Genomic DNA, 50,836 nt, shown 5'->3' with positions numbered 1-50,836 from the left:
GAGTGAATGTAGTGCGCGCTGACTTCAGCCTTCGATCGGTTGATGGCAATGTAGTAAAGGTTCGCCCAGAGCGGGTTGCCGACGGCGTTTGCAGCAAAATAACCGATCTGGTTGGCGTAACTATAACCGCCCAGCGCTGCGGCTCCGAGCTTGCGAGAAACCTGCGAATTCTCAAACATGCGCGTCAAGAGATCCATAAGACGCGTAGACAGGATCTGGCTACCCATTCCAGTATGGGAAAAAAGCGATCTCAAACTAAACTGCAGCCGTGGCAGGAACGGTGAGGCCGCATTGAGAACAATGGCGCGCGTCGTGTAGGTCGTCACATAAAGAGTGACCATCGACCATACACCGAAGCCCAGCAGGGCCATCGATATGCCGACGACGGCGCCCAGGATGTTACCGGCAAGATCGGCGGCCGCATTTGGGACAAGGTTGCCCTGCCGCAGCAGCCGTGCATTCGGGATAACGCTCACGACGACCATAAGAAGTGTAAAGCTCAGCGCAAATATGATCTCCGGCAATCTCGGCTGGCTGGCGAAGTGGGCGACTGCAACGGAAGCCAACCACACGAGACCCATCAGAACGACGCCGCCCACGAGGAGCGCCCAGAAGGCGCTTGACCAGACGAGGTGGTCATCGGTTTTCTCCCGAGCCAGGCTATCTCCGAGACCGGCGTCAGATAGAAGCATCACAAACGATATGATCGGCAGTGCAAGTGCGTAGACGCCGAGTTCGCTAGGACCGAGCAGATTGGCCATCAGCGGCAGGAGGATCGCCTGTAGACCGATGCGCGTCACATTTGTGAGCACGCCGGAGAGAACATTTACTGCAAGGCGCTTACTCGTTGCCACCCCAACACCTCCGGTCGGAAACAATGCAGTTCTCGAGGTCAGCCACAACTAGGATAGGCGGTATCGCAGCGCACATCTTAGACCTCAACTCCCGGGTGTCAAAGCAGGAGGTCGTCGCGTCCGGCCGATCAAGCTCGTCAAATGCGCCGCCAATCGCAGGGACATTGCAACGGCTGGCAGCGTCGGATTCGCCTGACTCGAGCTTGGAAACACCGAACTGCCGGCAACGAAAAGATTGGCGACGTCATGGGTTCGGCAATCGCCGTCAACGATACCTTTGTGACGGTCCGATGACATGCGGGTCAAACCGATCTGATGATATCCGTCGATCGCCTGGGCGGCTATCCACTCCTCGAGAGTTTCCTCAGGTCTTAAAAATGTCAGCCGCCCCATGCCCGTTTGCTCAAGTCTTTCTCCAAGCAAGCGGTGGGCTCTCATGACCGAGCGAAAATCCTCGGGCGAATAGCGAAAATCGACGTCCAGACGATGGGAGCCATTCGCATCGGTCGCCGGGCTTAACGTGACGCGACTTCGCGAAAAGGGCGAATGTTCAGCGTGATAGCGCAATAGATAAGTATTTGTCGGGCTCACGAACGAGAATTGCGGATATCTCTCGGGCGACAGAAACTTACCAACGAGAAGCCGTGAGCTGCCGTAGAGGGTCTGCATCGGATGTATGGCGATATTCCTGAAATGTGCGCTCGAGGCCTCGCGCGCTGAAATCGAGTTGCGGAAGACCGGATCACGGGAGCGCCTTATTAGGTGACGCGCCATATAAAAGAGCGAGACGGCCCCATTTCCAACAATGACCTCATCCGGACGCAAGCTGTCGGGCCAAAAGGCAATATTGAGCAGGTGGTTCGCCTTCTGCACCCCGGCTGTCGGCACGAAACGCTCGCGAATAACGGTTCCGCTTCGCGAGGATTTGAAGAGGAACTTTGCTGCGCGGGCTGCCGATGCGAATGTGATCGTCGATATCTCTCCGGTCAGGTGGCCCATGTAAAACCGGCCCAGCGGACCATCGAGGCCGCCGAAGAGATCAGGCTTTTCCGTCTGCAGTTCCAGCAGCAGTCTCGTATTCTCGCGGCCGCCTCCCGCAAGCACGAAATGTGGCGCATGGATCAACCGGCTGGATCGTCCGGTGATGGCAGTTAGCGCCCTCAGGCGCCCGGTATCAACGTCGAGGTGCAGCTTGGTTGCGGTGCAATTCTTGACGATTTTCAGCGATGTCTCGCTCTGCAGCCTGTTGAAATTTGCGCGCGCGGTGTTCTGGGTTCGTGTCCAGCTTTCAAGCGAGAGTTCAAAGATATCATCGCCCGCATCATCCGGCCTCTCATTGTGGTCGGCCGTGAGCATTTTACGCGCGGCAGCGTAAAACGGCTTCAATGCATCGTGTCCGATCGGCCAGATGCTGTCGGTGACATAATCCCGTTGCTCGAAATCAATGTCGTTATACTCCACGCACCGCCCGCCCCAGCGAAGAGACGTCCCGCCCAGCGCGCGCACCACAGTCGCCTCCGAAGAGTGATGGTGCTTTTCGTTGTAAGACGCGAGGGAGGACAACTCCCGCGTCCGCCTGTCCGGCCGTTCTGCTCCCGACTCCAGAAGGAGCGTCCTGATCCCATTCGCCGCAAGCGTCAAAGCTACGGCCAAACCGACGGGACCAGCGCCGACGACGCACACTTCGCACCATTGGGGCGGCACACCATTCAGATCGGCAAACATGACCAGGCCCCCATCTGGCTGAACAACAACTTGCATGAAAGACGAGAGTTTCAACGATGCCAGAATATTTAGCAGTGAGAGCCAGACCATCCAAGCATAATTTTGATCATGAAAATATACGATCAAGTATTCTTGCCGCAGGCTGTGGTCAAAAAGCGACCTCCGTCTGATTGTCATGGCAACTATTACGTATCCGTTACAAAAACGACTATGAACGATAGAGTCGCGACCATCCATGACCTAGTTATTCCGCCGCCTCCTTGGTCTCTTGACCCAGACCGAGTTTCGCGGCGACAAGTTCGGCGAGCGCGAGTGAACTGGTCAATCCTGGACTTTCGATGCCGAAAAGGTTCACAAGCCCTGGGACACCATGCTCGGCGGGTCCGTCGATGCGAAAGTCCGGCTGAGACATTTCGGGGCCATGAATCTTGGGCCTCATACCCGCATATGCCGGCTGCAGCGACCCCTCCTGCAAACCGGGCCAATAGACCTTGATCGCTTTGTAGAACGCGGCGGATCGAGCAGGATCCACCGACAGGTCATCTTCGCGCTCGACCCATTCGACGTCCGGTCCGAAGCGGCAATTTCCTTGCATGTCGATCGTGGCATGAACGCCGAGGCCGGCTGCCTCCGGCAGCGGATAGACCAGCCTGGAAAAGGGCTGGCGCCCTGTGAGCGAAAAATAGTTGCCTTTGGCGTACCATTGCCGCGGAATAGCTTCGCTGGAAAGACCCGATGTTTGCGCCGCAAGGCGTGGCGCGCCATGGCCGGCCGCATTAACGACATAGCGCGCGGTGACCTCCATCGCATCGCTGCCGGTCGTCGTGACGGAGATCGAAGTACCATCCGGCTGCAGCCGGCCAACTTGCGTATGCAGGACAAGAAGGCCGCCCGCGGCTTGCAGGTCAGCCTCAAGAGCCTGCATAAAGGCATGACTATCGATAATGCCGGTCTCGCCGGATAGAAAACCGGCAACGCAGGCTACGTCCGGCTCCAGCTCCCGGATCTCTTCCCGCGTCTTCCAGGACAGGCCCTCGACGCCATTTTCAACGGCATTGTCGAAGATTGCCTTAAGCTTGGGGCGCTGGTCGTCCGAAGTTGCCAGCATGAGTTTCCCGCACCGGCGAAACGGCACATTGTGAAGCGTGCAATAGCGGTAAAGCATGCGTCGGCCGTGCACGCATGCAAGCGCGCGGATCGATCCCGGCGGGTAATACAGCCCTGCGTGAATGACCTCGGAGTTCCGCGACGAGGTCTCCATGCCGATGGCGCCGTTGCGTTCAAGCACCAGAGTTTCCAAGCCTGCCATGGCGAGGCGACGCGCAATGGCGAGGCCGACGACCCCGCCGCCGATGACAATGCAATCGACATTGTAGTCACTCATCTGCCTGCCTTCCGTGTTGCTGCCCTCGCGCGATTCCGTCGCCACCCCATAGCCACGTCGGTCGGCCGCTACTGGCGGCCGAACTCATCGACAATGCGGATGATATCGTCCTCACCGAGATAGGAGCCTGTCTGCACTTCGATGAGCTCAAGCAGGATCTTGCCCGGGTTGGCGAGACGGTGCACTTCACCGAGGGGGATGTATACGGACTCGTTTTCTCTCAGCATCTTGATCTCCTCGCCGATCGTCACTTCTGCGGTACCCTTTACGACGATCCAGTGCTCGGAGCGGTGATGGTGTCGCTGCAGCGAGAGCTTCTTGCCTGGCGTGACGAAGATGCGCTTGACCTGGAACCGCTCGCCGTTCAACACCGACGTATATCCTCCCCAAGGTCTGTATGAGGTCGGATGGGTCTCGGTGAGCTTGGCGGTGGGCGACTTTGCGGCGAGCGTCTTGACCAGGCTGCCGACATTCTGGCTGTCCTTCAGCCGGCCCACATAGACGGCGTCCTCGCTGGCTATGACGGCAACGTCTTCAAGTCCCTGCACGGCGAGATGCACACCATGGGTCATGACCAGCGAATTCCTGGTGTTGACCAGCGTGGTGTTGGCGGCCGCCAGATTACCCTCGGCATCCCGCTTGCCGCTTTTCCAGACGGAATCCCAGCTTCCAAGGTCCGACCAGCTGAACCGGGCGGGCACGACCGCCGCGTTTTCCGTCTTCTCCATGATCGCGTAGTCGATCGAGATGTCCGGGCACTGCGCAAAGCTCTGAGCGTCAAGCCGTGTGAAATCAAGGTCTCGCACGGCCTTCTTGACGGCTGCCTCGGCATTACGGAGAACGTCCGGAGCAAACCTGCGATACTCTGCAAGCAGCTTGCCCACAGGGAGCATGAATATTCCTGAATTCCACAGGAAGCGCCCGGCAGCCAGCAACCTCTCCGCCTCCTCGGCGGATGGCTTTTCCACAAAGGTCCTGACCCTGTGGGCACCGGAGGGCAGTGTCTCACCCGTCTCGATGTAGCCGTAGCCTGTCGCCGGCGTGGTCGGCGCGATGCCGAAGGTAACGAGCATGCCGTCCGCCGCCGCCTCGCGCGCAAGCTTGATGGCGTCGAAATAGCTCTCGTCGGCTACGATCTCGTGATCGGAAGCGAGTACCTGGATAATGACGTCCTCGCCATACTCTTCGGCGATCAGGCAGGCGGCTGCGGCGACCGCCGGCGCTGTGTTACGCGCGACGGGCTCCAGAAGAACAGCCGACAACTTAACCCCCTTTTCGCGCGCCTGTTCGGCGACCAGGAAGCGGAATTCCTCGTTGGTCACAACGACGGGCGCCTCGAAAAGTGCGCCGTCGGCGAGCCTTGCGAGCGTATCCTGGAAGAGCGTTTGATCGCCGATGAAACGAATGAACTGCTTTGGTGCACTGGAGCGGGAGAGTGGCCATAACCTGGTTCCCTTGCCGCCTGCCATGATCACGGGCACGACTCTTGCTGACATTGCATTTCCTTCGAGGTTTGATCCCTGGAGACGAGTGAGAATGCGTCACATTCGGGCGTGTCCCGCGCGCCCTTCAGCCCAGTTTCGTATGATATCCAGGCCACGGCTTAACAAGGCGTCGGCCCCACGGTCGGTCTTACTCTCAACGTAACAGCGCATTTCCGGCGCGTTGCCTGACGGCCTGAAATGAATGACGTCGCCGCCCGCCAGGGTTATCCGCAGGCCATCGACGTCGCTTTTGCCTACGCTGGATCCAAGCGGGGCAAGAAAAGCACTAATGGCGTCATCTGACGAACGCAGGTGACGCATCAGTGCGTCGCTGGTCTCCGTCGGAAAATTTTCCAAGCGGTCGGCCTTGGCGACGAAGAACTCGAACTGATCACCTATTTCGGAAAGCTTTATCTGCCGGCAGGCCATGAGGTTTAGAGCAGCCAGAATTGGGACAAAGCTGTCGCGCGTCGGAAGCGGTTTGAAAGGGCGGCCGTTGGCGATAAACGGACTGGCAGTCAGGAAGCCGCCATTCGCCTCGAAACCGACGACATTCCCGTCGCCGGCACGCACGGCCTCGTCCATCTCGGCAATTACATAAGGCGACCCGACGCGAGTGCGCACGACGCGCAGGTCCCGAGCATTCTCGATGCCGGAATTGGAGGTAACAGGTGTAACGACCGTTGTTGCACCAAGGAATCTCGCGGCAACGATCCCTAGCAGATCACCGCGCAAAGGAGTTCCGTCTTCGTCGGCAACAAGCGGCCGATCGCCGTCGCCGTCAGCCGATACGATCGCGTCCAGCTCTAGGCTACTGACCCACTCTCTCAGAAGCGTCAGTGTGTGCGGAGAGAGCGCTTCGGTATCGACCGGAATGAAGCTTTCGAAACGGCCAAGGGGGACCACCGTGGCGCCGTAAGAGGACAGCACATCAACAAGCAGGTCGCGCGCAACGGTACTGTGCTGGTAGACGCCGATTTTCAATCCGGTCAGAGCGCCCGGCGGCAAAAGATCGCGGTTCCGCGCGGCGAACAACGACGTACACGCTTCGGCAGCGCGCAGGTTACTTACAGGCGAAAGTGCTCCGCGCGGGAGTTCCACCCGTGCCGCTTCATCGCCAATCGCCGCCTCGTCGGACTTATCGATCTCTCCGTCCGGGCGGTAGAACTTGATGCCGTTACGGTCCGCAGGGATATGCGAGCCTGTGATCATAAGCGCGGGCGCCCCCAGTTCAGCGGCAAACAGTGCCAGCGCCGGTGTCGGAACCGCTCCACAATGGATTGGAATCAGACCCTCGGCCCGAAGCGCGGCATCGCAGATATTCGCGATTTCCGGACTTGATTGGCGATAGTCCTGGCCAACGAGAACTTCGTCGCCGGCGCCTAGATCGCCCCGATTGAGCATATGTCTCGCAAAACCAGTGGCGTAGATATAGGCGCCGCCGTCAAGCAAGTCTTCGACAAGGCCCCGAACACCACTCGTACCAAACTTCATGCGACGCCCTTCAACACACGACTTCGCCAATGCAACGCAGCAAGCATTGCGGGTACATTTGCTATCTCAGTTCGTTATTTTCTCCACCCTCGAAATCCTAAACAAGTATTACCTGAGCATCAAGTAATATTTTTCTTATCCAAATTTCTAAGGATACAGTCCGCTTTAGGTGATTGATTGTAACGCCTCCGGATGATGGCGGCGCCGATAACTCAGCCGGAGAGCTGCGGCATCATCCAGATGGCTCATCAAAAATGATTATCAAGCAGGATGATAAAATATTTAGCCAATCAATGCATTTATCGTTTTAAGTAGATCACAAAAGCTAGATTTTGCCGATCATGTAACACTTCTGTGACGCGTATCTGGTAATGTTTGTGCTTCTCTCGTGAACTATCCTATCAAGACGTCCATATTTCAGTGCCACAATCCAGTCTAGAAGCGCTTTAGACCAATTTTTAACTAATCATTAAGCAAGCTATTTACTTTTGAACAAGTGTTGCTATGCTTTTTTCTATCACGCATTGGGGATAGTCATGGAGTTCGCACACCGCGTCGTCGGCGTCGCAGTGCCGTTGAAGCGTGAAGAGGGGAAGGGCGCGACCTTTGTCGGGGTCGCGCGGCCCTTCATTCTGCCTCAGAATGTCGCTGCGTTTGCGCCAAAGAAGCGCTTTCAGCTTGGGGTCAAGCGGCTTCTCGATATTGTAGTATCGGCAGCGGCACTACTTGTTTTACTACCCGCTTTTCTTTTGATCGCATTGGTCCTCAGGCTCGATAATCCTGGACCAGTGTTTTTCAGGCAGATGAGATGGGGACTGAACGGACGACAGATCGAAGTCCTGAAATTTCGGTCCATGCGCGCCGATAGCTGCGACAGGAGCGGCGTCACTCAGACGGTTGCCAATGATCCGCGGCTGACGCGTGTGGGCGCAATCCTACGGCGGACGAACATCGACGAGTTGCCGCAACTTTTGAACGTCTTTCGCGGGGACATGTCGCTCGTTGGTCCGCGATGCCACGCAATCAACATGCTGGCGGCCGGGCGGCTCTATGAGGAACTCGTTCCGGAATATCATCGCCGCCACGCTGTTCGGCCGGGCATCACGGGATTGGCCCAGCTCAGGGGGCTGCGCGGACCGACAGTCCGGCCATGCAAAGCGCGCGCCCGTATCGTGAGCGACCTTTATTACATAGAAAACTTCAGTCTGTGGTTTGACATCAAGATTATCGTCGGGACGATCATTAACGAAATTCGAGGCGGCAGCGGCTTCTAGAGCAACGGCAACCCCGCAAGACTAATAGACAGCCCAGGAGCCGTCGGCCCTGGGCTTTCTTGTTTCGATACGCAAAGCGATAGTATCGCGGAAATCGGCTAGACGTTCATCTTGCGTGTTGCCGCTGCAGAATTTCTGTGAACTCAGAATCCGGGAGCTTGTGTATTAACATTTAAACCTGCCAATGATAGCAGGATAAACCCGCGTGGCGGTTCCGTCGATTGCGCCGCAGTTTGGTTCCCATGAAGTCTAACGAGAAACTCGATCTATTCGCAGAGCTGATACGCGGGCATAATGCGCTGCGAACGCGCGACGGGCAGAAATCCGTTCTGCTCGATGAGCTTGCCGATATAGTCGGGCGCCCGCCGGAGGCTTTCGGGCAAGCTGAAGCCCAAACCGCCGCCTGGTTTGTCAGCGGCTATACCCGGCTCTCGCAAAGCGAATCCCTCCCGAGCCGGCATTGGGACCGCCCATTCAGGGACGCGTCCGATCTTTTCCGGTGCCTCAGTGCCTGCAGGTTGCTCCTTGAGAGTGCAGGCGTGGCGCTGCAGGCCGAAAGCAGCGCCGAGGCAATCGAGCGTGCTCTCTACGCGGAGTACTTCCAAGTCCGCTGCAGCCGAGCGGCCGAGAAGCGGTATTATTCGAAGTGGCGGCGACTGATCCGGCGCGGCGCATGGCAGCGTGAGGCCGACCATATTCAGCAGGTCGCGGCGCTGTTCAACACGGATATCGCGACATTGCTTGGAAGTGGCGGCAATCTGGCCCATCCGAAGGCGAGGATTGCGGCTACGGCGCGCTTCTTCATCGCAATTGAGACGTCCCGATAGCCTCCTACAGGGCAGCCAAAGGCGGCGCATAGCGCTAGCGCACTGCTCGCGTGCCTAGCACATTTTCGTATATCAGGCGCCAATACTGCACACCCATCACGGCGATCACCCGGCAACGGTGTAGCCGTCCTCCGAGCTTGGTGACGGTCGCTTCAGACCCACCGAAGATCCAATTCCTTGCGCGCCCCAGGATAATCCAAGCATTATCAATAGACCCGGATGATGTACACGCGGCAAGCAAATATTCAACGCCTTCCTGCAAACAATAGTCTTGTCTATTTGGAAAAATTGACGGCCAAAATCATTGTACTTTACGTTATGAGATATATGCCAAATACATTAATCGTTGCATTTTAGCTTTTTTGCGCCAGAATAGAGTAGCGCGCATCGATAAATAGATGGAAATACTGTGCACACCTAGTGAATGGACGTATCCATAAATTAGATCGAGGCAGCCTTTATTTTGGTAGCGGAGTTCCGGACATGAGAGCAAGTCTTTCCCAGAGTCTGAACGCCACGCGGAAACGTGTTTTGCTGGCATGTGCTGCAATGGTCATGACCATGCCGCAGGTGTGGGGAGCAGATGATTACGTCCTCGGGGTTATGGACAAGGTCACGATCCGCGTGGCCGAATGGCAGACAGCGGAAGGCACGATCCGTGACTGGTCTTCGGTGGCGGGCGTTTATACCGTTGGTCCATCCGGTGCGTTGTCTCTCCCATTCCTCGGCGAGGTGCCGGCAGCTGGCCGGCCCACCAGCGCGATTGCCGAGGATATCGGGAGCGGTCTCGAAATTCTCTTCGGTCTCAAGAACCGGCCTTCCGCCTCCGTCGAATTGGCTGAGTTCCGCCCCATCTTCGTCTCCGGCGATGTCGAGAAGCCCGGGGAGTATCCGTTCACCCCAAAGCTGACTTTGTCTAAAGCCATGACACTGGCTGGGGGACTGCGCCGCACGGATGGCCGGTTTGGGCGGGACCTCATTTCCGCCAAGGGCGAGGTTTCCGTCGACATGGCGCAGAAGGGCCGTCTCTTGGCCCGCCGCGCGCGGCTTCAGGCGGAAATCGCCAACCAGGATGTCATCACGCCTCCGAAGGAGCTCAAAGACTTTCCAGATGCAAAAACACTGCTTGAGAGCGAAGCCGCACTCATGGACTCCCGAAAGAAGCGGCTGGCGCTGCAGCTCGAAGCTTTGGATAATCTGAAGAAGTTGCTCTCGAGCGAGATTGTTTCGCTGCAGAAGAAGACCGAGAGCCAGACGCGTCAGCTTGAATTGGCGAGGGAGGATCTAAACAAGGTCGAGGACCTGGCCGAACGTGGACTGGCGCTCAGTGCGCGCAAGCTGGCATCAGAACAGCGTGCGTCCGACATTGAGTCGACGCTGCTCGACATCGACACAAGTTCGCTTCGTGCCAAACAGGACATAAGCAGGGCCGACCAGGACGAGATTACGCTGCGCAACGACCGTAGCGCCCAGCTCGCTCAGGAACTGCAGGATACCGAAGATGAAATTGACAAAGTCAATCTTCAGATTGCAACGAACAAAGGCCTGGTGTCCGAAGCGCTTGAGCAGTCCGTCGATGCCTCGCGTTTCGATCCCAATATCCAGGGGGCGAACCTTAGCTACGCGATCGTGCGAGAGGTGAAGGGTCAATTCAAGGAGGTCGAGGCCGAGGAAAACACCCTCCTGCAGCCGGGAGACCAAGTTAAGGTAAAAGCTGAACTGCTTGCCCAGTGAGGCTCGGCCCGGCGAGCGGAATCGCGGTTTCCTGAGAGGCTGACCAAGTTCAAGGCAAATCGTTGGGTGTGAGCATGCGGTTGTGAGCGCCCGTGATCTAGGCTTCTGCCAAGGCCTGACTTTTCGAAGTCCTTTCACGACCTGGCATACAAACATCCGCTTCGCGATAGAGAGTGGTTGAGCCACTCCGGCTTCAGGTAAGCCAGAAACTACTAAGCAAAACTTCTCGATCCGCACTGAGGCCGCGTCAATATAAAGGGCCCGCCGGGGTGTAGACGAGCCCTCGGGGAATAACATATTGGCTTCTAGGGCCCCGACCCGCTAGAAATGTAGCAACAATCCAAATCTTAATCAATATTAATTGACTTTACATATACTAAAATAACCTTTTATCCACAGAAGGAATCTACAGACATCATTTCGGCAATACCTAATTATCGCTTGCTGGCCGTGTATCGCTGGCTGATGCGCTCATCGCTATACTTAAAATAAGCCCATCGCGCCGCCGCAATGGCGCCAGCCCAGATTGCTATCGAAAGAGCCGCCAATGCGATCAAGGATTTGAGCCGTACAGTCATGTCGTATCCTGCCCTCTGGCAGCGGCACTGTATGGGGGACTTCCTAGCAAATGGTTGACGGCAGAGCTTTTGAGTTCCCAGGGTGCAATGCAGATTGCCATTCCGGCGAGCGCCGCAACCGCCGAGCGTCGGCGAGACGGGCGGTAAGAACCGACAGCGTCGGCTCTATGAGGACACCCTGTTCGTGTCAACGAATGAAACTTTGCCATTTAACAGCTTGAGCACCGTAAGGCGACCTGTTTCATAGACCCCCGTGTCAATGCCGATACGCTGACGGCCGAAACTCGGCTCCATGGTTACCGTATGACCGTGCACCACCGTAAACTCGAAGCCCGGGCCCTTCGAGAGAAACGGCTCTCGTATCCACGTCAGGTCGTAATCGCTTTGCTCGTTGAGCGGTACCGATGGCCGAATGCCGGCGTGAACGAAGACGACATCGTCAACTCTTGCGAGGATGGGTAGACCCTTGAGGAATTCGATATGCTGATCAGGAATGACCTGCCGGACAGCTTGGGCAAGACCTTGTGCGCCACCGGCAGACTTTAAAATATGATCTGCATCAATCCCGTAGGACATGAGCGTTTCCCGACCGCCGAAATCCAGCCAGGCTAGCTTTCGGGATGGATTGAGGCAAAACTGAAGAAATTCCTCGTCGTGATTTCCACACAGGAAAACGGACTCGAATGACGAGCTGGACCGACTGCACAGAAAATTCATGACAGACTTGGAGTGCAATCCGCGGTCTACATAGTCGCCGAGGAAGATCACGAGCGACCGGCCACCGATGACAGCAGCGTCTTTCTCAATTGCTGCGTAGGCCGCACGTAGCTGTTCATAGCAACCGTGGATGTCCCCGACTGCGTAAACGGCCGCATAATCCTTGCTGTCAAAACTGAGATGCGAACGTGTGGAGCCCCGTCGCTGCTTGCCAGTCTGCACTTTCGATAGAAGTCGCCTAGCAGCCCGCAGCATATCGCTCGTTTCAAATTCGACCCATTACAAACTTTGAACAGCCTATGGAAGATTCTTGAAAAAACCAAGGACATTTGCCGCTCGGCCCTTTCCGTCGCCTATCGCTCAATGAATAACGGGAGAATTCTATCTCTACCGCATACGCCCTGCACAAGCTTTGAAGCACAAGCTGACATGGCTTTGGAAAGAGAGGCCGATGACACTCCGTCTTAAATGCTTCCTGGCAATAACTGCAGCTTCTCTGCTTACGTGGGCTGGGATGCTGGGTATCGTAATATCGAGAGCATGGATCTGATCTATACTGACCACATCACGCACAGCGCCTCGCATTCTGCTTGAGCGCTCCGGTACGCTTCGCGTTTAACGCGAGCTCAGCGTCGCGTCGACCTACATGCCCTTATCGAAAATGATAACGAAGTTGATCGATGTCATTTGGTTGCCATGGAATGAACTTCTGCCTTTGTCTTGTTGTATTTATCGGATGAAATCTCAACCGAAGCGGTAAATAGCGCGTTCAAAAAAAGATATCGGGCTGAGATGTAACGTACTTGAAGTCATTTTGTGACCACCTTGGTCGTTCAGCTGTGGTACAAAAATAACGCTGTACGAAAAAAGACAATCGCCAATGTCAATAATAAAAACGTATAGAGTTCGCCTGAAGTATGTACTTAATATTGATTGGTTTTTGGCTTTAGGTTCAGCTTTCGCTTTATAATAATTTCTGTGGGTAAAAAGATGGCGCCAATTGACGTAACTTTACGAATCGTTAATCAAGGGCTTGATTGCAACGTATCTTCGGTACACACTCGCGTTAGTCTTCGCGAGGGTTTAAATCCGATGCACCTACTCGATACCAATTTTGACAATGTCAAGTTTACTAAGCGGCTCCTTCACACGCGAGCCGTGTTCGAGCCGAGACTTCTGGAAATTATCCGCTCCGCCCAAGCTCAAGGTTATGAGGCTGCGGAAGTAGCAATGGCCATAGCCGACGCGGCAGACGACCTGATCCTGGCCTTGGCTTCCGAACACAAAGCGCAGCATTAGCCGCGAGATCGGCTAAACTCGCTCCCGTCGCCCTCCCACTATTGCGACGCAGACCGGGCGATTGGCCGGCGCGGTTTATTTGTGCCGCCTTGCCCCTTCCAGAGAAGGACAGCGCACGCCGATACACGGACGGGCGGGGTTTTTCTCACAGACCGCGCGCAGCGTATCGCTAGCGCTTGGCCATGTGACGGAGCGGTTTCCGGACAGCGCCCGCAGTGCAAACCGCGTCATTATCACTGACGCGCATGAGGCGGCCGCTGGCACGCAACCTGTCGATGAGGTCGGTCCCATCGGGAGAAGCCCTTGTCATCTCGAGCTGTTCGAATTCGGCGGCCGCTTGGCCCCAATTCTCCCCGTCGCGTCCATAGGGGCGCCCTTCGGCCTCCCAAATGGCGTACGCCCGCTGGCTGATCCAATCTTCCTTATTACGAACCATGACGCCCCAACCCGAAACGTAAATAGCATGATTAAAAGCTACGAGATTTCGCTTACGGAGTGGTTACTTCCTCAAGAGAATTTTGAAGCGAACTGCTTCTAGGCCGCGTCGAAGAAAACCACCTTTGCTTCAGTCCTTCCTCTCGGCAAGCTCAATAAGGATGCCATCGGGATCGCGCAGAAAAGCGACCTTGTGCAGAACTTCTGAATTGTAAGCGAGACGCGGGCGCTCTTTTACCTCAACGCCCGCCGCTTCAAGCTTCGCAAAGGTTTCGTCGACGCTGCCGAACAGAAACGTCAGGTGGCGTAGACCGGCCACCCCTTCCGGCACGTCCGTCGCGCGTGCTGCCCCATGGAGAGGCGCGAACATTTCCAGCATGCCGCCCCCGGCGTCGAGGAACGCCACGTGCGAGCCGTCCGGCATCACCTTGCGCAAATGCAGGCGAAGGCCAAGCACGCCACAATAGAATCCGATGGCGCGATCCATGTCGCTCACCGTCATGCCGATATGTTCGAAAGATTTTAGCATGCAGACTCCTCCCACAGATAACGCGGGAGCTGACAGCCATGCCTTGCCGCCGTCAACCCCATCCGCGTGTCGGCGCACCGGCGCGTTCGCTTGCGATCCTCGACCACGGGCGTTATCTGGTTTGAGTGGCCGCAACGCCACTGTGCTACGAAATCCTGCGGCATCCGCATAGGGAGACAGAGCATGCGCAAAGCGATCATCGTCTGGGGCGGCTGGCAGGGTCACGAGCCGGAGCAATGCGCGGCCGTCGTCGGCGAGCTGCTGCGCGAAGACCGATTTTCCGTTGACGTGACCAGCGATCTCGACATCTTCGGCTCGCCGGTGATCGCGAAGGCGGATCTCGTCGTTCCGATCATTACCGGCGAAAAGCTGGAGAAGGCCCACGCGGATGCTTTGGCGGAAGCCGTTCGCGGCGGCCTTGGTCTCGGCGGCCACCATGGCGCGCTTGCTACTTCTTTCAAGGAAAGCGCCCCCTTCCGCTATGTCTCCGGGGTCACCTGGGTTTCACATCCGGGTAACATCATCGACTTCCGCGTGAACGTCAGCCGGCAAAACGACCCCTTGATGCATGGCATACCGGATTTCGACTATCGCTCGGAGCAGTACTACCTGCACTACGATCCCTCCGTCGAAATCCTCGCAACAACGACGTTTACCGGCGAACACGACGCTGCGACCCGCAATGTCGTGATGCCTGTCGTGTTCAAACGCCATTTCGGCGTAGGCCGCGTCTTCTATTCCGCGCTTGGCCATGCTGCAGCCGAGTTCGACCATCCATACATGCCTCTCATCCTTCGCCGCGGCCTGGCCTGGGCTGCGCGGCGGTAGCCTCTGCGGCCGATGCCGAACAGCATAGAGTCCCGCGACCGTCGTTCCCGTCGCGGTTTGAGCTTGCCCCGCCGGGAGAGATGTGATCGATATCGCGCGCTGCCGAAGGCGGCAAGATAAGGATCATCTGTAGAAGTTCGATCGCGATGGAGGTTATCATGTCCCAGCTTCTCGACCCCGCCTCATCAGGTGGCTTGTTTGTTGGCCGCGCCTGGAACCCGGAGGCGGCTGGCCCCGCGATCATCACGCTTCGGGATGGACAGATCGTCGACATCACATCTAGGGAAGCGCCGACATTGAGTGCGCTTTTGGAGAAAGCCGATCCGGCAGCTTTCGTTCGTGAGGCCAAGGGCAAGACGCTCGGCTCCGTTGACGCGATTGCGGCAAACAGCACCGGCAGTCCTGACGCTTCAAAACCCTATTTTCTGGCGCCGGTCGATCTTCAGGCTGTGAAGGCCTGCGGGGTGACCTTTGCACAATCGATGATCGAGCGCGTGATCGAGGAGAAGGCTGCAGGCAATCCCGATCGCGCGGCCTCGATCCGCGACCGCGTCGGCGTGCTGATCGGCGGCAGCCTTGCCAATATCAAGGCGGGCTCGCCGCAAGCGGCCAAAGTCAAGCAGGCGCTGATCGATGAGGGGATGTGGTCACAATATCTCGAAGTCGGCATCGGACCGGACGCCGAAGTCTTCACGAAGTCGCCGGTGCTCTCCTCCGTCGGCTGGGGTGCCGATGTCGGCCTGCATCCGATCTCCACCTGGAACAACCCGGAGCCCGAGATCGTGCTCGCGGTCAACAGCCGCGGCGAGATCAAGGGCGCAACGCTCGGCAACGATGTCAACCTGCGCGATGTCGAGGGCCGTTCCGCACTGCTGCTCGGCAAGGCGAAGGACAATAACGCCTCCTGCTCCATCGGTCCCCTCCTGCGCCTGTTCGACGCGAGCTATGGCCTTGACGACGTGCGCAAGGCCGAGCTTGATCTGAAGGTCACCGGCCAGGACGGGTTCGTGCTTCACGGCAAGAGCTCAATGTCGAAGATCAGCCGCGACCCGAGCGATCTCGTCAAGCAGACCTGTGGAGCGCACCACCAGTATCCAGATGGCTTCATGCTGTTCCTCGGTACGCTTTTTGCACCGACACAAGATCGGGACGCTCCCAATCAGGGCTTCACGCACAAGGTCGGCGATGTGGTCGAGATTTCTTCCGCCGGTCTCGGATCGCTCGTCAATACCGTTCGGCTCTCGACCGAATGCCCGCCATGGACGTTCGGCATTTCGGCATTGATGGCGAACCTCGCCAAGCGGGGCCTGCTTTGATTATGCCAGGCGCCAAATGTCCTCAGCGGCGCAATCAGGTTAGGACGCCTTGATGGATGATAACGTCATCAAATTTCAAAGGCCGAAGCCGCCCCGCAAGCCGAATCCGGCGTTGCGAAAGCTTCTCGTGGTACTGACCATCCTTATTCTGTTCGGCGCCGCCTGGGGCTATTTCACATTCTTCGGCGGACAGCCGGCGCCCTGAGCTGCCGGCGGCTTCAGGTGTTTCGCCTGATGCCCTGAAGCAGATCGAGCACCGAGTTTGCCGCGTCGAGCACATGGGTTCCCGGCCCGAAGATGGCGGAAACGCCGTTTTCGGCCAGAAACTGATAATCCTGCCGTGGGATAACGCCGCCGCAGATGACGATGACATCTCCACCGCCGTTTGCTCGCAACGCTTCGACGAGCTGCGGCAGCAGTGTCTTGTGGCCGGCCGCAAGCGATGAGACGCCAATGACATTGACGTTTTCTCCGATCGCCATCCGGGCCGCCTCCTCCGGCGTCTGGAACAGCGGACCGGCAAGCACGTCGAAGCCTATGTCCCCGAAAGCCGACGCGATCACCTTCGCGCCTCGGTCGTGGCCGTCCTGGCCGAGTTTGGCGACCATGATCTTTGGCTTGCGCCCAAGCGCGCCGGTTACCTCCGACATCCGGCTTTTCAATACGGCGAGTTCCGGCTCGTCGCGATAGGCCTCGCCATAGACGTCCTTGATGACCTCGGGTGTGGCGACGTGATCGCCGAAGGCCTTACGCATTGCATCGGAGATTTCACCGACGGTGGCGCGCGCCCGCGCTGCCTCGACCGCCGCAGCCAGCAGATTGCCTTGGCCGCTCCGCGCAACCTCTGAAAGCGTGCTAAGTGTCTGTGCAACCGCGGCGCTGTCGCGTCGCCGCTTTGTTTCCTCGAGCCTTTTTATCTGCGCGCTTCGCACCGCGCTGTTGTCGATCTCGAGAATATCGATCGGGTGTTCATTCTCGAGCCGGTATTTGTTGACCCCGACGATCACCTCGTCGCCCTTGTCCACCGCAGCCTGCCGCCGTGCGGCCGCTTCCTCGATCAGCCGCTTCGGCAGGCCGTCTTTGATGGCGCGCGTCATGCCGCCAAGCGCTTCGACCTGCTCGATCAGCGCCCATGCCTTTTCGGCAAGGTCGTTCGTCAGGTGTTCGACATAATAAGAGCCGGCTAAAGGATCGACGACTTTGGTGACCCCTGTCTCGTGCTGCAGGATGAGCTGGGTGTTGCGGGCGATGCGGGCCGAAAACTCTGTCGGCAGTGCGATCGCCTCGTCGAAGGAATTGGTGTGCAGCGACTGGGTGCCACCGAGAACCGCCGACATCGCCTCGAAGGCGGTCCGGATGATATTGTTGTAAGGATCCTGCTCCTGCAGCGACACGCCCGACGTCTGGCAATGGGTCCGCAGCATCAGCGAGGACGCCTTTTTCGGTTCGAACTCTTCCATGATCCGCGCCCAGAGCAGCCGTGCGGCGCGCAGTTTCGCGGCTTCCATGAAAAAGTTCATGCCGGTCGCGAAGAAGAAGGACAGCCGTCCGGCGAAATCGTCGACGTTGAGGCCCTTGGCGATTGCGGCACGGACATATTCCCGGCCGTCGGCGAGCGTGAAGGCAAGCTCCTGCACCAAGGTCGCGCCGGCCTCCTGCATGTGGTAGCCGGAAATCGAAATCGAATTGAACTTCGGCATTTCCTTCGCCGTATATTCGATGATGTCGGCGACGATCCGCATCGAAGGTTCTGGCGGATAGATATAGGTGTTGCGGACCATGAACTCCTTCAGAATGTCGTTCTGAATGGTTCCGGAAAGCTCGGCCGGCGAAACGCCCTGCTCCTCGCCCGCGACGATGAAGGAGGCGAGGATCGGGATCACGGCACCGTTCATGGTCATCGATACCGACATTTCATCCAGCGGAATGCCGTCGAAGAGGATCTTCATGTCCTCGACCGAGTCGATTGCGACTCCTGCCTTGCCGACGTCGCCGATGACGCGCGGATGATCGCTGTCATAGCCGCGGTGAGTGGCGAGATCGAAAGCGACCGATAGACCCCTCTGACCGGCAGCGAGGTTACGGCGGTAAAAGGCGTTGGAGTCCTCGGCCGTCGAGAAGCCTGCATATTGCCGGATTGTCCAGGGTCTGCCGGCATACATCGTCGCTCGCGGCCCGCGAGTGAAGGGCGCAAATCCCGGAAGGGAATCGAGATCGCTCACTCCTTCGAGATCGGCGGCGGTATAGAGCGGCTTGACGACAATGCCCTCGGGCGTATGCCAGGTCAGCTTCTCCTGCGAGCCGCCAATCTCCTTTTCGGCGAGTGCGGCCCAATCCGCGAGCGTCTTCTTGGTCATGTCATCCTCCGGCATTTCCTTGCGCCGCACGCTATCACTGGAAGAGCATGCCGCGCGATAGGGCCTTAGGATAATTCACGCGTGGCGGCGCGTCACGCCACCCGGTACCTCGGAATGCGCGGCAGGAAGATCGTGAACAGGCCGAGCAGCGGCAGATACGAGCAGATCTTGTAGACGAAGGCGATGCCGTGGCTGTCGGCGAAATCGCCGAGGAAGGCAGCGCCGAGGCCGCCCGCGCCGAAGGCGAAGCCGAAGAACACGCCGGCAATGAGCCCGACGCGGCCGGGCACCAACTCCTGTGCGAAGACGACGATCGCCGAGAAGGCGGAGGCGAAGATCAGGCCGATGACGACGCTGAGCACGCAGGTCCAAAAGAAATTCGCATAGGGCAGCAGCAACGCGAAGGGAATGACGCCGAGGATCGAGAACCAGATGACGAAGCGCGCCCCGAACCTGTCGCCGATCGGCCCGCCGAGGAAGGTGCCGACGGCGACCGAACCCAGGAAGAGGAACAGCATGACCTGCGCCGACTGGACGCTCAGCTGGAACTTCTCGATGACGTAGAAGGTGAAGTAGCTCGACATGCTGGCCATGTAGACATTCTTCGTCGCAGTCAGCAGCACGAGGATCAGCAGCGTCCAGACGACCCGGCTCTTCGGCAGCGGCAGGGCGCGGCTGACGGCCGGCCTGCCGGCGTTCTGGCGGCGGTGGCTTATGTACCAGTTGCCGACGCGCGCAAGCACGATCATGCCGACGACGGCGATGACGGCGAGCCAGGAAACGCTGTGCTGGCCGAGCGGCAGCACGATGAAGGCGGCCAGCAGCGGACCGATTGCCTGTCCGGCATTGCCCCCGACCTGGAAGAAGGACTGCGCGAAGCCGTGGCGGCCGCCGGACGCAAGCCGCGCGACGCGCGAGGATTCCGGATGGAAGACAGCCGAACCGAAGCCGATCAGGCTGGCGGCGACCAGCAGCAGTTCGAAGCTTCCGGCATTGCCAAGCAGCACGAGACCGCAGAAGGTGCTCGCCATGCCGACCGGCAGCGAATAGGGCATCGGCCAGCGGTCGGTCACGATGCCGACCATCGGCTGCAGCAGCGAAGCCGTCACCTGGAACGTCATCGTCAATAGGCCGATCTGGACGAAGTCGAGATCGTAGTTCGCCTTGAAGAGCGGGTAGAGCGAAGCAAGCAGCGACTGCATGATATCGTTCAGCATGTGGCAGAAGCTGACGGCCACAAGGATCGACATCGTCGTCTTCTCGAAACGGGGCGCATTCTCGCTCAACACGGCCATAAGCATTTCTCCTGCGGCCGGTTCAACGCCATGCCGCCATTGCTTTACATAAGATGATTTTGGCGATCGGAGCCTGGGGGCTAGTTTTCGGCGGCGGTCGCGTAAACAGCCTTTATCGCAACCTGCGCGTCAATTACAGGCCTGTTTTCGCAGGATCGGTACGCCAGCCCATTTTTTATGCAGTTGATCCGTGTAGCGAGCCCGTCCGGAGCGTAAGAGTGCGCGCCGCACGATCTCACCCTGGCTCGGCCCCGGAGCGGGAGAGCCTTCCCCGGCCATAGCCGGAGAAGGGATAACGCCTGAATGCAAGTCTTCCGCGCTCAACCGTCAGATCAGCTTTTCCAGCGTGATCGGCAATTCCCGGATTCGTTTGCCGGTTGCGTGAAAGACAGCGTTGGCGATTGCTGGCGCGACACCGACGATGCCGACTTCGCCGACGCCCTTGCCGCCCAATGCCGAGGCATTGTAATCCGGTACGCCGACCGAGATCACCTGGATATCCGGCACGTCCGAATTGGTCGGCACCAGATAATCACCCATGTTGTTGTTGACGGTGCGGCCGTTGCGCAGGTCGACAAGGCCTTCCTCCAGAAGCGCCTGACCGATGCCCATGATGATGCCGCCGCGCCACTGGCTTTCCACCAGCCGCGGATTGTAGAGCCGGCCGCAGTCGAAGGCCGAAACCATGCGGGAAACCCGCACCGTGCCGAAATCCTCATCCACCCGCACTTCGGCAAAATGAGCGCACCAGCTGTGCATAGAATAGTCGCCCATTGTCGGCCCCTGCACCTTGGCCATCGTCGTCCAGGCCTGATGATGCTCCTGGGCGGTGGCGCCATCCGGCAGCGTGTTCCGGCGGATTTCGATCTCGTCGCGGCCGAGCGCTGCCATCAGTTCCGGCAGGGTGAGCGACGGACCTTCGCCGCGCGGTGCGGCAATCCGCCCGTCGCTGAAGGTCAGCGTGTTGGCACCGGTCGCGCGCAGCGGCGACTTTGCGTCGCTGAGCGCCAGCCCGATCAGCTCGTCACGGGCGGCGGTTGCCGCCTTGTGCACGGCGCCGACGATGGAACCCGCCAGCATCGAGCCGCCGGCGATCGCCGAACCCGGCAGACGGGAATCGCCGAGATGGACCTCGACCTGGTCGACCGGAATGCCGAAGACCTCGGCCGCGGTCTGGGCGAGGATGGTATAGGTCCCCTGCCCCATGTCGATCGCTCCGCTGACGACCCCGACGCGGCCATTCCTGAGAATGCGGATGATTGCCTCGCTCGGCGCCTGGATGACCGGGAACGTGCCGCAGCCGATGCCCCAGCCGATCAGGGTCTTACCATCACGCATGGAGCGCGGCGCATGACTGCGCTTCGACCAGCCGAAGGCTTCGGCGCCCTCGATCAAGGCTTCGCGGAGCCGGCGGGTCGCCCACGGCTTCCCGGACTGGTAGTCGTGATCGGCATCGTTCTTCAACCGAAGTTCGAGCGGGTCCATGCCGAGCTTGTAGGCAAGCTCTTCCATGGCGCTTTCGATGCCGAAGGAGCTCGGGTTCTTGCCGGGGCCGCGCAGCGCCCCGGGCGTCACGGTATTGACCGGCACGACGCGGTGCTGCGACGAGAAATTCTCGACCTTGTAGAGGATCGGCGTCGCGGCACCCGTCTGCTCCGGCCAGACAGCGTAAGTCGACGTTTCGCTCGCGCCGCGATGGACGATGGCCTGAAGGATACCATCCTCCGTCGCACCGAGCCTGAGCGTCTGGCGCGTCGCGGCGCGCCCGCCATAGCTGGTGAAGTTCTGCGGGCGGGTGACCGCAAGCTTCACCGGCCGGCCGAGCTTTCTCGCCGCGAAGGCTGCCACTGCGCCGTAGGCGAGCACCGCACCCTTGGAGCCGAAACCACCGCCGATGAAGGGGGAGATAAGGCGGACATTTTCATAGGGGATGTTGAACCATTCCGCATAGGTACGCGCCATGCCGTGTGACCATTGGCTGGGCTCCCAGACCGTCAGCTGGTCGCCGTCCCATTTCACCGTCAATCCGTGCGGCTCCATCGCGGTGTGATACTCGCGGGGCGTGGAGTATTCCGCCTCGATCTGGACGGGTGCGGTGGCAAGCGCGGCTTCGGCATCGCCCCAGTCGGAACTCAGGTGATCCATCACGGTGCCTTCGCCCGCCCTCGGATCGAAGAGGCTCGCGACATGAGGGGCTTCCTCATAGGTGACGCTCACCAGCTTCGCGGCCTCGAAGGCCTGTTCCCGGCTTTCCGCGACCACGGCTGCGATTGTCTCGCCGTTGAACCGCACCTCGCGCGGCAGCGGAATATAGGGCTGGTTTTCCGGCCGGTTGCCAAACCAGTCGGTCGCGACGGTCATGCCAAAATCGTCGTCCGGCGTCAGCACCATCAGCACACCCGGCGCGGCAAGCGCGGCGGAGGCATCGATCGAGACCACGCGCCCGGCCGGAATGGTGCTCTGAACGAGGACGGCATGGGTCAGTCCTTCGACCGGATATTCCAGCGCATAGGTCGCAGCACCCGTGACCTTCAGGCCGCCTTCGAAGCGGGATTGACGGCCGCCGATCATGCCGTCGGAGGCGTCGCCGCGTTTGCGGGGTTCCATGATGGTCATGCGAGGGCTCCCATATTCTGGGCCATTGTCAGGATGGCGCGGGCGACGACGCGCGGCGCAAGTTCGATCTTGTAGTGGTTGCCTCCAGAGGAGACGGCGCCGTCCACGGCGAGCCGGCTCGCCCTCTCGACGCCTTGCGTGTCGAGAACCTTCCCGGTGAGCTCTTTTTCGACGGCGCGTGCCCGCCAGGGTTTTGTCGCAACGCCCCCAAGCCCGACGCGAATATCACGTACCGTCTTACCGTCCGCCTCGAATTCAAGGCCGACCGCGGCGCTTGCCGCGGCGAACTCGTAAGACTGCCGGTCGCGAACTTTGAGATAGGTCGAGTTCCGAGCGGCAGTCGAGGCTGGAATGGTAATGGCGGTGATGATCTCACCGCGCTCAAGCGCCGTTTCCTCGTCCGGTGTAACGCCGGGTATGAGGAAGAAATCGTCGACAGCAACCTTGCGACGACCCAACTCGACCACTGCGTCGAAAGCGACGAGCGCCACGGCGAGATCGCCGGGATAGGCCGCAATACAGGCTTTGCTGGTGCCGAGAACCGCGTGGTTGCGGGTCACGCCGCCAATCGCCGAGCAGCCGGAATCGGGATTGCGTTTGTTGCAGGCGGCAAAGACGCCCGGCTCGCGGAAATAGGAACAGCGGGTCCGCTGCAGAAGATTGCCGCCGATCGTCGCCATGTTGCGAAGCTGGGCGGATGCGGCAAGCGACAGCGACTCCGACACCGCCGGGAAAGCGGCGCGGATATCCTTGTGGTCGGCCACGTCGCTCATTTTGGCGAGCGCCCCGATCGTGGCGCCGGCGGCATCCACGGTGATCCCGCCGAGGCCGGCAAGATGCGTGATATCGACGACCGTTTCGGGGTTGCTCACGCCGCATTTGGCGAGGTCGAGCAGGGTCGTGCCGCCGGCGATGAACATCGCACCCGACTGGGCGACTGCCGCGCTCGCCTGATCGGCCGAGGACGCACGGAGATAGGAAAAGTCTTTCATCAGGCTATCTCCACCGCTTCGCGCACCGCCGCAACGATGCTGTTATAGGCTCCGCACCGACAGAGATTGCCGGACATGTATTCGCGGATTTCCGCGTCTGAACCCGCATGACCCTCGCGGATGCAGGCGACGGCGGACATAATCTGCCCCGGGGTGCAATAGCCGCACTGGAAGGCGTCGTGTTCGATGAAGGCCGCCTGGACCGGATGCAGGTTACCGTTTTCGCCCGCAAGACCTTCGATCGTCGTGACCTCTCGGCCCTCGACCTGCGCGGCAAGCGTCAGGCAGGAAAGGACCCGCTTGCCATCGACATGACAGGTGCAGGCGCCGCACTGGCCCTGATCGCAGCCCTTCTTTGTGCCGGTCAGCCCAAGATGTTCACGCAGTGCATCGAGTAGCGTTACACGGGGTTCGACGGCTAACTCGTGAGACTTGCCGTTGATATCAAGCTTGAGATTGATTGTCCGGGTCATGGTATTCTCCTGGCTCGCCGGAGGGATTGCATCGTCATCAAAAGTTGCCGCTCTTGAGTGGGGAGCTCCTGCGAAAGCTAAGACTGGCCCCACACGCTGCGGCGTTCGTGTTCACCTACGGCGCCTTGTGCAATCGAGACATGACATTTCGCCTCTTTCTGCGATAACAAGTGCACGGCACTCCAGTTAAACGGAGGCGCCTCCGAATAAACTAGCGGCATGCGCGGCAGCGTCAAGCCCTTATCTGCAGGAGAGGCTTTTGGGTGGAAAGGAAGCAGGCGAAGACGACGCAAAGCCCGAAAGGCGTATGCGAGCCGATGCGCTGCGCAACCGCGACAAGCTGATCGCCGTTGCAGCCGTCGTCTTCGCCGATCACGGCGTCGAAGGTTCGCTGGAGGAGATCGCCAGACGCGCCGGCGTTGGCATCGGTACGCTTTACCGGCATTTTCCCACCCGCGAGCATCTGGTTGAGGTCGTCTATCGGCGGGAGCTTGAGAATCTCGCGACAGCTGCAAGCGAACTTCTGGCCGAACATCCTGCCGACGTTGCGCTCGAAGAATGGATGAACCGCTTCGTCAGCTACATTGCCGCAAAGCGCGGCATGGCGCAAAGCCTGCGTGTTCTGCTCAATTCCAACTCCGAGCTTTTCGCCGAAAGCGCCGGGCTCATCTCCGGCGCCTTTCGGCAGCTGGTCGACAGCGCCGCCGCCAAGGGGTTGATCCGGAGCGATGTCAACAGCACCGATCTGCTCCACGCGCTCTCCAGCATCTACTCCATTCCCGACTCCCCGGAATGGCGGGAACGTTCCCGGCGCCTTGTTCGCCTGCTAATGGATGGACTTCGACGGGGTGTAGAGTAAGATCAACGGTGCCTACCGAATCCGATTTGGACCGGTTTGGAGTCGCCGCGGCACTCCGCTAATGCGCTGATATGGTTAATCTTCGCGGCATTACGGAAGAAAACCCGCCCTTAGGTTCCGCAGCTCATACTCGGACTCCAGACACTCCTGAAACTGGCAATGACGCCAAGAATGCCCTCGGGCGCCTCTCAACGAAAAGCGTTAACTCCTTGTTAACCCTAATTGCCTTGCAAGAAAATGAGAATCGGCGTCTAAATGCGCTTTCATAGCCTGCGCGCTGTTTAAATCGCATTTTCGAGATTTCCATGAACATGGCACCCACAATTGATAAAGCAATTTCTGACGTCGATCAGCTGATCATCGGCCAGGCTCAGGAACTGTCAGACAAGCTGAAGCAGCATCGATTGGAAATGTTTCCGCCCCGGGCCATGAAGGGCCTGCGCGAATTTCAGCTTGCGGAGGCTGCCCGCTTTCTCGGCGTCACGAGCGGCTATCTCCGCAACCTCTCCCTCGAAAGCAAGGGTCCCCTCCCCCAGGTGACGCCATCCGGCCGCAGATCCTACACTGCTGCGCAGATGGACGAGATGCGGTTGTTCCTGGATCAGAACGCCCGGGGCAGCACCCGCTACGTTCCGCACCGCAAGGGCAACGAACATCTGCAGGTCATTGCCGTGGTGAACTTCAAAGGCGGCAGCGGAAAGACCACCAGTGCGGCCCACCTCGCCCAGCATCTGGCGCTCACCGGCCATCGTGTTCTTGCGGTCGACCTCGACCCGCAAGCCTCGCTTTCGGCAATCCACGGCTTCCAGCCGGAATTCGATGTCGACGAGAACGAGACGCTTTATGCGGCAATCCGTTACGACGACCAGCGGCGGCCGCTGAAGGAAATCATCCGCAAGACCAATTTCCCCAATCTCGACCTCGTACCCGGCAATCTCGAACTGATGGAGTTCGAGCACGATACACCGCGCGTTCTTGCACAGGGCAAGACCAGCGATTACGGCCGCATCTTCTTTGCCCGCCTGGATGAGGCGCTGTCCTCAGTCGCCGACGACTATGATGTCGTCGTCATCGACTGCCCTCCCCAGCTTGGCTTCCTGACGATGAGCGCAATCTGCGGCGCGACCGCCGTGCTCATCACCGTGCATCCGCAGATGCTCGACGTGATGTCGATGTGCCAGTTCCTGCAAATGTTGGGCGAAGTGCTGAACACGCTGAAGGGCGCCGGCGGCAACATGAATCTCGACTGGCTTCGTTATCTCGTGACCCGCTACGACCCGCAGGATGGCCCGCAGACCCAGATGGTTGCCTTCATGCGCTCCATGTTCCGCAATCACGTGCTCACCAATCCCATGCTTCGAAGCGTGGCGATTTCGGATGCGGCGATGACGAACCAGACCCTGTATGAGGTGGAGCGCAACCAGTTTACCCGTGCCACCTATGACCGCGCGATGGAGGCCATGAGTGCGGTGAATGGCGAGGTTGCTGAGCTCATACACAAGGCATGGGGACGCAAATGAACTATCCCCGATTTACCGCGGTAAACCGCTTGACCGTCCGGAGGAAACCAAATGGCCCGTAAGAATATTCTCTCGGGCCTCATGGACGATTCCAAGACGTTTACGGCCGTAAACCACGAACCCAGCAGCGACGCAGAGAGGCAGCAGATCACCTACAAGGGTATCGGCGCGCTGGGTGCCGTTACCCGCAGTATCGACGCCCTCGCCGCGAGAGCCGATGCCGCACGCGACATCGAAGACAAGCTCGCCCACGGCGAAACTGTCATAGATCTCGACACCGCGCTCATCGAAGATTCCTTCGTCAGCGATCGCCTCGCGCATAACGACGAACAGTTTCGCGAACTGGTGGAAGCCATACGCCTGCGTGGCCAGGATTCGCCGATTCTCGTCCGACCCCACCCTGAGAAGGATGGGAAATATCAGATCGCATTCGGCCATCGCCGCGCACGCGCCGCAAAAGAACTGGGCCGGCCGGTTCGCGCCGTCGTCAAGAAGCTCGCCGACCGCGACCACGTCATTGCTCAGGGCCAGGAGAATTCCGCGCGCGCGGACCTCTCGTTTATCGAGCGTACGATGTTTGCAGACAAACTCGACACGCTCGGTTTCGATCGGGAAACCATTATGGCCGCGCTCAGCGCCGATAAGACCACGGTCTCCAAGATGCTCTCGGTTACGCGACGCATCCCGACCGAGGTTCTTTCGGCAATCGGCGCCGCCCGCGCAACCGGCCGCGACCGCTGGCACGATCTTTCGGTGAAATTCGAAGAGGAAAACGCTCCGGAGCGAGCAAGGCTGTTTGTCGAAACGCCGGAATTCGAGGCCGCAGAACCGGACGCACGCTTCGACATGCTTGTTGCCTTTCTCAGCAGGACGCCATCGTCGCCCGCACAAAGCGTAACACCAGCATCTGCCATCAGCCAATGGCACCGCAAGGATGGCTCCGTGAAGGCGAAGATCAAGGACGACGGAAAGCAGTTCACTATCGCGCTCAAGGCGAGGGAGGCATCAGCCTTCGGCGCCTACATCGCGGACAATCTGGATCGTCTCTACGAGGCGTTCGAGACGAGCAAAGATTCACGAAAGAACGGAGATCAATAGCAAAAGAAAAGGCCCCCGAAACGTTGCCGCCGCGGAAGCCCTCTCTGATCTAGACACCCAGAGAATCACATTTCCGCACAACATAGTCAAGAGTCTCCGGCACCTATTTTCGGTGAGCTGATACCTTTTGCCTTGAAGAAGGCGAAGAAAATGGAAAGCGGAAGTGTGACGACGCCCTTTGGGCGGCGGCCGATGACACTTGGCATGCTCACAAGCCAGGTGACAAGCCGGGACGTCGGGGCAAGTGCCTCGGTCGACAAGTGGAAAATCTATCGCGCCCTGTGCGAAGCAAAGCCTCTGCTCGAAATCTCGGACAGAGCTCTGACCGTTTTGAACGCACTGCTCAGCTTCTATCCGAAGAGCGAACTTTCGGCTGATAACAGCCTTGTCGTATTTCCTTCCAATGCGCAGCTGTCGCTCCGATGCCACGGAATGGCCGAGCAGACGATCCGCCGGCATATGGCCGCACTCGTCACCACCGGTCTCATCATCCGCAAGGACAGCCCCAATGGAAAGCGTTACGCGCGCAAGAACCGCCAGGGCGAAATCAATGACGCCTACGGTTTCTCGCTAGCGCCTCTGTTGGTCCGCGCAACGGAAATCGAGCAGCTTGCCGCAAAGGTCGCCGCCGATCGCCTTTATATGCAGACTCTCAAGGAACGCCTCACGCTCTGCCGCCGCGACATCTCCAAACTCATCAACGCTGCACTCATCGAGGAGCTTCCCGGTGAATGGCTGGGCGCTCAGCAGCGCTTCCATCAGATCCTCGACCAATTGCCAAGGGTCGCATCTACCCGTTTGATCGCGTCGGCCTTGGCCACGTTGGAGACTCTCCGCGAGGAAATCATCAAGCAGCTGGAAATGCTCATTAAAGCTCAAAATCCGAGCGGCAATGACTCACAAAATGAGCGGCACATACAGATAACAGAATCTGAATCTCCTCTTGATTCTGAAGCTGCGAATGAAGCACCGGTATCCGAGTTTACGGCAGTAAACCGCTCCTCCGCCGTCGCGTTCGATGACCGGGTGCACATCCCAACCGGGAACGCCGAAACCCCCATCCCTAGCACGGATGCTCCCGCAGCAATCTATCCGCTTCCTCTATCGCTCGTCCTCCAAGCGTGCCCCGAGGTGCGCAGTTACGGCCCGGCGGGCACGATCAAGACGTGGCAAGACCTCATTGCCGCCGGAACAATGGTGAGTTCAATGCTGCAGATCAGTCCATCTGCCTACAAGGACGCTTGCCGCGTCATGGGCCCGCAGAACGCAGCGACTGTGCTCGCATGCATCTTCGAGAGGGCAGGGGAGATCAATTCCGCAGGCGGTTATCTACGGTATCTCACAAAGCGAGCACAACGTGGAGAGTTTGCGATAAAGCCAATGTTGATGGCTTTGGCCGGTGCAAAGGAAACACGTCACCGACCGGCCGCTCGTACGTCAAAATCCGGTAGCTCTACCTCGGCGTATGGTGATTGAAATGAAAGTGCAGATAATTTCCGTTATCTGGAGAAGAACGAGCAATAACAGGCCATTAAAAATTCGACAAGCAGATCTCTACGCTCTCGCTGTGTGTCCTGCGGTGCCGCTAGACCGGAGATATGAGGGTCGGTGTAACAGACAGACGGGTGAGGGATACCATAGCCTCTAAACCGGATAACGGTGGAAACCTCGCGCTATGAGGCGCCTGTCGTGCGGTGAGGGGAGAGGCTCGGTCGCGCTGTCTTTTGGCCAAGAAGCGCAAACACGAGGCAATACCTTCTTTCGGGGAAGCCGAGCATCAAACAGCTATATAACGGCAAGCGCTGTTTTCTGCGAAAATGACCATTCTTGTCTGAAGATGGGCGCAAGCGCACGGGGTTATCCAATCAAGTCGTATCGCTCCGAACGATCAGGGTTCGTCATGCGTTATCTTCGGCAAAGGAGGAAGAGCCATGAAGAACATGAACAACAGACAGGTACACGTTCCTGGTCCCCACGACCACGATGTTGCCGATCACTGCAAGAAGCTGGCCGTGGACCCTGCGGAGGAGCGCAAGCTGCTCAGGCTCCTTGGCAAACATGCGCCGCTTCACGAGATCCGGGCGAATGCTCCGCCGAAACAGCCACGGTTCCGCTAAGCGAAGTCGCCCGCGAGCATATCGGCACCCTCCATCAGTCTCGGCCGCAGACACGGCCGGGACACTCGATTGTCAGACGCCCCGCTTGTTGCCCCACAACAGCACGTGCAGTTGCGGCAAGACGCGAGCTTCGAACCAGCGATCTTCCGTCACTTTGTTCACGAGCCAGAGCATCCGGTCCATGATACCGTCGATATCGACCACTGCCTCGTCGTCTTCGGGCGGCGGAGGCGTGTGGTTGCCGGGTTGAAGGTAGACCGGAAGGCTGGGATAGCGCGCCGCGGCAGAGCGCGCATAGAGATAGTCGCGCTCGTCAAAGACCACGATCTTCAAGGCGATCTGCGGCTTCGCTCCAGCCGCCCGCAGACAGTCATCGAAAGCACGCCAATCCGTGTTCATCCCGCTTGAGGGTGGCTTCGGGCTCAGCACCAGCACATCGAGATCGGCAAACCAATCCTTGGCGATACTGCCTTGCGTCTCCAGCGCGAACTGATAGCTCTCCTGATGGCCGCGTGCGATCAGCGGTCCGAGCGGCTGGATCGCCGGGTTGCCGCCCGACAACGACACCGTCAGCGGGCGATTACCAGAAAGCCGCGAAACCTCCCGCCAGATGTCGTCAACCGACATCGGAAGCCATTGATCGCGATATTCGCTATCGACGGCGTGCAGCGTGTCGCACCACGAACAGCGGTAATCGCATCCGCCGGTCCTGACGAATACGGTCGGAAGGCCGATCAGGATACCTTCTCCCTGGATCGTCGGCCCGAAGATTTCGCTGACGCGGATCTGCGTCTCGCGAGGCTCGTTCATGGCCGGTACTCCGCCCAGGTCTTCGGCGTTTCGCTGACCCGGACGGCCGAGGTTTCCGGCAGGCGCGCCTTGCACCAGTCGTAAAAGTGCTTGGCGAGATATTCGGAGGTCACGCGGTCATGACCGAAGACCTCGTTGAGATGCCGATGATCGAACCGCTCGTCGATATACTGCTTCAGAGGGGCAAGCTCATGATAATCGCGAACGAAGCCGTTCTCTTCGAGTTCGGCGGCCGCAAGCTCCACGACGACGATGTAATTGTGGCCGTGAAGGCGCGCGCACTGGTGCTCGGCGGGAAGGCCGGTTAGCTGGTGCGAGGCCGAGAAATGAAACTCCTTGGTGATACGGAACATCATTTCACCTCCTCGGCGGAGAAGCCGGCCGTTGCAGCCACCCAGAAGTCCGGATCCTCGTAGTCGGTCGGATCGTTAACACCGGCAAGATGAAATGCCTCGCGCCGTTCCACGCAGGTTCCGCAACGGCCGCAATGGCGCGCGCCACCCTTGTAGCACGACCACGTCTCCGCAAAGGGAGTGCCGTTCCTTGCACCGTCGGTGACGATGTCCGCCTTCGAGACGGTGACGTAAGGCGCGTAGAGCGAAACGCTGGCATAGCCCTCGAGCGCCTGGTTCTGCATCTCCTGAAATGCATTGATGAAGCCCGGCCGGCAGTCCGGATAGATGAAGTGGTCGCCGCCATGCACCGCGACTGCAACGGCATCGGCTTTCTGCGCCGCGGCAAGTCCGAAGGCGATTGCGAGCATGATGGCGTTGCGGTTGGGAACGACGGTCGCCTTCATCGTTTCCTCGGCATAATGCCCGTCCGGAACGTCGACGTCGTCGGTCAGCGCTGACCCCGTGAGATGGCTGCCGATCTGTCTGATGTCAATGATGTGGTGGGCCACGCCCAACCGTTTGGCGCAGGCGGCGGCGAAGTCGAGCTCCTTTCGGTGCCGTTGACCGTAGTCGAAGGAAAGAAGGCTGATGAGCTGGTGTTCCGCGGCGACCTTATGGGCGAGCGAAACGGAGTCCAATCCGCCGGAGCAGATGACGATGGTTTTCATGATTGTCTGGTCCCTTGTTTTGACCGGGTGGGCTGCGACCGGATTACGAGGTGGCATATAGAGCAATCATCCCAACTTGTGAAGAGCAAGTCCGGATTGTGTATTAGCATTATCTTGCGTAAGGCCGGCACGAAGCGCAAAATGCCCCGGCGGTAAATGGGGCGGGCCCGCCGAGGGAGACAATCATGGACAGCTTGAATCTTACGACCCTGCAAAAGGGCCAGAAGGTCGTGGACGACGCGGCCCTTAATGCCTTTGCGGCGGCGCTGCGCGGTACCTTAATCACCAATAAGGACGCCAATTATGACGAGACGCGGGCTATCTGGAATAGCATGATCGACCGGAGGCCCGGCCTTATCGCACGTTGTGCCGGGGCAGCCGACGTCATGAGAGCGGTGAAGTTTGCGCGCGACAACAATCTCTTGCTGTCGGTGCGTGGCGGCGGGCACAACATTGCTGGGAACGCAGTGTGCGAGGGCGGCCTCATGATTGATCTATCGCCGATGAAATCGGTAAGAGTCGACCCCGCCACACGTCGCCTTCGGGTCGAGCCGGGTGCAACCCTTGCCGATGTCGATAACGAAACTCAGGCCTTCGGGATGGTTCTGCCGACCGGCATCAACTCGACGACCGGCATCGCGGGTCTGACGCTTGGCGGCGGTTTCGGCTGGGCCACGCGCAAGTTCGGTCTTACGATCGATAATCTTATTTCCCTGGAGGTTGTGACCGCCGACGGTAAGCTGGTGCGTGCAAGCGAGAACGAGGAGCCGGATCTGTTCTGGGCCCTGCGCGGCGGCGGCGGCAATTTCGGCGTGGTAACTTCCTTCGAATTCCGGCTTCACGATCTGCCGGGCGAAGTGCTGGCCGGTCTGGTTATCCATCCCTTCGATGATGCGGAGACGGTGCTCGGACAATATCGCCAAGCGCTCGAGACCGCGCCGGACGAGCTGACATGCTGGGCTGTCATGCGCAAGGCGCCGCCGCTGCCCTTCCTGCCTGCCGAATGGCACGGCAAGGAAATTCTCGCCCTCGCCATGTGCTATTGCGGCGACATCGAAACGGGCCAGGAGGCTACGGCGAGGCTTCGTAGCATTGGCAATCCCATCGTCGATGTCGTCAGTCCGATGCCGTTTGCCGGCTGGCAGCAGGCATTCGATCCGCTGTTGGCGCCGGGCGCCCGCAACTACTGGAAGAGCCAGGACTTCGCCGAGCTTTCGGATGCAACGATCGCAGTTCTGCTTGATGCCGTCCGCAGCCTCCCGGGGCCGGAATGCGAGATATTCATTGGCCACGTGGGCGGCGCGGCGGGCCGCATCGCGCTCGAGGCAACGGCTTTCCCCCAGCGCAACTCGCATTTCGTCATGAACGTCCATGCGCGCTGGCGCGAGAAGTCGATGGACGACGCCTGCATCAGCTGGGCACGCGCGCTTTTCGAAGCGACAAAAAAGCATGCGATCGGCACCGCCTATATCAACTTCATGCCGGAGGATGAGAGCGATCGTGTCGAGGCAGCCTATGGCGCCAACTACAAGCGCCTGACGGAGATCAAGCGGCGTTACGATCCGGAAAACCTCTTTCGTATGAACCAAAACGTCAAGCCACAGGCGGAAATGCATGCCCCCAGCTGACTGGCGGCAACGTAATGGTCAAAAGCGAAGGGAGCACCACGGCCGGTGGTGCCCCTTTCTGTTTCTTCGGCCGGTTAGGGATGATCGGACTGTTATCGCGGCCGGCTGCTATCGGTGTTCGCTTAGGCTCTCTACTCAGCTACCGATCTTGGGGCGCAAAGCAAGCCGGCCTAGCCATCCGCATGTTTGTCGCTTCGCGCATGGCCGACAGGCTCGCCTTGAACGTTTGCGACCACTTCGCCTCGTTTGGTAGCATGGTCCCCCGGCGACTGGTCACCACGCACGATGCGAAGCACTCTTTTGCCGGCTATGGAGGCATGCACACTGGCGCCGCGCAAATGTATTTCACGCTGTCTGCCTTGGGCGCATGACTGAGGCTCGAAGGCCGTCCTAGCTTCCTGTCCTTCATCGGAGCGCTTTGTTACCCCCTGGGCAGGAACTCAGTTAAAAACCGCCGCCACCATAAGAAGGGCCAGCGAGACGCGTTGTGTCCCATGGAAGGATCGGGGCAGCGGAGCGCCCACTCGCTTGAGCGCTCCGAACCACGCTTTATTTCTGAATGCAGGTGTCGACGGTGTCCTTGGTGCACTCGTCGAGCCCGGTGAACACCGGATCCTCAACCGGCTTTCCGGCGATCAGGTCCATCATCACGGTGGGTGCCTTGTATCCCATTTCGAACGGACGCTGGCCCACGAGGGCGGTTACGAGGCCTTCCCTGGCAATTGCCACTTCGTCGCCGATTGTGTCGGCGGCGCCAATCACGAATTCGTTCTTGCCGATCTTGTCGGCCATCGGCTTGAACAAGTCGCGATAGGGTTGCGGTGCGCCAAACAGCGGCCAGCCGCCCATGATGCCGAAAGCGTCGAGGTCAGAATTGGCGGCGAGGATGTCGGTCATCGCCTGGACACCCGTGGCGCCATTGTCATTGGTGAAGACCGGGCAGCCGGCGACTTCGGTCCAGCCGCCTTCGCCCTTCAATGCGGCGAGTCCCTTCTGCCCGCTGAGCGTGTCGCGCATGCCTTGCGCGCGGCGCAGAATGTTGTCGGCTCCCGGATTGCCTTCGATGGTGCAGATCTTGCCGCCGTTCGGCTTGGCCTTCTTGATGTATTCGCCGATCCGCGCACCCATCAGGTAGTTGTCCGTGCCGAGATAGGTCTTGCGCAAAGCGGCATCCTCTGCCGCGAGATCGGCATCAAGCGTCATCACCGGAACGCTCGGATTGGCTGTCTTGAGCGTCTGGGCGATAAGTTTGGCGTTCGACGGCGAGATGGCGATCGCGGCGGTATCGGCCTTGCCCAGCATATCCTGGACGATCTGCGCCTCTCCGGCTTCATCGGAGGTCGATGCCGGACCGGTGTAGAAGCATTCATAGTCCGAGGATGCGTTTTCCTTATTCCATTTCTGGCAGCCCTGGTTGATTGCCTCGAAGAATGGATTGTCGAGGCCCTTGACGACGATGACGAGCTGCTTTTTCGCGGCCAAGGCCTGTCCGGCCGTGAGCGCGAGTACAGCAGCAGCTGTAAGCAATAATGCCTTCCTCATAGCTTCCTCCCTTTGAAAAAGACGGACACCACTGCCCGCCACGTGATCAACCCGGGTACCAGACGATACGAGGCTCCTCCTTTGATCGCTCGTATTCCCAGGCCGAGTCGATAAGCTTTTCCAGATCGTAGACGGGGCTCCAGTCCAGCAGGTATTTGGCCTTGCTGTTGTCCATCCAGTTCGAGTGGAACTGGCTCGCTATGTCGACGGAGCCGAGCCCTCGCGTGCGAGCGAGGTAAGCGGCGACTTCCCCATAATCCACGGGGCGGTCCATGCAGATGTTGAAGAGCTGCCCTTTGGCGCGAGGATTGTCGAGCGCGGCCAGTATCGCCGAGACCAGATCGTCGACATGCACGAAATTGCGTTTCAATGGCCGCCCGTCCGCGTCATGCAGCAACGGCACCGTGCCTTCGCGGGCGTAACGTTCAGCGTCGGCCGGCCGGACAAGCGTCTTCCAGTCGGGTCCACCGAAGACATCCTCGCCAAAAGAAAGCGTGAACTTGAAGTCGTCCTTCTCCATGATCCAGGGCGCACGCAGGCAGCAGCCGTTGATGCCGTACTGGATGCCAAACTGCTCGAGCATCACCTCTTCGAGGACCTTGGACAGCGCGTAGCTTCCCGGATAGGCGCGATGCGCCGCATTTTCGGTAATCGGCCCATCATGGCGATAGTAGAAATGGCCGATGCCGGCGTCGCCTCCGATGAGGATGAACTGTTGCGTGGTGGGGCTGGAGCGGAACGCCTCGAGCAGCCAGAAGAGGCCCTTGACCGTTACATCCATGACGTCGGCGGGCGTTTCCTTGCAAGTGGCGAGATGCAGGACGTGGGTAACGCCTTCCATTGCCGCTACCACGACATCTCGATCAGCGATCGAACCCCGCATCACGCTGATGCGGTCGGTCTCATCGAGCAAGCGATTATGACAAAGCGCGCGGATGCGTGCCTTGGAAAATCTCGCATCGTCAAGCAGCCCAGCAATGAAGCGCCGCCCGACCTTGCCCGTAGCCCCGGTGACAAGGATCAGCATGCTCTCTCTCCTAGCAGAAGCTAATATCCGCGCGTTTCCGGCGTCAACCGGTATTTGTACGACAAATACAGATTTTTGTGATGATGGGCTGATCAGGCGGACAATCGATTGACGGTTCTTCAAGCTTTTGCGTAAATGAGCACAATCGCTTTTCCGGGGAGGAGATCGGCAGGGCGAGATCGCAGGCGGCTGACTCCGGCGGGCAACGGACAGCGATGGGAGCCTGCAGGTTCTGGGGAGGTAGTCGGCTGGTGACGGTTCTCGAACTCACCAACATTTCCAAGCATTTCGGTGCCATCCACGCCGTCAACGACGTTTCGCTTTCGCTGGAGGCGGGGCAGGTGGTTGGCCTCATGGGGGATAACGGGGCTGGAAAGAGTACCCTGGTCAAGATGATCGCCGGAAACTTTCGGCCGAGCGAAGGCACCATGCGTCTCGAGGGCGAGGAAATCGTACTGCACCGGCCGGTCGAGGCACGGCAGCACGGTATCGAGATCGTCCATCAGGATCTGGCCCTTTGCAACAATCTGACGGCGGCGGCAAACGTCTTTCTCGGACGCGAACTGCGCCGCGGCGTCGGTCCCCTGCAGGTCTTGGATTACAAGACGATGTACAGGCGAGCCGGCGAGATCTTCAGGGAACTGAAATCGGAAACGCGCCCGCGCGACCTCGTCAAGCAGATGTCGGGCGGCCAGCGACAGGCGGTGGCGATCGCGCGCACCATGCTGTCGGAGGCGAAGATCGTGCTGATGGACGAACCAACCGCAGCGATTTCGGTCCGTCAGGTCGCGGAGGTCCTCAATCTGATCCGCGAGTTGCGTGACCGGGGCATTGCGGTTGTCCTCATCAGCCATCGCATGCCCGACGTTTTCTCCGTTGCCGACCGCGTGATCGTCATGCGGCGGGGCAGAAAAGTAGCCGACAAATCGATTACGGCGAGTTCGCCGGAGGAAGTCACGGGTCTTATCACCGGCGCCATCGAACAGGTTTGATCGGCGCTGCTGTCCCTATCGGGAGAAATGAAGGTCGACGATGGCAATTACCCTTGACCAGACGATTGCACAGAAGCAGCGCAGCTGGCTTTCGGAGTTGGTAGGCGGCCAGACATTCTGGGTCCTGGTTGCCGTCATTCTTGCCTGCATCTTCCTGTCCTTTGCCACCGACTCCTTTGCGACGGCGAAGAACCTCTACAATATCACCCGAAACGTCACTTTCGTCGCGATCATCGCGCTCGGGATGACCCTGGTGATCATCACCGGGGGCATCGATCTGTCGGTTGGCTCGGTGCTTTGCCTCTGCAGCATGGTGCTCGCGGTGGTCATGCACGCCGGCTATAGTATCGAAATTGGCATTGCCGCCTCGATCGGCACCGCCCTTCTGATCGGGGCCTTCAACGGTGTGATGATAGCGTATCTAAACTTCCCGCCTTTCGTGGTGACTCTCGGCATGCTCTCGATTGCGCGCAGCCTGGCAATGGTCGCATCGAACAATACGGTCGTCTTCCAGTTCGGCCCCGATCACGACAAGCTTCTGGCGCTGGGCGGCGGGGCATGGTTTCTCGGCATCGCCAATCCGGTTCTCTACATGGTCATTCTGGCGCTTCTTACCGGCTTCGTGCTGCGCTGGACCAGGTTCGGCCGCTATGTTTTCGCCATCGGCGGCAACGAGCATGCCGCAACCCTGACCGGCGTTCCCGTTCGCCGCATCAAGGTCGCCGTTTACATGATCTCAGCCTTGTCGGCGGGAATTGCAGGCATCGTTCAAACCGGCTGGCTGGGCGCCGTCACCACCAACATCGGTGCCGGAATGGAACTTCAGGTCATAGCGGCGGCGGTCATCGGCGGCGCCAATTTGGCGGGCGGTATCGGCACCGCCTTCGGTGCATTGGTCGGAGCGGCTCTGATCGAAGTGATCCGCAATAGTCTTGGCTTGCTCGGCATCAACGCCTTTTGGCAGGGCACCTTCATCGGCGGGGCAATCGTGCTTGCCGTCCTGTTCGACCGGATCCGTAATTTCCGGCAGAGCGAGTAGTCCAGGTTGCTATCGGAGAGATAGCGCATCCGCGTCGATACCGCGTGCTCGTCGGCGGGTGCTTCCTTCCGTTTGAGAGCGTCCTGCGGATAGCGAAATCGTGCACCGACTTAAGTCGGTCTCATCGGATAAATCCATTGAATACATGACGTTAAAATAGTCATTGTCGAACCGCTTGGAAAAAAACACGGCAATATAGTCAGGAATCCTGCAATTTCACTGTTTATATAAGATCGCATAATGCCTCATTTGTGAACAGTATATCGTAATTTACTCTTGCAGAAAGCGTGCTCTAATCCTGTTTCGAATTAATTTTGACAAAAATTTACCTCTATTATGCCATTATTGTTAGCCCATATGGAATTTCCGCCCGTTTCAAAGGGGAGATGCCATGGCGCTCACGACATCCGACCGAGATACGATTGCAAATGACGAGCAGTATGCGCCGGTCGACATGATGGCTTTACTGCGCGAGCTCTTCCCCATAACGCGCAGCATTACTGGTAACGGCGTTCGTCAAACGCTGGCATCGCTCAGCAGGTTCGTTCCGCTCTCGATCCATGAGGTTCCGACAGGTACCCCTGTGTTCGATTGGGAGGTTCCGGAGGAATGGAATATCCGGGGCGCCGTCATCAAGACCCTCGCGGGTCGAACCATTGTCGATTTCGCCGAGAGCAATCTCCACGTTGTCGGCTACAGCGTACCGGTCGAGAAGGAGATTTCCCGGGAAGAACTGGCCGCACATGTGCATACCTTGCCGGACCAGCCGAACTCAATTCCATATCGCACTGGGTACTACGCCCGCGACTGGGGGTTCTGCATGCGCCACTCGACGTGGCTTTCGATGCAGGACGACCGCTACCTCGTGCAGATCGACAGCGCGCTGGCTCCCGGAAGCCTGACCTACGGCGAGTACTTCATTCCAGGGGAGACGGAGAAGGAAATCCTCATATCCGTCCACGTCTGTCATCCAAGCTTGGCCAATGACAACCTCTCCGGGGTTGTTGTGGCTACTGCTCTTGCCGCGCAATTGAGTCACGCCGGCCCCCGTCGATTGGGAGTGCGGTTTCTTTTCCTGCCTGCAACGATCGGCGCCATCACGTGGCTGGCGCAAAATGAAGGCAAGCTTGACCGGATTGCTCATGGTCTGGTGCTCACCTGCGTAGGGGATGCGGGGCCGTTCCACTACAAGACAAGTCGATCGGGTGCCGCGATCGACCGCGCGGTGGAACACGTCCTGCGCCATGTCGACCACGACTACGAAATTCTGCCGTTTTTACCTTACGGCTATGATGAAAGACAGTATGGCTCGCCAGGTCTCAATCTACCGGTGGGATGCTTCATGCGAGCCGTGCATGGCACTTTTCCGGAATATCACACATCAGACGATAACTGCGATTTCGTCACTTCGGCAGCGCTTGAGCAATCGTTCGGTGTTTTACAGGAAGTTCTGCATCTTCTTGATAACGACAGAGTTTTTCAACGCACTGATGGTCGTGGGGAGCCGCAACTTGGCAGGCGGGGCCTTTATAGGGCGATTGCCGGGCAGCGCGAGGCTGGTGGAGCCTCCCAAATGGATCTCCTGTGGCTTTTGAACCTAGCGGACGGATCTCATTCGATCCTTGAAATTGCGGACCGAGCCAACGTTCCTTTCAGACGGATACTGGCAGCCGCAAAATTGAGCCTTGAAGCAGAACTGATAGCTGAGGTGAGCCAATGACAGCCATGAGCCAGACGAACTCCACGCCTACGCCCATCCCTGCCGGCCGTATCCAGGCTTGCCGCTCGTGCGGCGGTGGCGATCTTCCAACAGTGCTTGATCTGGGAGAACAGCCGCTGGCCAACGCCCTTCTCGAATCCGATTCCCTTGATGAGGCGGAGGAGTTGTTTCCGCTTGAGGTCGTCTTCTGCAGTGAATGCGGACTCCTTCAAGTCAGCGAAACTGTTCCTCCCGAAATCCTGTTCGGACAGGATTACCCATATTACTCGTCCTTTATTCCCGCTTTGCTGAAGCACAGCCGAACACATGCTTTGGCGCTGATGGAAGAATATCCGTCATTGGATCAGGGGCTTATTGTCGAAATTGCCAGCAACGACGGCTACCTCCTGAAAAATTTCGTTCGGAGAGGAATACCCGTTCTCGGCATCGACCCCGCGAAAGGTCCCGCCGAGGCTGCTCTGGAGGCCGGCGTCCCAACGCTCACTGCCTTCTTTGGGGTGGAAACGGCGTGCAAGCTCGTTGAAGACGGCAAACGTGCATCCATCATGCTTGCCAACAATGTTCTAGCGCATGTTACGGATATAAACGACTTCGTCGGGGGCTTCGCAATTCTTCTAGCCGATGACGGCATTGCTGAGTTCGAGTTCCCCTACGTTCGCGAACTCATCGAAAACTGCGCCTTCGATACGATCTATCATGAGCATGTCTTCTACTATTCTCTCGCGGCGCTCGAGCCCCTGTTTGCCCGCCACGGCCTCTACTTGAATGATGTGCAGGCGCTGTCGATCCATGGGGGATCTCTCAGGCTTCGCGTCAGCAAAACGAGAGGCAAGAGTGCCGAACTGGAGCGATTCCAGGCCGAGGAGCGTTCGCTCGGCCTCGATGGCTTGGAATACTATCTTTCGTTTGCCCGTCGGGTCGAAAAGCTGAGGGACGATCTAAGAAGGATGCTGGCCGAGATCGTCTCGCGCAAGAAGACGATCGCCGCATACGGGGCGGCGGCCAAAGGAGCGACCTTGCTCAACTACGTCGATCTCCCCGAGGGTACGATTTCGTACGTTGTCGATCGAAACTCCCACAAGGTCGGCAAAGTGATGCCGGGCGTACGGCTGCCGATCAAAGACGTCGATGAGTTGCTGCGCTCGCAACCGGACTATCTCCTGATCCTGGCTTGGAATTTTGCCGACGAAATCATTCGTCAGCAGAAAGAATATCTCGAGCGTGGCGGCATTCTTCTTCGCGCCATTCCGTATCCGCAGGTCGTGGCAGCATGATCAGTCTTAAGGGGAGTTTACCCAATTGCAATTGCGAGGGGAGCTTTGAATGAGAGACAACGGATATGTCATTCTTGGTAGCGGCATGGCAGGCTTTGGTGCGGCCAACACCCTGTTTGACAACGGAATCAGGGCCAAACTCTACGACAAACGTTCGCGACCAGGCGGACTGACATCCAGCTTCGGGTCCGGCGATGGCTTCGTTTTTGATGAAGGCGTCCACATCTCTTTCGCCAAAAACACGCGTGTAAAAGAGCTGTTCGCGCGGTCAACGAACCAGCAGTTTGAAACCGGTAATGTCTACTGCAACAATTACTGGCAGGGTTACTGGATCAAGCATCCGGCTCAAGTCAATCTTCACGGACTCCCGACTGATCTCGTGGTGAACTGCATCAAGGATTTTATCGAGGCAAGACAGCAGCCAAATCCGGAGATTCGCAATTACGAGGACTGGCTGATGGCAGCGTTTGGCCCGACCTTCGCGAATACGTTTCCGATGGTCTATACCAAAAAGTACCACACGACCGAGGCAGCCAACATGTCGACAGACTGGTTGGGGCCTCGGCTGTATCGTCCGAACCTCGACGAAGTTCTCAGGGGCGCGCTGGAACATGAGCCGCTCGACGTGTTCTATGTCAGTGAATTTCGCTATCCCACCGAGGGCGGCTTCGAATCCTTCATCAAGGGATTCTATGACAAGGCCCAGGTATTTTGCGATCATGAACTGGTCGCAATTGATCTTAAAGACAGGAAGCTGTCATTCGGGAACGGCACGACCGCGACATTTGAAAAATTGATATCGTCGCTGCCGCTGCCGGTCCTTATTCCCCTGATCATTGATGCACCGCGTGAGGTGCGCGAGGCAGCCGCGAAACTGGCGTGCACCCAGGTTGTCGTCGTAAACGTCGGGCTGAACCGGCCAATCGATACCAAGCCGCAATGGTCTTATTTCTATGACGAGGACATACCCTTCGCCCGCGTGAGCTATCGCGGAAATCTTTCGCCGAAGACCGTGCCGCCGGGTTGCGGCGGCATGCAGGCGGAAATCTATTTCAGTGAAAAATACCGCCCGCTAACAGAGAGTCCCGACGAGTGGATCGAACGGGCAATCGATGGGCTCATAAAATGCGGGCTGATCGGATCGAGGCGCGAGATTATCCATCAGAGCGCAATCATGCTTCCGTTCGGCAATATCATATTCGACCTGGAGCGAAAGGCGGCTGTCGATACGGTGCACGGCTACCTGGATGAGGTTGGGATCCACTATTGCGGTAGATTTGGCCAATGGGGATATATCTGGACCGATGCTGCATTCATGAGCGGTGAGCGCGCCGCACGCGCGGCGTTAGGCATGAGGGAACTCGAGGAAGCCTGACGAGCGGGCGCGGTCAACCGCCGGATTGCAATTTGCGCCTTAAACGCCGCGGTCTGCCACGTATTGGATGAGCGTTTCGATGAATGTATCGACATCAGCGATCGTCGTGCGGTGATTGACAAAGGCGCACCGCACGGCCAGTTCGCCGTTAAGAGTGGTCCAGGAAGGCGCGGCAAAGCCCGATTCCTGAATATCCAGGACCAGGCTTCGAACAAAATCGTCGTTCGCGCCGCGAATGCCGAAGCAGACGATGTTGAGCGCAACGGGCGCCTTCAGTTCAAATATCGGGTAGCGTTTGAGCCTTTCGGCGAGATAGCGCGCAAGCTCGCAGGTGTGCGCGATCGACTTTCCGATGCGTTCCGTTCCAAGCGCCTCGATTGTCATCCATGTTTTCAAGGCACGGAATCCGCGCGACAGGTCCGGACCTAGATCGCAAGGCCATGTTTCGCCGGCCGCAAGGCCGCGATCCGCGCGCTGCAGATAGGCGGCCGGCTGCGCGAAGGCCCGCTTTTGGGCAGCGCCGTCCCGAACCAGCAGAAATCCGGCATCATAGGGAACCTGACCCCATTTGTGAAAATCAAGGGCGACCGATGCCGACTTTTCTATGCCTTTGAACCGGTCGCGCAGGGAATGGGAGAATACGGCCAGTGCGCCGATTGCTCCGTCGACGTGAAACCAGAGATCTTCCGTGGATGCGATTTCCGCGATTTCCGGAAGCGGGTCGATGGCACCGGTGTTTACCGTTCCAGCGGTGCCCACGACGAGAAAGGGCAAGAGTCCAGTCTCACGGTCGCTCGCAATCGTTGCAGACAGCTCATCCGGCAGCATCCTGCCGGCAGCGTCAACCGCAATCTTCCGCAGATTCGCCGATCCAATGCCGGAGAGCTGCATTGCCTGCGCGATGCATCCATGCGCCTCGGAAGACGTATAGGCTACAAGCTCGCGGTCGCAGCTTCGCAAACCGGTCTCCCGGACCGATTGACCCAGCGCCTCGGTTTTCGCAATCGTCACGGCGAGGAAGTTTGCCATCGAGGAGCCGGTGACGAACAGGCCGTTCGCTCCACCCGGATATCCCAAAGCCTCACTCATCCAGCGGACGATCTGTTGTTCAACCTCGAGGCCGACGTGGTCGCGGCCGCCGCAGTTCAGGTTGAGGCCGGCCGAAACGATCTCCGCGACCATTCCGATCGGCGTGCCCGCGCCATGGACCCATCCCATGAACAACGGGTGCAAATTACCCGTCGCGAACGGCAGGACGTGGCTACGCACATCATCCAAGACATCGCCGAGTTCACGGGACTCAATCGGCAATGGTTGGGCAAACCGCGCGCGTGTCTCATCTGCGGGCTTCTGCCATACCGGCCTCTGCCTGATTGTTTCGATGTGGGTGATAATGTCGTCCAGCAAGCTATGGGCGGTCTGGCGAAACTCAGCCCAGTTCGATGGATCGAGGCTGAAAGAGGTCTCGCTCGGTCCGCCTACGATCGCTGGCTGCTGCTTGTCTTCCCGAAACATCATGGCTCCCGGGGATGTTGAAGGACCGCAGATAACTTACGGAACACGACGTCGAGCTTGGCTTCCATCGGCACTAGCGCCTGCTCCAAACTCTGGCCGGCTGGATCGCAGGCATGCTGAGCGGGTTGCATTCAAAGGGCTTCATCCTACCTGAGCGCTCCTGACCGTCGCCGTTGACGTCGCTTGCGCCGCGCGCTGCCGCAGCGCATCCTCGAAGGCTGCGAAGAGCTTGCTCATCGGTCCCTTTTTGTAGGGGAACACACTCTCCGGATCCATCGAGTGAACGATCATTGCGACATCGGCCTCGAAGACGAGCAGGCGTCCATCGGAAAGCTCGGCGCAATCAATCGCGAAATAGTCCAGCCCGAGGCGTCGATGAAGCGCTTCAAAGGCGCGCGCTTGGCGCACCGCGAAGTCGCTATCGAAGTCGGCCATCCACGATGCTTCCTCAGCACGCCTATCGGCGTACTGGGCCATGCCGGCGCTCAAGTAGTGCACCATCCAGTGGTCGGATATCGCGAGATGGCTGGCATAGGGCTTGCCATTGATGAACGCGATTCTTTGCTTCCGGAATTTTCCGTCTTCGCTGCTGTAATCGATGAATGGCGTGACGTAGAATTCGCTTTCGGCGCGAGCGGTCAGGAAAGCCGAAAGTTCCGATGGCGAGGAAATTTTTTCCATTCCTTCGCCCGCATGGGTGCCCACTGGCCGGACAATCACGGGGAAGGAGCCCATTCCAGGGATTGCTTCGATCTCGATCTCGCCAGAAGCCAGCTGCTCAACCGCACTTCGAGAGACGCGCGCGACGGCCGGGACAAGTATCGAAGGCTCGTCCCTCAGCGCTTCCACAACACCATCCCGGGTGAGTCCCATGGTGAGGCGTGGCGCATTGTTCATGATGGGGCCGACCCATGCATCCAGCAGCTTTTCGAGGTTTTCCAACACCGGACGATTGGCGGGCGACTCGCCGACCGCTACGAACGCGACATCGTGCTCCGGAACATCTCTGAGGTCTCTGGTGTCGGCATCGACATAGTAGAGCAGGATATTCGCGTCGGAATCCTCAAGAAGAAATTCGATCGGCGTATTCGCCATGAAATCGCCGGCGGTCACGAAAACCAGGACGTTCAAGCCAGTGCCCCGTCCGTTCCTGATGCGATATTTCCGGCTGAGCGAAAGTGCGCCTTGCTGGCTAACTGCCGCCTCATCTTTCTGACCGAGCACGTGCAACAGGATCGACGCGTCCAGGAACACCGCGGCGTCGGCGGGATTGGCGGAAGCGCGGGCGTAGAGACTGTCCCATAGGGGAGAGAGATCCCTTCCTTCATAGGAGGCTCGTACAATGGAAGCTTTGCCGAAGATGAGATGCGGATCTTCAGACGTCTGGATCGAAAGCGCAGCGCTTTTCAAACTCTCAAGCCCTTCTAACACGCGGTCGATCCGGCCATTTCGGCCGCTACTCCGCTGCCTTGATTACGAGGTGCGAGGTTCCTCTTTCGCGCTCGGCCCTTGTGCGAGCCTGATGGCGCCTGTTCGACAAGTGAAAGAAATTCCAGCCCTGCGGGTCGATGCCCCTAATGGCCGACGGGCAAATGCGCCGGGTCCACAGGCTCTGGCCTCGGCGTCAGCACGCTGACGATGACTCATCGATCAGAAGGGCGGCAGACGCTATACGGTCAGCTGCAGCGGCGCCCGCTTGCGCGGTCGAAGAGATGCAGTGCATCGGGATCGAAGTTCAGTCCGATCTTCTGGCCGGCCGTGATGGCGGTTCGGGGTGGCAGGGCGGCCATCAGCCGATGCGGCCCGAGCTGTGCGGTCACGATCATTTCAGGTCCCGTGAGTTCGGCTACCTCGCAGACGGCTTCGAACGCGCCGGGCTCCGCAAGCCGCAGCGCCTCCGGCCTGATGCCCAGTACGACTTCCTGGCCTTGACCGAGTTTTGCCGCAGCCGCCGGCAGGGGCAGGACGGTGGAGGTGCCATCGATCCTCAGAGCGCCATCCGCGGCGGTGGCGTTCAGGAGATTCATCGGAGGCGCGCCGACGAAGGTCGCAACGTAGAGCGTCGCCGGGGAATTGTAGATTTCCTCAGGAGTGCCGAGCTGCTCGATCCTGCCGTCGCGCATCACCGCGATGCGGGTCGCGAGCGTCATCGCCTCGATCTGGTCGTGGGTGACGTAGACGACGGTGGTCTTCAGCATCTGGTGCAGCCGCTTCAGCTCGGTCCGCATTTCCATGCGCAGCTTTGCGTCGAGATTCGACAACGGCTCGTCGAAGAGGAAGACCTCCGGCTTTCGCACCAGCGCGCGCCCGATTGCCACGCGCTGGCGCTGGCCGCCGGAGAGCTGGCTCGGCTTGCGGTCAAGCAGGGCTTCGATCTGCAGGAGCTTCGCGGTGTCGCGCACCGCCGCGTCGCGCTGCGCCGCGGGCACCTTGCGCATTTCGAGGCCGAAGCCGATGTTGCGATGAACGGAGAGGTTCGGATAGAGCGCGTAGGACTGGAACACCATGGCGATGTCGCGGTCCTTTGGATGAACGCCAAGCACCGACCGGCCGCCGATCCTGACGTCGCCGCTCGTTGCCTCTGCCAGCCCGGCAATGATGTTGAGCAGCGTGGATTTGCCGCAGCCCGAGGAGCCGAGCAGCACGAGGAACTCGCCGCTCTCCAGCGAAATGTCGATGCCTTTCAGCGTCTCGACGTCGCCATAGGTCTTGCGGATGTTCTGGATTTCGAGCGCGCTCATCAAACGGCCTTCCCGGATGTCTCTGCCGCGCGATAGCTGCGCGGGAGGGTGGATATGGCGCGGGATGCCACCTCGGTTCCCGCCGAAAGGCAGGACGCGAGGGCTTCCCCGCGGGCAAGGGCGGCAAGGAATCCAGCGTTGAAGACGTCGCCGGCGCCGATCGTATCGACGACCCTCACTTTGGGCGCTGCCGCGGACACCAGGTTGCCGTCGGCATCGATGGCGATCGCCCCCTCGGGACCGCGTTTGACGACAACGATCGCACCTGACGGCATATGCGAGCGCAGGACACGCGCCGCCACGGCGGGATCATCGACGCCGGTCAGGGTCGTCGTCTCCACCTCGTTTAGCAGCGCGACCCCGCAGCGGGAGAGCCATTGCCGCGTTGCCGCACAATTTGCTTCTGTCCAGCCGTCGAGCGGCCAGCCGGTATCAAGGGCGACCGTAATCCGGTGTTGGTCGGTCCAGTCGAAGAAGGCATCGTAGTCGCGCGTCAGGTCGTCGGTCAGGAAGGAACCGCAGAGCAGGGCGTAGCCGCCGGAAAGCCGGGCCCCATCGAGCACGGCATGCACGTCGGCTAGGCTGAAGCGGGGCAGGTGCCCGCGCGTGGTGAAGAAGGTGCGCTCGCCGTCGGGATGCGTGATGCCGACCGAGAGCGTTGTGCCTTCCGGGCGCACCGGCCATTTGCTGGCGCGCGTGCCGAACGCCTCGCTCAGCCAGCGGCCGAACTGATCATCGCCGACATTGGCGGCGATCTCGTAGTCGATGCCGAGACCTTCCCATGCGAGCGCACTGTTACCGGCTGCCCCGCCGACGCGCAATTCATCATGATCGACGATGATTTCAGTGCCGGCCTTCGGCCAGGGGGTGGCCGGGCCAAGGATCAGGTCGATATTGACGTTGCCGATGACGGTAAGCGGCTTCATTCACTCGCTCCGGGTGATCTTGGTGGAGCGGACTGGCGTCCCGGCATTTTCGACCCGTGCATCGGCGAACGCGATCATCAGCGACTGCGCAACCGGCAGCAGCTGAAAAATTGCGGCCAGACCGCTCGCAGGCTTGAAGGGCAGCGTGACGGCGCCGGCAACCGGCTCCTCTCCCGAGCAGTCGAAGACGATGACCGGCGCACCCGTCTCGACGGCCGAGACGGCCATGGCGGTCACGAGACCTGCCGTCGTATCCTGGCCACGGAGAAGCACGACGCCGATCGAGGGCCCCAGCATTTCCATGGGTCCATGGCGAAGCTGTCCGCCTTCAAGCGAGAAGCAGGGGCGGCGCGACAGCTCTGTGAGGCCGAGCGCGAGCGCTTCCGCGACACCCTGCAAACGGCGCCCGGACGTGACGACCGTGGCGACATTTTTGAGGGCTGCCAGAGCGGGTTCGATATCGAGGCTCTGCGGCGCCCGCAGCACGGCCAGTGCTGCTGCCGGATTCTCTTCGAGCGCTGCGAAGATCGCGAGATGCAGTGCGAAAGTGACGGTCAGGCTCCGCGTTGCCGCGAAGGCGAGCTCGGTGCCGCCTGCGCCGACCAGCGACGGGGCCGTTCGCGCCAGAAAGGAGCCACCCTCCAGCGTCAGGCCGAAGGTGTCCGCATTTGCGCCGGTCTCGTCGAACCAGCGCAGGACCTCTGCGCTTTCACCTGATTGCGATGTCACGAAGACGGTGCGGCCTTCGAGCGAGAGCGGCTCGCCGAGCTGCTCCGACAGCGGCAGGGCGATCGCGTCGAAACCGGCTGCGCGATAGAGCGGTTCGACAGCCCGGTTGACGGCGTGCGAGCCGCCCATGCCGAGCAGCAGAAGCTTGCCGGTGCGCTTCAGCGACGCGGCAGCTTTGGCGGCCATTTCGCCCGTGCCTTCGTAAGACGCTATCGCATCGGCATGCTGCCGAGCCATTTCGCGATCGATCGCGGCAAGACCTGCCGGGCGGCTTTTCTCTGTGGTCATGTTCATCCCTTGACGCCGCCACTCGTGAGCCCCGAAATCAAGGCGCGTTGCGTGACAAGACCGATCAGCACCGGGGGCAGGGCGGCGAGCACACCGGCGGTCGCGATCAGTCCGTAATCCGAGACACGGCCGCCGGCCAGGTCGGCGATGGCGACGGTGAGCGTCTTGGCGCGCTGGTCGGACGTGAACAGCAGCGCATAGAAGAATTCATCCCAGGCAAGCAGGAACGCAAAGAGTGCGGATGTCGCCACGACCGGCATGGCAAGCGGCAGGGTGAGGATCCTCAGTGTCTGGAAAAGACCCGCACCGTCGATCATCGCAGCGGATTCGATCTCCCTGGGAATGGAATCGAAGCCGGATTTCATCAGCCAGGTCGTAAACGGCGCGAGGATCGTCAGATAGACGAGCGCCAGACCGAAGACGGTGTTGAGCATGCCGAGATAAGCAAGGCCCATGTAGAGCGGGACGGAAAGCGCGACCGGCGGCAGCATATAGGTTGCAATCACCATGGAGAGCGACCACCCGATTGACGGCGTGCGCGACACGGCCCAACCGGCCGGAATGGCAAGCGCGATCGCCGCGACCGTCGCCATGCCGGCGACCTCGATGCTGTTGCGCAACGATGCGGTGAAGGCCGCACCGGCACTGTTTTCCAGCGTGGAAAGCAGCAGCTGGTAACGAGAGAAATCGGCCGTGTGTGGCCACCAGCGCAGCGGCTTGGCAGCAAGATCGGCGGCCGGCGATATGCTCATGATGAAGAGCCAGAAGATCGGCGCCAGGATGACGGCCGCCAGCAGCAGCGCGCAGACGTAAATGAAAGCGGTGAAATAGGGGCTCTTGCGTTCCATCAGGCCGCACCCCCCGCCGTCTTTCGGACCAGGGTGGCATAAGCGACGGCAAGCAGCGTCACCAGCAGCGTGACGATGAGCGCAAGCGATGCGCCGGAACCGGCCCGCTGGAACGAGAAGGCCTCCTGATAAACGAGGATGGAGAGCGTGCGCGTGCTGTTTGCCGGCCCACCACGGGTCATGACCCAGATGATGTCGAAGACCTTGAAAGCCTCGATCGTGCGAAGCACCAGCGCCACCATCAGCGGGCCGGCGAGATAGGGCAGGATCACAAAGCGGAAGCGGGCAAACGGCCCCGCGCCATCAACCAGTGAGGCCGCAGTGATCTCGCGGGGCACCGCCTGCAGGGCCGCGAGGGCAATCAGCGCCACCAGCGGAAAGTTCTTCCAGCAGTCCGCGACGATCAGTGCCGTCAGCGCGGTACCGGGTTCGCCGAGCCATGAGCGATAGGCATCGATGAGGCCAACCTGGCTCAGTGCCGCATTGAGCGCACCATATTCCGGATTGTAGATCAGCCGCCACAGCGTCGCGTTCACGACTGTCGGAAGCGCCCAAGGCAGGATCATGAGCGCTCGCAATACGCCGCGTCCGCGAAACTCCTGGTTCAACAGCAGCGCGGCAAGCACGCCGACCACCATTTCTGCGGCAACGGATATGATCGCGAACCATGTCGTCGTGATCAATGTGCGTTGGAAATTCGAACCCGAGAGCATCTTCACGTAGTTGTCGATGCCGACGAAATTGCCGCCGGTGCCGACAAGCTTCGCATCCGTGAACGAAAGGCCGACAGTGTCGACGAGAGGCCACCCGATCACGGCGACCATCACCACAAGCAGCGGCAGCATCAAGAGCCAGGCGCGGGTTGTCATCCAGGTGCCGGACATGGCAGGGCCACCTTTTTTCATTCATCGGACAGGATCGGGAGCGGGCGGCGGCAGGCGCCGCCCGGGTACACGTCTTAGAGGCCGCTGTTTTCGGCAGCAGATTTCAGGGCGTCTTCCGGCGAAGACTGGCCGAGGAGCGATTCCTGGATCGCCTGCTGCAGCGCGGTCGAAAGCTCCTGGTACTTCGGCGTCGTCGGACGCGGATACATGGCGGCAAGACCAACCTTGGCAGCCGAGATCAGCTCTTCCTGTCCCTTGGTCACAGCCGGATCGTCATAGGACGAGGCCCAGATCGGCAGGCTAAGCTTGGCATACTCGTTCTGCGTCGCCTGCGACGTCATGAAGGCGATGTACTTCCAAGCCTCATCCGGATGCTTGCTGGCGGTCGTGACACCAAGGCCCATCGAGCCGTTGACGGCCGAAGCCTCGCTCTTGCCCGCAACACCAGGGGCCGGAACAACGCCGACCTTGCCGGCAACCTTGCTGTCCTTCGGATCGTTCGCCATGTTGTACATGTAGGTCCAGTTCAGGGCGAAGGCGGCATCACCATTCTGGAAGACCTTGCGGACGTCCTCTTCCAGGAACTCCTTAGAGTTCGGGTTGGTCAGGCCGGAGGTGTAGCTCGACACC

The 50,836-nt window shown here is 59.4% G+C and carries 43 protein-coding genes and 1 pseudogene; 17 read left to right on the top strand and 27 right to left on the bottom strand.

Features of this window, described 5'->3' with window-relative positions:
* The 5 genes from ACPYOI_RS13290 to ACPYOI_RS13270 all read right to left on the bottom strand — a co-directional run.
* Window positions 1-854, bottom strand: an 854-nt coding sequence (locus tag ACPYOI_RS13290) for an oligosaccharide flippase family protein (RefSeq protein WP_481422936.1), incomplete at its 3' end; no start/stop codon positions are given.
* An 84-nt stretch (window positions 855-938) separates the two neighbouring features.
* A complete protein-coding gene (locus tag ACPYOI_RS13285) occupies window positions 939-2,816 on the bottom strand; it encodes an FAD-dependent oxidoreductase (RefSeq protein WP_481417316.1) in 1,878 nt (625 codons plus the stop codon).
* Between the two features lie 7 nt (window positions 2,817-2,823).
* Window positions 2,824-3,963 (bottom strand): NAD(P)/FAD-dependent oxidoreductase, encoded by a 1,140-nt coding sequence (locus ACPYOI_RS13280; protein ID WP_481417315.1) that lies wholly within the window; start codon window positions 3,961-3,963, stop codon window positions 2,824-2,826.
* 68 nt (window positions 3,964-4,031) lie between these two features.
* Complete coding sequence (locus ACPYOI_RS13275) at window positions 4,032-5,459, bottom strand: mannose-1-phosphate guanylyltransferase/mannose-6-phosphate isomerase (RefSeq protein WP_481417314.1); 1,428 nt, start codon at window positions 5,457-5,459, stop codon at window positions 4,032-4,034.
* A 45-nt stretch (window positions 5,460-5,504) separates the two neighbouring features.
* Window positions 5,505-6,941, bottom strand: coding sequence for a phosphomannomutase (locus ACPYOI_RS13270; RefSeq protein WP_481422935.1), 1,437 nt, complete (start codon window positions 6,939-6,941; stop codon window positions 5,505-5,507).
* Between the two features lie 536 nt (window positions 6,942-7,477).
* Here ACPYOI_RS13270 and ACPYOI_RS13265 point away from each other — a divergent pair.
* The 3 genes from ACPYOI_RS13265 (at window position 7,478) to ACPYOI_RS13255 (ending at window position 10,776) form a co-directional block, all read left to right on the top strand.
* Window positions 7,478-8,215, top strand: coding sequence for a sugar transferase (locus tag ACPYOI_RS13265; RefSeq protein WP_481417312.1), 738 nt, complete (start codon window positions 7,478-7,480; stop codon window positions 8,213-8,215).
* A gap of 242 nt (window positions 8,216-8,457) precedes the next feature.
* A complete protein-coding gene (locus ACPYOI_RS13260; RefSeq protein ID WP_481417311.1) occupies window positions 8,458-9,042 on the top strand; it encodes a hypothetical protein in 585 nt (194 codons plus the stop codon).
* Window positions 9,043-9,525: 483 nt separating this feature from the next.
* Window positions 9,526-10,776 (top strand): polysaccharide biosynthesis/export family protein, encoded by a 1,251-nt coding sequence (locus ACPYOI_RS13255; protein WP_168829722.1) that lies wholly within the window; start codon window positions 9,526-9,528, stop codon window positions 10,774-10,776.
* Window positions 10,777-11,519: 743 nt separating this feature from the next.
* On the opposite strand, the gene ACPYOI_RS13250 is transcribed toward ACPYOI_RS13255, so the two are convergent.
* From ACPYOI_RS13250 to ACPYOI_RS13240, 3 genes are all read right to left on the bottom strand, one after another.
* Entirely contained in the window at window positions 11,520-12,293 is a 774-nt protein-coding gene (locus ACPYOI_RS13250) for a metallophosphoesterase family protein (protein ID WP_481417310.1), read from the bottom strand.
* 1,246 nt (window positions 12,294-13,539) lie between these two features.
* Window positions 13,540-13,806: a DUF2934 domain-containing protein gene (locus ACPYOI_RS13245; protein ID WP_481422934.1), complete on the bottom strand. Its 267-nt coding sequence runs from the start codon at window positions 13,804-13,806 to the stop codon at window positions 13,540-13,542.
* Between the two features lie 129 nt (window positions 13,807-13,935).
* Window positions 13,936-14,334 carry a VOC family protein gene (locus tag ACPYOI_RS13240; RefSeq protein ID WP_481417308.1) on the bottom strand — a complete coding sequence of 133 codons (399 nt, stop codon included), beginning with the start codon at window positions 14,332-14,334 and terminating at the stop codon, window positions 13,936-13,938.
* Window positions 14,335-14,517: 183 nt separating this feature from the next.
* Here ACPYOI_RS13240 and ACPYOI_RS13235 point away from each other — a divergent pair, with 183 nt between their 5' ends.
* From ACPYOI_RS13235 to ACPYOI_RS13225, 3 genes are all read left to right on the top strand, one after another.
* A complete protein-coding gene (locus tag ACPYOI_RS13235) occupies window positions 14,518-15,162 on the top strand; it encodes a ThuA domain-containing protein (RefSeq protein WP_481417307.1) in 645 nt (214 codons plus the stop codon).
* 158 nt (window positions 15,163-15,320) lie between these two features.
* On the top strand, window positions 15,321-16,478 hold the full coding sequence (locus ACPYOI_RS13230; RefSeq protein WP_481417306.1) for a fumarylacetoacetate hydrolase family protein: 1,158 nt from the start codon (window positions 15,321-15,323) through the stop codon (window positions 16,476-16,478).
* Between the two features lie 52 nt (window positions 16,479-16,530).
* The gene (locus ACPYOI_RS13225) at window positions 16,531-16,683 is read left to right on the top strand and encodes a hypothetical protein (protein ID WP_481417305.1); all 153 of its coding nucleotides are present in this window, start codon (window positions 16,531-16,533) and stop codon (window positions 16,681-16,683) included.
* 13 nt (window positions 16,684-16,696) lie between these two features.
* Here ACPYOI_RS13225 and scpA read toward each other — a convergent pair whose 3' ends face one another.
* From scpA to ACPYOI_RS13200, 5 genes are all read right to left on the bottom strand, one after another.
* On the bottom strand, window positions 16,697-18,835 hold the full coding sequence (scpA, locus tag ACPYOI_RS13220; RefSeq protein WP_481417304.1) for a methylmalonyl-CoA mutase: 2,139 nt from the start codon (window positions 18,833-18,835) through the stop codon (window positions 16,697-16,699).
* Between the two features lie 92 nt (window positions 18,836-18,927).
* Window positions 18,928-20,130: an MFS transporter gene (locus ACPYOI_RS13215; RefSeq protein ID WP_481417303.1), complete on the bottom strand. Its 1,203-nt coding sequence runs from the start codon at window positions 20,128-20,130 to the stop codon at window positions 18,928-18,930.
* A 327-nt stretch (window positions 20,131-20,457) separates the two neighbouring features.
* Window positions 20,458-22,746 carry a xanthine dehydrogenase family protein molybdopterin-binding subunit gene (locus ACPYOI_RS13210; protein WP_481417302.1) on the bottom strand — a complete coding sequence of 763 codons (2,289 nt, stop codon included), beginning with the start codon at window positions 22,744-22,746 and terminating at the stop codon, window positions 20,458-20,460.
* The gene (locus ACPYOI_RS13205) at window positions 22,743-23,738 is read right to left on the bottom strand and encodes an FAD binding domain-containing protein (RefSeq protein ID WP_481417301.1); all 996 of its coding nucleotides are present in this window, start codon (window positions 23,736-23,738) and stop codon (window positions 22,743-22,745) included. Before ACPYOI_RS13205 ends, ACPYOI_RS13210 begins: the two co-directional genes overlap by 4 nt.
* A complete protein-coding gene (locus ACPYOI_RS13200) occupies window positions 23,738-24,211 on the bottom strand; it encodes a (2Fe-2S)-binding protein (RefSeq protein ID WP_481417300.1) in 474 nt (157 codons plus the stop codon). The genes ACPYOI_RS13205 and ACPYOI_RS13200 overlap by 1 nt, the downstream gene beginning before the upstream one ends.
* 307 nt (window positions 24,212-24,518) lie before the next feature.
* On the opposite strand from ACPYOI_RS13200, the gene ACPYOI_RS13195 reads away from it, so the two are divergent.
* The 5 genes from ACPYOI_RS13195 to ACPYOI_RS13175 all read left to right on the top strand — a co-directional run bounded on the left by ACPYOI_RS13195 (window position 24,519) and on the right by ACPYOI_RS13175 (window position 29,805).
* The gene (locus ACPYOI_RS13195; protein ID WP_481417334.1) at window positions 24,519-25,070 is read left to right on the top strand and encodes a TetR/AcrR family transcriptional regulator; all 552 of its coding nucleotides are present in this window, start codon (window positions 24,519-24,521) and stop codon (window positions 25,068-25,070) included.
* Between the two features lie 305 nt (window positions 25,071-25,375).
* The gene (gene repA / locus ACPYOI_RS13190; protein WP_481417299.1) at window positions 25,376-26,590 is read left to right on the top strand and encodes a plasmid partitioning protein RepA; all 1,215 of its coding nucleotides are present in this window, start codon (window positions 25,376-25,378) and stop codon (window positions 26,588-26,590) included.
* Window positions 26,591-26,641: 51 nt separating this feature from the next.
* Entirely contained in the window at window positions 26,642-27,688 is a 1,047-nt protein-coding gene (gene repB / locus ACPYOI_RS13185; RefSeq protein WP_481417298.1) for a plasmid partitioning protein RepB, read from the top strand.
* Between the two features lie 150 nt (window positions 27,689-27,838).
* Window positions 27,839-29,164: a plasmid replication protein RepC gene (gene repC, locus ACPYOI_RS13180; RefSeq protein WP_481417333.1), complete on the top strand. Its 1,326-nt coding sequence runs from the start codon at window positions 27,839-27,841 to the stop codon at window positions 29,162-29,164.
* Window positions 29,165-29,619: 455 nt separating this feature from the next.
* Entirely contained in the window at window positions 29,620-29,805 is a 186-nt protein-coding gene (locus ACPYOI_RS13175) for a hypothetical protein (RefSeq protein WP_481417297.1), read from the top strand.
* A 72-nt stretch (window positions 29,806-29,877) separates the two neighbouring features.
* On the opposite strand, the gene queE is transcribed toward ACPYOI_RS13175, so the two are convergent.
* The 3 genes from queE to queC are packed head-to-tail and all read right to left on the bottom strand — an operon-like array spanning window position 29,878 to window position 31,678.
* Window positions 29,878-30,615: a 7-carboxy-7-deazaguanine synthase QueE gene (gene queE / locus ACPYOI_RS13170; RefSeq protein ID WP_481422933.1), complete on the bottom strand. Its 738-nt coding sequence runs from the start codon at window positions 30,613-30,615 to the stop codon at window positions 29,878-29,880.
* Window positions 30,612-30,968 carry a 6-carboxytetrahydropterin synthase QueD gene (gene queD / locus ACPYOI_RS13165; RefSeq protein ID WP_481417295.1) on the bottom strand — a complete coding sequence of 119 codons (357 nt, stop codon included), beginning with the start codon at window positions 30,966-30,968 and terminating at the stop codon, window positions 30,612-30,614. Before queD ends, queE begins: the two co-directional genes overlap by 4 nt.
* Complete coding sequence (queC, locus tag ACPYOI_RS13160; RefSeq protein ID WP_481417294.1) at window positions 30,968-31,678, bottom strand: 7-cyano-7-deazaguanine synthase QueC; 711 nt, start codon at window positions 31,676-31,678, stop codon at window positions 30,968-30,970. Before queC ends, queD begins: the two co-directional genes overlap by 1 nt.
* Window positions 31,679-31,863: 185 nt before the next feature.
* On the opposite strand from queC, the gene ACPYOI_RS13155 reads away from it, so the two are divergent.
* Complete coding sequence (locus tag ACPYOI_RS13155) at window positions 31,864-33,306, top strand: FAD-binding oxidoreductase (RefSeq protein WP_481417293.1); 1,443 nt, start codon at window positions 31,864-31,866, stop codon at window positions 33,304-33,306.
* A gap of 138 nt (window positions 33,307-33,444) precedes the next feature.
* Here ACPYOI_RS13155 and ACPYOI_RS13150 read toward each other — a convergent pair.
* The 3 genes and pseudogenes from ACPYOI_RS13150 to ACPYOI_RS13140 all read right to left on the bottom strand — a co-directional run.
* Window positions 33,445-33,650 (bottom strand): annotated as a pseudogene (locus ACPYOI_RS13150) (FadR/GntR family transcriptional regulator); the annotation flags it as partial.
* A 205-nt stretch (window positions 33,651-33,855) separates the two neighbouring features.
* Window positions 33,856-34,848, bottom strand: a complete 993-nt coding sequence (locus ACPYOI_RS13145; RefSeq protein WP_481417292.1) for a substrate-binding domain-containing protein — start codon at window positions 34,846-34,848, stop codon at window positions 33,856-33,858.
* Between the two features lie 46 nt (window positions 34,849-34,894).
* Window positions 34,895-35,875: an NAD-dependent epimerase/dehydratase family protein gene (locus tag ACPYOI_RS13140; protein WP_481422932.1), complete on the bottom strand. Its 981-nt coding sequence runs from the start codon at window positions 35,873-35,875 to the stop codon at window positions 34,895-34,897.
* Between the two features lie 215 nt (window positions 35,876-36,090).
* On the opposite strand from ACPYOI_RS13140, the gene ACPYOI_RS13135 reads away from it, so the two are divergent.
* The 5 genes from ACPYOI_RS13135 (at window position 36,091) to ACPYOI_RS13115 (ending at window position 42,275) form a co-directional block, all read left to right on the top strand.
* Complete coding sequence (locus ACPYOI_RS13135) at window positions 36,091-36,867, top strand: ATP-binding cassette domain-containing protein (protein WP_481418403.1); 777 nt, start codon at window positions 36,091-36,093, stop codon at window positions 36,865-36,867.
* A gap of 40 nt (window positions 36,868-36,907) precedes the next feature.
* Window positions 36,908-37,906: an ABC transporter permease gene (locus ACPYOI_RS13130; RefSeq protein WP_168829742.1), complete on the top strand. Its 999-nt coding sequence runs from the start codon at window positions 36,908-36,910 to the stop codon at window positions 37,904-37,906.
* A gap of 391 nt (window positions 37,907-38,297) precedes the next feature.
* On the top strand, window positions 38,298-39,626 hold the full coding sequence (locus tag ACPYOI_RS13125; protein ID WP_481418402.1) for a DUF4910 domain-containing protein: 1,329 nt from the start codon (window positions 38,298-38,300) through the stop codon (window positions 39,624-39,626).
* Window positions 39,623-40,900 (top strand): methyltransferase domain-containing protein, encoded by a 1,278-nt coding sequence (locus ACPYOI_RS13120; RefSeq protein WP_481418401.1) that lies wholly within the window; start codon window positions 39,623-39,625, stop codon window positions 40,898-40,900. The genes ACPYOI_RS13125 and ACPYOI_RS13120 overlap by 4 nt, the downstream gene beginning before the upstream one ends.
* Window positions 40,901-40,949: 49 nt before the next feature.
* Window positions 40,950-42,275 carry a protoporphyrinogen/coproporphyrinogen oxidase gene (locus ACPYOI_RS13115; RefSeq protein ID WP_481418400.1) on the top strand — a complete coding sequence of 442 codons (1,326 nt, stop codon included), beginning with the start codon at window positions 40,950-40,952 and terminating at the stop codon, window positions 42,273-42,275.
* 39 nt (window positions 42,276-42,314) lie between these two features.
* Here the strand turns inward: ACPYOI_RS13115 and ACPYOI_RS13110 are convergent, their stop codons facing one another.
* From ACPYOI_RS13110 to ACPYOI_RS13075, 8 genes are all read right to left on the bottom strand, one after another.
* Window positions 42,315-43,790, bottom strand: a complete 1,476-nt coding sequence (locus ACPYOI_RS13110; RefSeq protein WP_481418399.1) for a pyridoxal phosphate-dependent decarboxylase family protein — start codon at window positions 43,788-43,790, stop codon at window positions 42,315-42,317.
* Window positions 43,791-43,931: 141 nt separating this feature from the next.
* On the bottom strand, window positions 43,932-45,221 hold the full coding sequence (locus tag ACPYOI_RS13105) for an ATP-grasp domain-containing protein (RefSeq protein WP_481418398.1): 1,290 nt from the start codon (window positions 45,219-45,221) through the stop codon (window positions 43,932-43,934).
* Window positions 45,222-45,466: 245 nt separating this feature from the next.
* Window positions 45,467-46,531: an ABC transporter ATP-binding protein gene (locus tag ACPYOI_RS13100; protein ID WP_481418397.1), complete on the bottom strand. Its 1,065-nt coding sequence runs from the start codon at window positions 46,529-46,531 to the stop codon at window positions 45,467-45,469.
* Complete coding sequence (locus tag ACPYOI_RS13095; RefSeq protein WP_481418396.1) at window positions 46,531-47,457, bottom strand: PfkB family carbohydrate kinase; 927 nt, start codon at window positions 47,455-47,457, stop codon at window positions 46,531-46,533. The genes ACPYOI_RS13100 and ACPYOI_RS13095 overlap by 1 nt, the downstream gene beginning before the upstream one ends.
* A complete protein-coding gene (locus ACPYOI_RS13090) occupies window positions 47,458-48,480 on the bottom strand; it encodes an SIS domain-containing protein (RefSeq protein ID WP_481418395.1) in 1,023 nt (340 codons plus the stop codon).
* The gene (locus tag ACPYOI_RS13085) at window positions 48,477-49,322 is read right to left on the bottom strand and encodes a carbohydrate ABC transporter permease (protein ID WP_481418394.1); all 846 of its coding nucleotides are present in this window, start codon (window positions 49,320-49,322) and stop codon (window positions 48,477-48,479) included. The genes ACPYOI_RS13090 and ACPYOI_RS13085 overlap by 4 nt, the downstream gene beginning before the upstream one ends.
* Window positions 49,322-50,206 (bottom strand): carbohydrate ABC transporter permease, encoded by an 885-nt coding sequence (locus ACPYOI_RS13080; protein WP_481418393.1) that lies wholly within the window; start codon window positions 50,204-50,206, stop codon window positions 49,322-49,324. Before ACPYOI_RS13080 ends, ACPYOI_RS13085 begins: the two co-directional genes overlap by 1 nt.
* Window positions 50,207-50,280: 74 nt before the next feature.
* On the bottom strand, window positions 50,281-50,836 hold a 556-nt coding region (locus ACPYOI_RS13075; RefSeq protein ID WP_481422931.1), incomplete at its 5' end, for an extracellular solute-binding protein.

It is taken from the genome of Rhizobium sp. SVR5-2C (genome assembly GCF_056755115.1).
This window is presented reverse-complemented; position numbering and strand designations above follow the sequence as displayed.

Bases quoted from the DNA above. Each gene is read 5' to 3' on its own strand.
- ACPYOI_RS13120 (WP_481418401.1), top strand. From the start codon at position 39,623: ATGACAGCCATGAGCCAGACGAACTCCACGCCTACGCCCATCCCTGCC.
- ACPYOI_RS13265 (WP_481417312.1), top strand. From the start codon at position 7,478: ATGGAGTTCGCACACCGCGTCGTCGGCGTCGCAGTGCCGTTGAAGCGT.
- ACPYOI_RS13210 (WP_481417302.1), bottom strand. From the start codon at position 22,746: ATGACCATCATGGAACCCCGCAAACGCGGCGACGCCTCCGACGGCATG.
- ACPYOI_RS13205 (WP_481417301.1), bottom strand. From the start codon at position 23,738: ATGAAAGACTTTTCCTATCTCCGTGCGTCCTCGGCCGATCAGGCGAGC.
- ACPYOI_RS13260 (WP_481417311.1), top strand. From the start codon at position 8,458: ATGAAGTCTAACGAGAAACTCGATCTATTCGCAGAGCTGATACGCGGG.
- ACPYOI_RS13215 (WP_481417303.1), bottom strand. From the start codon at position 20,130: ATGGCCGTGTTGAGCGAGAATGCGCCCCGTTTCGAGAAGACGACGATG.
- repB (WP_481417298.1), top strand. From the start codon at position 26,642: ATGGCCCGTAAGAATATTCTCTCGGGCCTCATGGACGATTCCAAGACG.
- ACPYOI_RS13125 (WP_481418402.1), top strand. From the start codon at position 38,298: ATGGCGCTCACGACATCCGACCGAGATACGATTGCAAATGACGAGCAG.
- ACPYOI_RS13200 (WP_481417300.1), bottom strand. From the start codon at position 24,211: ATGACCCGGACAATCAATCTCAAGCTTGATATCAACGGCAAGTCTCAC.
- ACPYOI_RS13225 (WP_481417305.1), top strand. From the start codon at position 16,531: ATGGATGATAACGTCATCAAATTTCAAAGGCCGAAGCCGCCCCGCAAG.
- ACPYOI_RS13100 (WP_481418397.1), bottom strand. From the start codon at position 46,531: ATGAGCGCGCTCGAAATCCAGAACATCCGCAAGACCTATGGCGACGTC.
- ACPYOI_RS13230 (WP_481417306.1), top strand. From the start codon at position 15,321: ATGTCCCAGCTTCTCGACCCCGCCTCATCAGGTGGCTTGTTTGTTGGC.
- ACPYOI_RS13255 (WP_168829722.1), top strand. From the start codon at position 9,526: ATGAGAGCAAGTCTTTCCCAGAGTCTGAACGCCACGCGGAAACGTGTT.
- ACPYOI_RS13090 (WP_481418395.1), bottom strand. From the start codon at position 48,480: ATGAACATGACCACAGAGAAAAGCCGCCCGGCAGGTCTTGCCGCGATC.
- queC (WP_481417294.1), bottom strand. From the start codon at position 31,678: ATGAAAACCATCGTCATCTGCTCCGGCGGATTGGACTCCGTTTCGCTC.
- ACPYOI_RS13270 (WP_481422935.1), bottom strand. From the start codon at position 6,941: ATGAAGTTTGGTACGAGTGGTGTTCGGGGCCTTGTCGAAGACTTGCTT.
- ACPYOI_RS13155 (WP_481417293.1), top strand. From the start codon at position 31,864: ATGGACAGCTTGAATCTTACGACCCTGCAAAAGGGCCAGAAGGTCGTG.
- ACPYOI_RS13140 (WP_481422932.1), bottom strand. From the start codon at position 35,875: ATGCTGATCCTTGTCACCGGGGCTACGGGCAAGGTCGGGCGGCGCTTC.
- ACPYOI_RS13130 (WP_168829742.1), top strand. From the start codon at position 36,908: ATGGCAATTACCCTTGACCAGACGATTGCACAGAAGCAGCGCAGCTGG.
- ACPYOI_RS13285 (WP_481417316.1), bottom strand. From the start codon at position 2,816: ATGGATGGTCGCGACTCTATCGTTCATAGTCGTTTTTGTAACGGATAC.
- ACPYOI_RS13095 (WP_481418396.1), bottom strand. From the start codon at position 47,457: ATGAAGCCGCTTACCGTCATCGGCAACGTCAATATCGACCTGATCCTT.
- ACPYOI_RS13115 (WP_481418400.1), top strand. From the start codon at position 40,950: ATGAGAGACAACGGATATGTCATTCTTGGTAGCGGCATGGCAGGCTTT.
- ACPYOI_RS13175 (WP_481417297.1), top strand. From the start codon at position 29,620: ATGAAGAACATGAACAACAGACAGGTACACGTTCCTGGTCCCCACGAC.
- ACPYOI_RS13195 (WP_481417334.1), top strand. From the start codon at position 24,519: ATGCGAGCCGATGCGCTGCGCAACCGCGACAAGCTGATCGCCGTTGCA.
- ACPYOI_RS13135 (WP_481418403.1), top strand. From the start codon at position 36,091: ATGGGAGCCTGCAGGTTCTGGGGAGGTAGTCGGCTGGTGACGGTTCTC.
- ACPYOI_RS13245 (WP_481422934.1), bottom strand. From the start codon at position 13,806: ATGGTTCGTAATAAGGAAGATTGGATCAGCCAGCGGGCGTACGCCATT.
- queD (WP_481417295.1), bottom strand. From the start codon at position 30,968: ATGTTCCGTATCACCAAGGAGTTTCATTTCTCGGCCTCGCACCAGCTA.
- repA (WP_481417299.1), top strand. From the start codon at position 25,376: ATGAACATGGCACCCACAATTGATAAAGCAATTTCTGACGTCGATCAG.
- ACPYOI_RS13280 (WP_481417315.1), bottom strand. From the start codon at position 3,963: ATGAGTGACTACAATGTCGATTGCATTGTCATCGGCGGCGGGGTCGTC.
- ACPYOI_RS13085 (WP_481418394.1), bottom strand. From the start codon at position 49,322: ATGGAACGCAAGAGCCCCTATTTCACCGCTTTCATTTACGTCTGCGCG.
- ACPYOI_RS13145 (WP_481417292.1), bottom strand. From the start codon at position 34,848: ATGAGGAAGGCATTATTGCTTACAGCTGCTGCTGTACTCGCGCTCACG.
- ACPYOI_RS13235 (WP_481417307.1), top strand. From the start codon at position 14,518: ATGCGCAAAGCGATCATCGTCTGGGGCGGCTGGCAGGGTCACGAGCCG.
- ACPYOI_RS13080 (WP_481418393.1), bottom strand. From the start codon at position 50,206: ATGTCCGGCACCTGGATGACAACCCGCGCCTGGCTCTTGATGCTGCCG.
- ACPYOI_RS13275 (WP_481417314.1), bottom strand. From the start codon at position 5,459: ATGTCAGCAAGAGTCGTGCCCGTGATCATGGCAGGCGGCAAGGGAACC.
- queE (WP_481422933.1), bottom strand. From the start codon at position 30,615: ATGAACGAGCCTCGCGAGACGCAGATCCGCGTCAGCGAAATCTTCGGG.
- scpA (WP_481417304.1), bottom strand. From the start codon at position 18,835: ATGACCAAGAAGACGCTCGCGGATTGGGCCGCACTCGCCGAAAAGGAG.
- ACPYOI_RS13110 (WP_481418399.1), bottom strand. From the start codon at position 43,790: ATGTTTCGGGAAGACAAGCAGCAGCCAGCGATCGTAGGCGGACCGAGC.
- repC (WP_481417333.1), top strand. From the start codon at position 27,839: ATGGAAAGCGGAAGTGTGACGACGCCCTTTGGGCGGCGGCCGATGACA.
- ACPYOI_RS13240 (WP_481417308.1), bottom strand. From the start codon at position 14,334: ATGCTAAAATCTTTCGAACATATCGGCATGACGGTGAGCGACATGGAT.